This is a genomic window from Modestobacter lapidis, assembly GCF_054780755.1.
In genome coordinates this window covers 56,101-112,991 of sequence record NZ_BAAGVS010000008.1, presented here as the reverse complement: position 1 = coordinate 112,991, position 56,891 = coordinate 56,101, and the positions used below count along the sequence as shown (strand labels likewise).

At 74.1% G+C, this 56,891-nt stretch carries 53 protein-coding genes and 1 tRNA gene (2 of these 54 only partly in view); 31 read left to right on the top strand and 23 right to left on the bottom strand.

Translation table 11 applies throughout. The features are described 5' to 3' along the window. The 6 genes from cobC to ACYVG5_RS11255 all read left to right on the top strand — a co-directional run. A protein-coding gene (gene cobC, locus ACYVG5_RS11280) for an Rv2231c family pyridoxal phosphate-dependent protein CobC (RefSeq protein ID WP_246629968.1) crosses the window boundary here: on the top strand, positions 1 to 1,170 show its 3' portion. It extends 255 nt beyond the left edge of the window; the window shows 1,170 of its 1,425 coding nt (coding positions 256–1,425); its start codon lies off the left edge, out of view; its stop codon occupies positions 1,168 to 1,170. Continuing rightward, positions 1,167 to 2,267: a nicotinate-nucleotide--dimethylbenzimidazole phosphoribosyltransferase gene (gene cobT, locus ACYVG5_RS11275; protein ID WP_222047323.1), complete on the top strand. Its 1,101-nt coding sequence runs from the start codon at positions 1,167 to 1,169 to the stop codon at positions 2,265 to 2,267. The genes cobC and cobT overlap by 4 nt, the downstream gene beginning before the upstream one ends. Positions 2,268 to 2,274: 7 nt before the next feature. After that, positions 2,275 to 3,510 (top strand): uroporphyrinogen-III C-methyltransferase, encoded by a 1,236-nt coding sequence (gene cobA / locus ACYVG5_RS11270; protein ID WP_222047325.1) that lies wholly within the window; start codon positions 2,275 to 2,277, stop codon positions 3,508 to 3,510. 181 nt (positions 3,511 to 3,691) lie between these two features. Continuing rightward, on the top strand, positions 3,692 to 4,624 hold the full coding sequence (locus ACYVG5_RS11265) for an ABC transporter ATP-binding protein (protein ID WP_246629969.1): 933 nt from the start codon (positions 3,692 to 3,694) through the stop codon (positions 4,622 to 4,624). Beyond that, positions 4,621 to 5,475 (top strand): ABC transporter permease, encoded by an 855-nt coding sequence (locus tag ACYVG5_RS11260; protein ID WP_222047327.1) that lies wholly within the window; start codon positions 4,621 to 4,623, stop codon positions 5,473 to 5,475. Before ACYVG5_RS11265 ends, ACYVG5_RS11260 begins: the two co-directional genes overlap by 4 nt. Continuing rightward, positions 5,463 to 5,759, top strand: coding sequence for a helix-turn-helix transcriptional regulator (locus tag ACYVG5_RS11255; protein ID WP_460683184.1), 297 nt, complete (start codon positions 5,463 to 5,465; stop codon positions 5,757 to 5,759). The genes ACYVG5_RS11260 and ACYVG5_RS11255 overlap by 13 nt, the downstream gene beginning before the upstream one ends. A 22-nt stretch (positions 5,760 to 5,781) precedes the next feature. On the opposite strand, the gene ACYVG5_RS11250 is transcribed toward ACYVG5_RS11255, so the two are convergent. Beyond that, entirely contained in the window at positions 5,782 to 6,390 is a 609-nt protein-coding gene (locus ACYVG5_RS11250) for a DsbA family protein (RefSeq protein ID WP_222047329.1), read from the bottom strand. A 113-nt stretch (positions 6,391 to 6,503) separates the two neighbouring features. Then, entirely contained in the window at positions 6,504 to 7,253 is a 750-nt protein-coding gene (locus tag ACYVG5_RS11245; RefSeq protein ID WP_460683183.1) for a (2Fe-2S)-binding protein, read from the bottom strand. Between the two features lie 135 nt (positions 7,254 to 7,388). Here ACYVG5_RS11245 and acs point away from each other — a divergent pair, with 135 nt between their 5' ends. From acs to ACYVG5_RS11230, 3 genes are all read left to right on the top strand, one after another. Next, a complete protein-coding gene (gene acs, locus ACYVG5_RS11240) occupies positions 7,389 to 9,356 on the top strand; it encodes an acetate--CoA ligase (RefSeq protein ID WP_222047334.1) in 1,968 nt (655 codons plus the stop codon). Between the two features lie 179 nt (positions 9,357 to 9,535). After that, positions 9,536 to 10,039, top strand: a complete 504-nt coding sequence (locus ACYVG5_RS11235) for a phage holin family protein (protein WP_222047336.1) — start codon at positions 9,536 to 9,538, stop codon at positions 10,037 to 10,039. A 107-nt stretch (positions 10,040 to 10,146) separates the two neighbouring features. Next, positions 10,147 to 10,986: an alpha/beta fold hydrolase gene (locus ACYVG5_RS11230; RefSeq protein WP_460683182.1), complete on the top strand. Its 840-nt coding sequence runs from the start codon at positions 10,147 to 10,149 to the stop codon at positions 10,984 to 10,986. 66 nt (positions 10,987 to 11,052) lie between these two features. Here the strand turns inward: ACYVG5_RS11230 and ACYVG5_RS11225 are convergent, their stop codons facing one another. The 5 genes from ACYVG5_RS11225 to nth all read right to left on the bottom strand — a co-directional run bounded on the left by ACYVG5_RS11225 (position 11,053) and on the right by nth (position 14,993). Then, complete coding sequence (locus ACYVG5_RS11225) at positions 11,053 to 12,234, bottom strand: MarP family serine protease (RefSeq protein ID WP_222047338.1); 1,182 nt, start codon at positions 12,232 to 12,234, stop codon at positions 11,053 to 11,055. A gap of 62 nt (positions 12,235 to 12,296) precedes the next feature. After that, positions 12,297 to 12,785: a plastocyanin/azurin family copper-binding protein gene (locus ACYVG5_RS11220; protein WP_222047340.1), complete on the bottom strand. Its 489-nt coding sequence runs from the start codon at positions 12,783 to 12,785 to the stop codon at positions 12,297 to 12,299. Between the two features lie 53 nt (positions 12,786 to 12,838). Further along, a complete protein-coding gene (locus ACYVG5_RS11215) occupies positions 12,839 to 13,609 on the bottom strand; it encodes an NUDIX hydrolase (RefSeq protein WP_222047342.1) in 771 nt (256 codons plus the stop codon). After that, complete coding sequence (locus ACYVG5_RS11210) at positions 13,606 to 14,184, bottom strand: TlpA family protein disulfide reductase (protein ID WP_222047344.1); 579 nt, start codon at positions 14,182 to 14,184, stop codon at positions 13,606 to 13,608. Before ACYVG5_RS11210 ends, ACYVG5_RS11215 begins: the two co-directional genes overlap by 4 nt. Continuing rightward, on the bottom strand, positions 14,181 to 14,993 hold the full coding sequence (gene nth, locus ACYVG5_RS11205) for an endonuclease III (protein ID WP_222047346.1): 813 nt from the start codon (positions 14,991 to 14,993) through the stop codon (positions 14,181 to 14,183). The genes ACYVG5_RS11210 and nth overlap by 4 nt, the downstream gene beginning before the upstream one ends. 156 nt (positions 14,994 to 15,149) lie before the next feature. On the opposite strand from nth, the gene ACYVG5_RS11200 reads away from it, so the two are divergent. Both ACYVG5_RS11200 and ACYVG5_RS11195 read left to right on the top strand, forming a co-directional pair. Continuing rightward, positions 15,150 to 15,434 (top strand): hypothetical protein, encoded by a 285-nt coding sequence (locus ACYVG5_RS11200; protein WP_222047348.1) that lies wholly within the window; start codon positions 15,150 to 15,152, stop codon positions 15,432 to 15,434. A 172-nt stretch (positions 15,435 to 15,606) separates the two neighbouring features. Beyond that, a complete protein-coding gene (locus ACYVG5_RS11195) occupies positions 15,607 to 16,281 on the top strand; it encodes a Crp/Fnr family transcriptional regulator (protein WP_222047350.1) in 675 nt (224 codons plus the stop codon). Positions 16,282 to 16,969: 688 nt separating this feature from the next. Here ACYVG5_RS11195 and ACYVG5_RS11190 read toward each other — a convergent pair. The 3 genes from ACYVG5_RS11190 to ACYVG5_RS11180 form a co-directional block, all read right to left on the bottom strand. Continuing rightward, the gene (locus tag ACYVG5_RS11190; RefSeq protein WP_222047351.1) at positions 16,970 to 17,758 is read right to left on the bottom strand and encodes an NUDIX hydrolase; all 789 of its coding nucleotides are present in this window, start codon (positions 17,756 to 17,758) and stop codon (positions 16,970 to 16,972) included. Positions 17,759 to 17,888: 130 nt separating this feature from the next. Then, the gene (locus ACYVG5_RS11185) at positions 17,889 to 18,359 is read right to left on the bottom strand and encodes a RidA family protein (protein ID WP_222047353.1); all 471 of its coding nucleotides are present in this window, start codon (positions 18,357 to 18,359) and stop codon (positions 17,889 to 17,891) included. A gap of 13 nt (positions 18,360 to 18,372) precedes the next feature. Next, positions 18,373 to 18,543, bottom strand: a complete 171-nt coding sequence (locus ACYVG5_RS11180) for a DUF4177 domain-containing protein (RefSeq protein WP_222047354.1) — start codon at positions 18,541 to 18,543, stop codon at positions 18,373 to 18,375. 63 nt (positions 18,544 to 18,606) lie between these two features. Here ACYVG5_RS11180 and ACYVG5_RS11175 point away from each other — a divergent pair, with 63 nt between their 5' ends. From ACYVG5_RS11175 to ACYVG5_RS11165, 3 genes are all read left to right on the top strand, one after another. Then, positions 18,607 to 19,599, top strand: coding sequence for an ArsA-related P-loop ATPase (locus tag ACYVG5_RS11175; protein WP_222047356.1), 993 nt, complete (start codon positions 18,607 to 18,609; stop codon positions 19,597 to 19,599). Continuing rightward, positions 19,596 to 20,804, top strand: a complete 1,209-nt coding sequence (locus tag ACYVG5_RS11170; protein WP_222047358.1) for an ArsA family ATPase — start codon at positions 19,596 to 19,598, stop codon at positions 20,802 to 20,804. The genes ACYVG5_RS11175 and ACYVG5_RS11170 overlap by 4 nt, the downstream gene beginning before the upstream one ends. A 171-nt stretch (positions 20,805 to 20,975) precedes the next feature. Next, a complete protein-coding gene (locus ACYVG5_RS11165) occupies positions 20,976 to 23,210 on the top strand; it encodes a transglycosylase domain-containing protein (RefSeq protein WP_222047360.1) in 2,235 nt (744 codons plus the stop codon). Positions 23,211 to 23,241: 31 nt separating this feature from the next. On the opposite strand, the gene ACYVG5_RS11160 is transcribed toward ACYVG5_RS11165, so the two are convergent. Beyond that, complete coding sequence (locus ACYVG5_RS11160) at positions 23,242 to 23,694, bottom strand: GatB/YqeY domain-containing protein (RefSeq protein WP_222047362.1); 453 nt, start codon at positions 23,692 to 23,694, stop codon at positions 23,242 to 23,244. Between the two features lie 65 nt (positions 23,695 to 23,759). Here ACYVG5_RS11160 and ACYVG5_RS11155 point away from each other — a divergent pair, with 65 nt between their 5' ends. The 5 genes from ACYVG5_RS11155 to ACYVG5_RS11135 all read left to right on the top strand — a co-directional run bounded on the left by ACYVG5_RS11155 (position 23,760) and on the right by ACYVG5_RS11135 (position 29,214). Further along, the gene (locus tag ACYVG5_RS11155; protein ID WP_222047364.1) at positions 23,760 to 24,674 is read left to right on the top strand and encodes a metallophosphoesterase; all 915 of its coding nucleotides are present in this window, start codon (positions 23,760 to 23,762) and stop codon (positions 24,672 to 24,674) included. A 120-nt stretch (positions 24,675 to 24,794) separates the two neighbouring features. Beyond that, positions 24,795 to 24,871 (top strand) — tRNA-Pro (locus ACYVG5_RS11150). A gap of 68 nt (positions 24,872 to 24,939) precedes the next feature. Continuing rightward, entirely contained in the window at positions 24,940 to 26,307 is a 1,368-nt protein-coding gene (locus tag ACYVG5_RS11145) for a hemolysin family protein (protein ID WP_222047366.1), read from the top strand. Further along, a complete protein-coding gene (locus ACYVG5_RS11140) occupies positions 26,304 to 27,410 on the top strand; it encodes a hemolysin family protein (protein WP_222047368.1) in 1,107 nt (368 codons plus the stop codon). Before ACYVG5_RS11145 ends, ACYVG5_RS11140 begins: the two co-directional genes overlap by 4 nt. 4 nt (positions 27,411 to 27,414) lie before the next feature. Beyond that, positions 27,415 to 29,214 (top strand): S9 family peptidase, encoded by a 1,800-nt coding sequence (locus tag ACYVG5_RS11135; RefSeq protein ID WP_460683181.1) that lies wholly within the window; start codon positions 27,415 to 27,417, stop codon positions 29,212 to 29,214. A 105-nt stretch (positions 29,215 to 29,319) separates the two neighbouring features. On the opposite strand, the gene ACYVG5_RS11130 is transcribed toward ACYVG5_RS11135, so the two are convergent. Together ACYVG5_RS11130 and ACYVG5_RS11125 are read right to left on the bottom strand one after the other, a co-directional pair. After that, entirely contained in the window at positions 29,320 to 30,369 is a 1,050-nt protein-coding gene (locus ACYVG5_RS11130) for an aspartate-semialdehyde dehydrogenase (protein ID WP_222047372.1), read from the bottom strand. After that, a complete protein-coding gene (locus ACYVG5_RS11125; protein WP_222047374.1) occupies positions 30,366 to 31,631 on the bottom strand; it encodes an aspartate kinase in 1,266 nt (421 codons plus the stop codon). Before ACYVG5_RS11125 ends, ACYVG5_RS11130 begins: the two co-directional genes overlap by 4 nt. Positions 31,632 to 31,705: 74 nt before the next feature. On the opposite strand from ACYVG5_RS11125, the gene ACYVG5_RS11120 reads away from it, so the two are divergent. The 4 genes from ACYVG5_RS11120 (at position 31,706) to ACYVG5_RS11105 (ending at position 36,990) form a co-directional block, all read left to right on the top strand. Beyond that, positions 31,706 to 33,310 carry a phospholipase D family protein gene (locus ACYVG5_RS11120; RefSeq protein WP_222047375.1) on the top strand — a complete coding sequence of 535 codons (1,605 nt, stop codon included), beginning with the start codon at positions 31,706 to 31,708 and terminating at the stop codon, positions 33,308 to 33,310. Between the two features lie 317 nt (positions 33,311 to 33,627). Further along, on the top strand, positions 33,628 to 34,278 hold the full coding sequence (locus tag ACYVG5_RS11115) for a helix-turn-helix domain-containing protein (RefSeq protein WP_222047377.1): 651 nt from the start codon (positions 33,628 to 33,630) through the stop codon (positions 34,276 to 34,278). A gap of 168 nt (positions 34,279 to 34,446) precedes the next feature. Then, on the top strand, positions 34,447 to 36,180 hold the full coding sequence (gene leuA, locus ACYVG5_RS11110) for a 2-isopropylmalate synthase (RefSeq protein WP_222047379.1): 1,734 nt from the start codon (positions 34,447 to 34,449) through the stop codon (positions 36,178 to 36,180). Between the two features lie 75 nt (positions 36,181 to 36,255). Continuing rightward, positions 36,256 to 36,990 (top strand): VOC family protein, encoded by a 735-nt coding sequence (locus tag ACYVG5_RS11105; protein ID WP_222047381.1) that lies wholly within the window; start codon positions 36,256 to 36,258, stop codon positions 36,988 to 36,990. Between the two features lie 29 nt (positions 36,991 to 37,019). Here ACYVG5_RS11105 and mnhG read toward each other — a convergent pair whose 3' ends face one another. From mnhG to ACYVG5_RS11075, 6 genes are read right to left on the bottom strand one after another with little or no spacing between them, the layout of a single operon-like run. Next, on the bottom strand, positions 37,020 to 37,424 hold the full coding sequence (gene mnhG, locus ACYVG5_RS11100; RefSeq protein WP_222047383.1) for a monovalent cation/H(+) antiporter subunit G: 405 nt from the start codon (positions 37,422 to 37,424) through the stop codon (positions 37,020 to 37,022). After that, positions 37,421 to 37,801: a monovalent cation/H+ antiporter complex subunit F gene (locus tag ACYVG5_RS11095; RefSeq protein ID WP_460683180.1), complete on the bottom strand. Its 381-nt coding sequence runs from the start codon at positions 37,799 to 37,801 to the stop codon at positions 37,421 to 37,423. The genes mnhG and ACYVG5_RS11095 overlap by 4 nt, the downstream gene beginning before the upstream one ends. After that, entirely contained in the window at positions 37,798 to 38,382 is a 585-nt protein-coding gene (locus tag ACYVG5_RS11090; RefSeq protein ID WP_222047385.1) for a Na+/H+ antiporter subunit E, read from the bottom strand. Before ACYVG5_RS11090 ends, ACYVG5_RS11095 begins: the two co-directional genes overlap by 4 nt. Beyond that, on the bottom strand, positions 38,379 to 40,172 hold the full coding sequence (locus ACYVG5_RS11085) for a Na+/H+ antiporter subunit D (RefSeq protein ID WP_222047387.1): 1,794 nt from the start codon (positions 40,170 to 40,172) through the stop codon (positions 38,379 to 38,381). Before ACYVG5_RS11085 ends, ACYVG5_RS11090 begins: the two co-directional genes overlap by 4 nt. Beyond that, complete coding sequence (locus tag ACYVG5_RS11080) at positions 40,169 to 40,696, bottom strand: Na(+)/H(+) antiporter subunit C (protein ID WP_222047389.1); 528 nt, start codon at positions 40,694 to 40,696, stop codon at positions 40,169 to 40,171. Before ACYVG5_RS11080 ends, ACYVG5_RS11085 begins: the two co-directional genes overlap by 4 nt. Next, a complete protein-coding gene (locus ACYVG5_RS11075; RefSeq protein ID WP_222047391.1) occupies positions 40,693 to 43,575 on the bottom strand; it encodes a Na+/H+ antiporter subunit A in 2,883 nt (960 codons plus the stop codon). Before ACYVG5_RS11075 ends, ACYVG5_RS11080 begins: the two co-directional genes overlap by 4 nt. A gap of 138 nt (positions 43,576 to 43,713) precedes the next feature. Here ACYVG5_RS11075 and ACYVG5_RS11070 point away from each other — a divergent pair, with 138 nt between their 5' ends. Beyond that, a complete protein-coding gene (locus ACYVG5_RS11070; RefSeq protein WP_222047393.1) occupies positions 43,714 to 44,148 on the top strand; it encodes a helix-turn-helix domain-containing protein in 435 nt (144 codons plus the stop codon). Between the two features lie 180 nt (positions 44,149 to 44,328). Here the strand turns inward: ACYVG5_RS11070 and ACYVG5_RS11065 are convergent, their stop codons facing one another. Continuing rightward, positions 44,329 to 46,149 carry an ABC-F family ATP-binding cassette domain-containing protein gene (locus ACYVG5_RS11065; protein ID WP_222047396.1) on the bottom strand — a complete coding sequence of 607 codons (1,821 nt, stop codon included), beginning with the start codon at positions 46,147 to 46,149 and terminating at the stop codon, positions 44,329 to 44,331. 69 nt (positions 46,150 to 46,218) lie between these two features. Continuing rightward, positions 46,219 to 47,247 (bottom strand): LacI family DNA-binding transcriptional regulator, encoded by a 1,029-nt coding sequence (locus tag ACYVG5_RS11060; RefSeq protein ID WP_222047398.1) that lies wholly within the window; start codon positions 47,245 to 47,247, stop codon positions 46,219 to 46,221. 212 nt (positions 47,248 to 47,459) lie between these two features. Here ACYVG5_RS11060 and ACYVG5_RS11055 point away from each other — a divergent pair, with 212 nt between their 5' ends. From ACYVG5_RS11055 to ACYVG5_RS11025, 7 genes are all read left to right on the top strand, one after another. Continuing rightward, the gene (locus tag ACYVG5_RS11055) at positions 47,460 to 48,785 is read left to right on the top strand and encodes an extracellular solute-binding protein (protein WP_222047400.1); all 1,326 of its coding nucleotides are present in this window, start codon (positions 47,460 to 47,462) and stop codon (positions 48,783 to 48,785) included. Between the two features lie 149 nt (positions 48,786 to 48,934). Continuing rightward, on the top strand, positions 48,935 to 49,915 hold the full coding sequence (locus ACYVG5_RS11050; protein WP_222047402.1) for a carbohydrate ABC transporter permease: 981 nt from the start codon (positions 48,935 to 48,937) through the stop codon (positions 49,913 to 49,915). A gap of 9 nt (positions 49,916 to 49,924) precedes the next feature. Beyond that, a complete protein-coding gene (locus tag ACYVG5_RS11045) occupies positions 49,925 to 50,842 on the top strand; it encodes a carbohydrate ABC transporter permease (RefSeq protein WP_222047404.1) in 918 nt (305 codons plus the stop codon). Between the two features lie 56 nt (positions 50,843 to 50,898). Then, a complete protein-coding gene (locus ACYVG5_RS11040; protein WP_222047406.1) occupies positions 50,899 to 51,999 on the top strand; it encodes an ABC transporter ATP-binding protein in 1,101 nt (366 codons plus the stop codon). Between the two features lie 148 nt (positions 52,000 to 52,147). Next, positions 52,148 to 53,545: a GH1 family beta-glucosidase gene (locus ACYVG5_RS11035; protein ID WP_222047407.1), complete on the top strand. Its 1,398-nt coding sequence runs from the start codon at positions 52,148 to 52,150 to the stop codon at positions 53,543 to 53,545. Positions 53,546 to 53,619: 74 nt separating this feature from the next. Continuing rightward, positions 53,620 to 54,246, top strand: a complete 627-nt coding sequence (locus ACYVG5_RS11030; RefSeq protein WP_222047409.1) for a maleylpyruvate isomerase family mycothiol-dependent enzyme — start codon at positions 53,620 to 53,622, stop codon at positions 54,244 to 54,246. 120 nt (positions 54,247 to 54,366) lie between these two features. Beyond that, positions 54,367 to 55,344, top strand: coding sequence for a pirin family protein (locus ACYVG5_RS11025; protein ID WP_222047411.1), 978 nt, complete (start codon positions 54,367 to 54,369; stop codon positions 55,342 to 55,344). A 92-nt stretch (positions 55,345 to 55,436) separates the two neighbouring features. On the opposite strand, the gene ACYVG5_RS11020 is transcribed toward ACYVG5_RS11025, so the two are convergent. Beyond that, the gene (locus ACYVG5_RS11020; protein WP_222047413.1) at positions 55,437 to 56,444 is read right to left on the bottom strand and encodes a sugar phosphate isomerase/epimerase family protein; all 1,008 of its coding nucleotides are present in this window, start codon (positions 56,442 to 56,444) and stop codon (positions 55,437 to 55,439) included. 73 nt (positions 56,445 to 56,517) lie between these two features. Next, on the bottom strand, positions 56,518 to 56,891 hold the end of the coding sequence (locus ACYVG5_RS11015; protein ID WP_222047415.1) for a Gfo/Idh/MocA family protein. It continues 808 nt past the right edge of the window; only the last 374 of its 1,182 coding nucleotides appear in the window; the start codon falls outside the window, past its right edge; its stop codon occupies positions 56,518 to 56,520.

Genomic DNA, 56,891 nt, shown 5'->3' with positions numbered 1-56,891 from the left:
GTCGCCGAGGCGGCCGCGCTGCTGGGCGGCGGCCGGCTGCTGGTGGGCAAGACCGTGCACGGCCGGGTGACGGTGGCCGTGGCCCACCGGCCCGACGAGCAGCACGACGGGGACGGCGACGTCGACCTCCGGCACCACGGCGACCGGGAGCTGGGCCCCGGCCTGGTCGATCTCGCGGTCAACGTGCGCCCGGACGCTCCGCCGCCCTGGCTGCGCGCGGTCCTGCACGCCGCGCTGGACGCCAGCACCGGCTATCCCGACCCCGCGCCGGCCCGGGCGGCGGTGGCCGCCGCGCACGGCCGGCCGGAGACCGACGTGCTGCTCGCCGCCGGCGCCGCGGAGGTGTTCACCCTGCTGGCCCGGGCCCTGCGCCCGCGGCGGGCCGTGCTGGTGCACCCCTCGTTCACCGAGCCTGAAGCGGCGCTGCGGGCGGCCGGGCACCCGGTGCAGCGGCTGCTGCTGGCCGCGGCGGGGGGCTACCGGCTCGATCCGGCCGCCGTTCCGGAGGACGCGGATCTGGTGGTGCTCGGCAACCCGACCAATCCCACCTCCGTGCTGCACCCCGCCGGGGCCGTGGCCGCGCTCGCCCGTCCCGGCCGGGTCCTCGTCGTCGACGAGGCGTTCGCCGACACCGTGCCCGGCGAGCCGGCGTCCCTGGCGGCCCGGAGCGACCTGCCCGGCCTGCTGGTGGTGCGCTCGCTGACCAAGACCTGGGGGCTGGCCGGCCTGCGGGTCGGCTACGCGCTGGGCCCGGCCGACCTCGTCGCAGCCCTGGCCGCCCAGCAGCCGCACTGGCCGGTGTCCACCCCGGCGCTGGCCGCCCTCGTCGCCTGCAGCACCGGCGACGCCCGGGCCGAGGCCGACGCGGTGGCCCGGCGGACGGCGGAGCACCGGGCCGCGCTGGTCGCCGCGCTGCCCCGCCGGGTGCAGGTGGTCGGCGATCCGGCGTCGTCCTTCGTGCTGCTCCGCGTCCCCGGCGGGCCGGCGGTGCGCGAGCGGCTGCGGCAGCGCGGTTGGGCGGTGCGCCGCGGGGACACCTTTCCCGGCCTGTCCGGCGACCACCTGCGGGTCGCCGTCCGGGATCCGGCCACCTCCCGTGCGTTCGCCGCGGCGCTGGCTGAGATCCTTGACCGGATGCCCGACCACGCCGCACCCGAGGAGGGCACGTGACCACCGACCCGAGGCCCTTCCCCGGGACCCCGCTGGGCGACACGATCGCCGCCGTCCGGCCGCGCGACGCCGCCGCCGAGCGGGCCGCGCGGGAACGGCTGGCCCGGATGACCAAGCCTCCGGGGTCGCTCGGCGTGCTCGAGGACGTCGCCGCGCAGCTGGCCGGCATCGCCGGCGAGTGCCCCGCCCCGCTGCCGACCCCCGTCGCGGTGGCCGTGTTCGCCGCCGACCACGGGGTGCACGCCCAGCGCGTCACGCCGTGGCCGCAGGAGGTGACCGCCCAGATGGTGGCCAACTTCGCCCGCGGCGGCGCCGTGGTCAACGCCTTCGCCGCCCAGCTCGGCGCCGACGTGGTGGTTGTCGACGTGGGGGTGGCGACGTCCTACGCGGTGGAGCCGACCGACCGGCTGCTGTCCCGCAAGGTCCGGTACGGCACCGCCGACCTGGCCGTCGGCCCGGCGATGACCGTCGAGGAGGCCCGGCGGGCCGTCGAGGTGGGCATCGAGGTCGCGCTGGCCCTCGCCGCCGACCACGGCTGCCTGGTCACCGGCGACATGGGCATCACCAACACCACCGCTTCTGCCGCGCTGATCTGCGCGTTCACCGGCGCGGACCCGGCTGCGGCGACCGGTCGCGGCACCGGCGTGGACGACCCCACGCTGGCCCGCAAGGTCGCGGTGGTCACCCGCGCGGTGGCCCGGGTGGGCGAACGCCCCACCACGCCGGAGCGGGCGCTGGCCGCACTCGCCGAGGTGGGCGGGCTGGAGCACGCGGCGCTGGCCGGCTTCGTGCTCGGCGCAGCCGCCGCCCGGGTGCCGGTGCTGCTGGACGGGGTGATCGCCGGCTCCGCGGCCCTGGTCGCCGCCGCCCTGTGCCCCCCCGCGATGCAGCACGCGCTGGCCGGGCACGTCTCCGCCGAACCGGGGCACGCCGTGGCGCTGCGCGCGCTGGGCCTGCGGCCGCTGCTGGGCCTGGACCTCCGGCTCGGCGAGGGCACCGGTGCCCTGCTGGCCGCACCGCTGGTGGCCGGTGCGGCGCGGGCGCTGCAGGACGTGGCCACCTTCGACTCCGCCGGTGTGACCCAGAAGTCCGGCTGAGACGGCCGTGCGCGCATCCACTCCCGACCCGTCCGCCGTCGTCTACCCCGTCGGCCTCCGGCTGGCCGGCCGCCGGGTCGTGGTGGTCGGCGGTGGCCAGGTCGCCCACCGCCGCGTCGCCGGGCTGCTGGAGGCGCGGGCCGCCGTGACCGTCGTCAGCCCCGAGCTCACCCCGGCGCTGGAGGCGCTGGTCACACCCGGCTCGGTCACCTGGTACCCCCGTCGGTACGTCGCCGGCGACCTGTCCGGCGCCTGGTACGCCGTCGCGGCCACCGACGACCCGTCGGTGAACGCCGAGGTGGCGGCCGAGGCCGAGGCGGACCGGGTGTTCTGCGCCCGGGCCGACGACCGCTCGGCGTCCAGCGTCTGGACGCCGGCCGTCGGCCGGCAGGGCGACCTCGTCGTCGGGGTGCACGGCGGCGGCGACCCGCAGCGGGCGGTCGGCGTCCGGGACGCGGTGCTCGCCGGGCTCACCGATGGGTCGATCGCCGACCGCCACTCCCGGGCGCCGGCCACGACGCCGGGCAGCGTCGTGCTGGTCGGTGGCGGCCCCGGCGACCCGGGGCTGGTCACCGTGCGCGGGCGGCAGGCGATCGCGACCGCCGACGTCGTGATCGCCGACCACCTCGCCCCGCAGGGGCTGCTGGCCTCGCTGCCCTCGGGGGTGGAGGTCATCGACGCCTCCAAGCTGCCGCGCGGGCGGTCGATGGCCCAGGAGCAGATCAACTCCCTGCTGGTCTCCCGCGCGCGGGAGGGCAAGCGGGTCGTGCGGCTCAAGGGCGGCGACCCGTTCGTCTTCGGCCGCGGTTTCGAGGAGCTCGAGGCCTGCGCCGCGGCCGGTGTGCCGGTCGAGGTCGTGCCGGGGGTGACCAGCGCGATCGGCGTCCCGGGGCTGGTCGGGGTGCCGGTGACCCACCGGGGCATGACCCACGAGTTCGTGGTCGTCTCCGGGCACGTGCCGCCGGGCCATCCGGCCTCGCTGGTCGACTGGGCGGCGCTGGGCCGGCTGCGCGGCACCGTCGTGGTGCTGATGGGCGTCGACACCGCGCCGGCCATCGCCGCCGCCCTGGTCGAGCACGGCCGGGCCGCGGACACCCCAGTGGCGGTGATCAGCGACGGCGCGATGCCGTCCCAGCGGGTGCTCCGGACGACGCTGGCGCAGCTGGCCACGGCCCTGCAGGAGGAAGGCGTGCGCCCGCCCGCGGTCTGGGTCGTCGGCGACGTCGTGTCGCTGGGCGCCTGATCCCGGACGCTCGACCCTGAGCCGCCGTGCCGACCGCTGAGCCGGGCCGCGCGCCGGCCCGACGGTCGGCCGGGTAGCTCCACCTCCGCGCATCCCGCGACGCAGATCGCACTGGTGCTGAACATGCAGCACTCCTACTATCTGGCCCATCGAGCCCGACCCACCGAGGAGTGGTGTCCCGATGGCCAGCGACCCCCTGTCCGACGCACTCGCGGTCCGGGTCCGCGGCCTGCGGATGAGCTACGGCACCCGGGCGGTGCTCGACGGCGTGGACTTCGACGTCCGGGTCGGTGAGGTGGTGTGCCTGCTGGGGCCCAACGGGGCGGGCAAGACCACCACGATCGAGGTGCTGGAGGGCTTCCGGCTCCGGTCGGCCGGGGGCGTCGAGGTGCTGGGCGTCGACCCGGCATCCGGCGACGACGCGTGGCGGGCCCGGGTCGGGGTGGTGCTGCAGTCCTGGCGCGACCACGCCCGCTGGACCCCCCGGCGGCTGCTCGAGCACCTGGGCGGGTACTTCGTGCCCTACGCCACCGCCGAGCGCCCGCGGCCCTACGCCGTCGACTGGCTGCTGGACACCGTGGGCCTCACCGACGACGCCGACCGCAAGATCGGCACCCTCTCCGGCGGCCGGCGCCGGCGGCTGGACGTCGCGGTCGGCATCATCGGGCGCCCCGAGGTGCTCTTCCTCGACGAGCCCACCGCCGGCTTCGACCCCCAGGCCCGGCGGGACTTCCACGACCTGGTGCACCGGCTGTCGGACCTGGAGGGCACCAGCATCCTGCTGACCACGCACGACCTGGGCGAGGCCGAGAAGCTGGCCGACCGGATCCTCATCCTGGCCGGCGGGCGGATCGTCGCCGACGGCAGCGCCGATGCCCTGACCCGCCAGGTCGCCGCGGCCAGCGAGGTGCGCTGGACCTGCGCCGGCGAACGATTCGTGCACGCCACCGCCGAGCCCACCCCGTTCGTCCGGCGGCTGTTCGAGCAGCACGGGGACGACGTCGCCGACCTCGAGGTGCGCCGGGCGAGCCTCGAGGACACCTACATCGCCATGGTGCAGCGGTACGAGTCCGGCTCCCCGGCCGCTGCGGAGTTCGCGGAGGTTCCCCGGTGAACGCCACCCGGCACGCCGTCGGCCAGGGCCTGCGCCGTGGCTGGACCGAGTTCGTGCTCAGCCTGCGCAGCCCCCAGGACCAGGGCTTCTACCTGTTCATGGGGCTGGCCACGCTGGCCTACCTCTGGTTCAACCGGGACACCGAGGTCGAGGGCACCTCCCTGCTGCTGCCCACCGTGGCGCTGCCCAGCATCCTGGGCGCGCTGGTCGCGTTCGGCGTCGTCATCGGGCCGGCCTACGCGCTGGCGATGGAGCGCGAGGACGGCACCCTGCTGCGCCACAAGGCCCTCCCGCACGGCATGCAGGGCTACGTCACCGGCCAGCTCCTCTTCCACTCGCTGGGCGTGGTGCCGCTGCTGCTGGTCGTGCTGCTACCGGGGTTCCTGCTCTTCGACGGGCTGATGAGCCGCGGTGCCGCCGGCTGGGCAACCCTGCTGTGGGTGCTGGTGCTGGGGCTGCTGGCCACCCTGCCGCTGGGCATCATCCTGGGCTCCGTCGTCCCGAACACCCAGAAGGTGGGCACCTGGGGGATGCTGCCGGTCGTCCTGATCACCTCCATCTCGGGCATCTTCTACCCGGTGCAGGCGCTGTGGGGCTGGGTGCAGGCGGTCGCGCAGGTGTTCCCGGTCTACTGGATCGGGCTGGGCATGCGCTCGGCGTTCCTGCCCCCCGAGGCCGCCACCGCGGAGCTCGGCGGCTCGTGGCGCACCGGGCTGGTCGCCGTCGTCCTGCTCGGCTGGGCCGTCATCGGCGTGCTCGCCGCCCCGGCGGTGCTGCGCCGGATGGCCCGCCGGCAGTCCGGCTCGCAGGTCCAGGAGGCCCGGGAGCAGGCCCTGCAGTGGGTGCGCTGACCTCCGACCGGCCCGGGGACGCCGTCCACAACCGGATCGCCCTGCTGCGCGCCGAGCAGGGCGTCACCCGCCGGGAACTCGCCGACGCCCTGGGGGTGCACTACCAGACGATCGGCTACCTGGAGCGGGGCGAGTACAACCCGAGCCTGCACCTGGCGCTGCGGATCGCCGCCTTCTTCCGGGTTCCGGTCGAGGTGGTCTTCTCGACCACGCCGTTCCCGCGGATCAGCGACGCCGCCGCGCCGTCCCGGAGCGACGACGCCGAGCCGGCGAGCCGGCCCTGACCACCGCCCACCGCCCACCGGCTCAGGGCAGCTCGCCCCGAGCGCCCTTGAGCTCGCTGAAGCCCGGCACCGCCGACACCAGCGCCAGCCCGTCGAACAGCCGCAGCGCGTCGTCGCCGGTGGGGGCCGGGGTGACGATCGGGCCGAAGAAGCCGGGTCCACCCGCGAAGGCGGTGATCGGGCTGCCCGCCTCGGCGCCGACCCGCTGCTGGCTCTCCGCGTGGCTGGCCTCGACCGCCGCCTGCTGGGCGTCGTCGTCCTCCGCGAGCTCCGCGGGCAGCCCGACCGCGGCCAGGGCCTCGCGGAACACGTCCGGGCCGAGGTCGGCGCCCTGCTCGTGCACCCGGGTGCCGACCTCGGTGTAGAACCGGCCCAGCACCTCCGGCCCCGCCGCGCTGCGCACCGCGGCGAAGACCCGGGTGGCGACCGCGCCGCGGGCGACCTCCTCGGCCGGGTGCCCGGGTACGTCCCCGCCGCCGTTGAGCACCACGAGGCTCATCACCCGCCAGTCCACCGGCATGCCGCGGGCGGCGGCCACCTCGGCCAGCCAGCGACTGGTCTGCCAGGTGAACGGGCAGGACGGGTCGAACCAGAAGGCGACGCCGTCCGGCTGGTTCTCGGGGGTGCTCACAGGGCTGACCTCCACGGTCCGGGGGGAGTTCTGCCGGGCGACCGGCACCCGGAGGTTTGCCACCCGGCCCCGGCCGCGAAACCGGGTGGCGAGGGGTTCCTGTCCCCCGGGTGTCAGAAACGGGTGGCGGCGTCCTCCAGCAGCACCTGTCGCTCGAGGGGCGGCCGTCGCGGGCAGGACGTGCACACCACCTCGTGCGGCACCCGGTAGGCCAGGCAGCAGGACACCCGGTGGGTGAACCGCGCGGCGCTGCCGTCGGGCCGGCGGACGTCGACGTACCGCGGCGCGGGCAGCGGCGCCCCCACCGCGGCGGCCAGCGGGCCGGCCAGCGCCGTCACCGCCCCGACGTCCCCGACCGCGCGGCCCAGGGCCAGCAGCCGGTTGGCCAGTGAGTCGGTGGCGATCGCCCACAGCGGCCGCGGCCGCATCCCGCCGGCCTCGGCCACCGCCTCCACCACCGCGGTCAGCGCCGCGCGCAGCTCCTCCCCCGGGTCGCCCGGCCCGGCCGCGCACGTGGTGGCCGCCACCGGCGCCCACCCGGACACGAGGTGCAGCCGGGTGTCGGCCAGCCGGGCCGAGAGTGGACGGCCGGCGACCAGCCCGGCCAGCACCGGGGTCAGCAGCACGCTGGACAGCGAGTACCACCACAGCGTGGCCAGCACCCGCCGGTCGCCGGTGCGCTGGCGCACCGCCCGGTCGGCCAGCACCTGCGCGGTCCACCCGGGATCGGCCAGCGCCGTCGCCGGGACGACGGTCGCCGCCGGCGGCGGCAGCAGCCCCAGGGCGGCCGCACCGGGCACCCGGAGGGCGACGGCGGCCTGCACCCCGTCGTCCTCCCGATCGCCGTCGCACCCTTCGCCCACCCGGACAGTCTCCGCCCGGCGGGCGCGGGACCGGCCCGCGCATCCTGGACGAGACGCGGGCGTGACCGGGGCCATAGGTTGGACCCGAGCAGCGCTGCCCGGCAGGACGGCGGCGCGCGAACTGCGGAGGTGCGCATGAGCGGGACCGAGACGACCGACGCCCAGGGGGCTCCCGGAGGCGGGGCCTTCCCGCCCCCGGAGGAGCTCGTCGCGCAGGCCAACGTGGGCGCCGACGCCTACGAGCGGGCCGCCGCCGACCGGCTCGCCTTCTGGGAGGACGCCGCCCGCCGGCTGGACTGGACCCAGCCCTGGGACCAGGCGCTGGACTGGAGCAACCCGCCGTTCGCGAAGTGGTTCGTCGGCGGCAAGCTCAACGTGGCGGTCAACTGCGTCGACCGGCACGTCGACGCCGGGCACGGCGAGCAGGTGGCCTACCACTGGGTGGGCGAGCCCGGCGACACCCGCACCGTCACCTACGCCCAGCTCAAGGACGAGGTCTGCCGGGCGGCGAACGCCCTGACCGAGCTCGGCGTCGCCGCCGGCGACCGGGTGGCGATCTACCTGCCGATGATCCCCGAGGCCGTCGTGTCGATGCTGGCCTGCGCCCGGATCGGCGCCGTCCACATGGTCGTGTTCGGCGGCTTCTCCCCCGACGCCCTGGCCAGCCGGATCACCGACGCCGACGCGAAGGTGGTGATCACCTCCGACGGCGGCTACCGCCGCGGCGCGCCGAGCGCCCTCAAGCCGAACGTCGACGAGGCGCTCACCAAGACCGAGGGCGTGCGCAGCGTCGTGGTGGTTCGGCGCACCGAGCAGGACATCGAGTGGACCGAGGGCCGCGACGTCTGGTGGCACGACGTCGTGGCCGGTCAGTCGACCGAGCACGAGGCGGAGTCCTTCGACGCCGAGCACCCGCTGTACATCATGTACACCTCGGGGACGACGGCGAAGCCCAAGGGCATCCTGCACACCACCGGCGGCTACCTGACCCAGGTCAGCTACACCCACTGGGCGAGCTTCGACATCAAGCCCGACACCGACGTCTTCTGGACCGCGGCCGACGTCGGCTGGGTCACCGGCCACAGCTACATCGTCTACGGGCCGCTGTCCAACCGGACCACGTCGGTGATGTACGAGGGCACGCCGGACACCCCGCACCAGGGTCGCTGGTGGGAGATCGTCCAGGAGTACGGCGTGACCGTCCTCTACACCGCACCGACCACGATCCGCACGTTCATGAAGTGGGGGGACGACGTCCCGGCCGGCTTCGACCTGTCCTCCCTGCGGCTGCTCGGCTCGGTCGGTGAGCCGATCAACCCGGAGGCCTGGCTCTGGTACCACAAGAACATCGGCGGGGGCCGCTGCCCGGTCGTGGACACCTGGTGGCAGACCGAGACCGGCGCGCACATGGTCAACCCGCTGCCGGGCGTGACCACGCTCAAGCCGGGGGCCGCCCAGCGCCCCTTCCCCGGCATCGGCGTCCGGGTGGTCGACGAGGAGGGCAAGCCGATCGAGGCCGGCGCGACCGGCTACCTGGTGCTCACCGAGCCGTGGCCGGCGATGCTGCGCACCATCTGGGGCGACGACGAGCGGTACAAGGACACCTACTGGAGCCGGTACGGCGAGGGCATCTACTTCGCCGGTGACGGCGCCAAGCTCGACGAGGACGGCGACATCTGGCTGCTCGGCCGGGTCGACGACGTCATGAACGTCTCCGGGCACCGCATCTCCACCACCGAGGTGGAATCGGCGCTGGTCAGCCACCCGGCGGTGGCCGAGGCGGCGGTGGTGGGCGCCACCGACCCGACCACCGGGCAGGGCATCGTGGCGTTCGTGATCCTCCGCGGGGACGCCGTCGACTCCGGCGAGGAGCTGGTGAAGACCCTGCGCCAGCACGTCCGCAAGGAGATCGGCCCGATCGCCAGCCCGCGGCAGATCATGGTCGTGCAGGAGCTGCCCAAGACCCGCTCGGGCAAGATCATGCGCCGGCTGCTGCGGGACGTGGCGGAGAACCGGGAGCTCGGCGACGTCACCACGCTCACCGACTCCTCGGTGATGGACCTGATCAGCTCCAAGCTTCCCGCCGCCTCCTCCGAGGACTGAGGAAGGACCCTGCAGGGGGGCCACGGGTGGAGGTCACGGCGCCAGGTTCGGCGCCGTGGCACTCCACCCGGAGGGCCCGGGACGCGGGCGGAGCGATCATGCGGCACGATCAGCCGAGCACCACCGTGCCGTGACGTCCATAGGCGCTGCCATCCGGCGCTGACTGAGGAGGAGCCCCCGTGGCCCACAGCGCATCGACGCCCCCGCTCGCGGGAACGCCCACCGGGCCGGCCGAGCCGTCGCTCGGCACGCTCGCCAAGAGCGCCATGACCGACGTGTCCACGCTCATCCGCAGCGAGATCGAGCTGGCCAAGGCCGAGATCGGGACGTCGGTGAAGCGCGGAGGCGTGAGCGCCGCCGCCTTCGCCGCCGCCGGCGTACTGGCCGCCTTCGCGGCGATCTTCTTCTTCGTCATGCTCGCCGAGCTCATCACCTGGCTCGGCCTGGCGCGCTGGATCTCCTACCTGATCGTCTTCGGCCTGCTGCTGCTCCTGGCCGCGGCCGCCGGCCTCATCGGGTACCGGATGGTCAAGAAGATCGAGAAGCCGGAGCGGACCATCGAGACGCTGCAGGAGCTGCCCGACGTGATGCGCCGCGAGGCCCCCGGCCAGCGGCAGCGCGACCTGCCCACCGTGACCGAGGGCCGGGTCGCCCGGCGGGACCCGCACGCCCGGCTGAGCTGAGCGGCGGCGAGCTGACCAACCCGCCGCCCCCGAACGACGCGCAGCCGGACGCCACCAGCGTCCTGCTGCCCGGTCCGTGGGCGCACCGCGACGTCTCGGCCAACGGGGTGCGGCTGCACGCCGCGGAGGCCGGTGAGGGGCCGCTGGTACTCCTGCTGCACGGCTTCCCGGAGTTCTGGTGGGCCTGGCGGGCCCAGCTCGTCGGCCTCGCCGCCGCCGGCTTCCGGGTGGTCGCCCCCGACCTGCGGGGCTACGGCGCCAGCGACAAGCCACCGCGCGGCTACGACCTGCCCACCGCGGCCGACGACGCCGCCGCCGTCGTCCGGGCGCTCGGCGAGCGCGAGGCCGTCGTCGTCGGCTCGGACTGGGGTGGCCTGGTCGGCTGGACGATGGCCGCGTTGCACCCGCGCACGGTGCGCAAGCTGGTGGTCGTCTCCATGGCCCACCCCCGCCGGTTGCGGGCCGGGATGTCCGACCGGCGGCAGCGGCAGGCCGCCCGGTACGCGCTGCGGTTCCAGCTGCCCCGGCTCCCCGAGCGCCGGCTGACCCGTGCCGACGACGATCCGGTCGCCGAGCTGATGCGCCGCTGGTCAGGGCCGTCCTGGGTGCACACCGCCGACTTCGCCGAGGCCGTGGGCCGCTACCGGTCGGCCTCCCGGATTCCGCAGGCCGCCTACGGCGCGATGGAGTACTTCCGCTGGGCCGGCCGCTCCCAGCTGCGTCCCGACGGGCTGCGGTTCGCCCGCCGGATGGCCGCCCCGGTCACCGCCCCGACCCTGCAGCTGCACGGCGGCCTCGACCCCTGCGTACTGCCGCACACCGCCCGCGGCTCCGGCCGCTACGTGGCCGGCGCCTACGAGTGGCGTGAGCTGCCCGGGGTCGGCCACTTCCCGCACGAGGAGGCGCCCGCGGCGGTCACCGCGGCCATCGCCGGTTGGGCCCGCTGAGATCCGACGGCCCCGCTGCAGGGGTCCGCCGCGAGCCCGCGAGCGGGTGGGGGCAGCGGGGTCCTGCTACTCGCACGGGCCGGTGTCGGCGGCCGTGGTCGAGGAGATGCCGGTCACGGCGGCGCCGGCCACCTCCTGAGCGGTCAGGGCGTAGCCGGTGTCAGGGTCGTCGATGGCCGAGGCGAAGACTACTCCGAGCACGCGCCCGTCGGTGGCGAGCAGCGGCCCGCCGGAGTTGCCCGACCGCACCTGCCCGTAGAGGGCGTAGACGTCGCGGGTGACGGTCTGCGTGCCCCGGAAGTCCGGGCCGTTGATCTCCCCGCGGTCACGCACCCTCGCCGGCCCGACGTAGAGCCCACCTCCGCCCGGGTAACCCATCACGATGGCCGAGGCGCCGGTGTCCACGGCTGCATCGGCCCAGGTCAACGGCACCTGCGGGAGTCCGGGGACGGCGAGCACGGCCACGTCGGCCGCCTCGTCGACGTACACCGGCGTCGCGTCGTAGGTCTCGCCCTCGGCGGTGACCACCGGGCTGGTGACCCCGGCCAGCACGTGCGCGTTGGTCATCACCCGCTCGTCGGCGTAGACGAATCCGGAGCCGTCGATCTGCCGGGAGCAGGCGGCGGCGATACCGCGGATCTGCACCACCGAGCCCTTGACGTTGTCGACGACCGGGCTGGCCAGCAGGGCCTGGTCGGGTGCCGGTACGTCGCGCACCTGGGTGGGGGTGAGCGGATCGAGGACGTCGGGCAGCCCGCGCCGGTCGATCGCCTCGCGCAGCGAGTCGTACAGGGACCGGACCTCGTCGGGCACGCCGCGGTCGACTGCCTGCACCAGCGAGGACTGCCGCACCTGCCCGGCGACCGTGGGGAACGGCGAGCTGGCCAGCGGCGTGGCCACCATCCAGGCGACCAGCAGCACCGCCAGCGCCGACACGACGGCGCCGGCCACCGCGTCACCGAGCTTGGCCGGTTCCCAGGTGACCCGCGTGCGGATCGCCCGGCCGATCACCCCGGCCAGCAACTGACCCAGCAGCGCGCCGGCGAGCACCACGACCAGCGCCACGAACACCCGGCTCATCGCCGAGTCGGCCATCTCCTCGGCGATCGGGCCGGACAGTTGCGCACCGACGACGGCACCGCCGAAGAAGCCCACGAACGAGGCGGCCGAGACGATGAGCCCCTGCCGGAAACCGGAGAGGGCGAACAACAGCGCCAGTGCGATCAGCACCAGGTCCACCAGGGACACCTCCTAGCTCCTCGGTTCGATTCCGGAGCCGGTCCGCCCCCGCGATGCTCCCGCCGGCACGCTCACGGGCTGCCCGTCACCGTCATCGTCCCGACCTGCCCCAGCGCGGTGTGGAAGCTGCACTCGAAGGGGTAGTCGCCGGGGGCCTCGACGGTGAACTCGATGGTCTCGCTGTCGCCCGGGCCGAGGTACGGGATGCCCGCGGAGATCGTCGCCGGGCCGGTGCCGGGGGTGAAGACGAAGTTGTGGGTCAGCTGTGCCGCGGTGTTGCGCACGGTGACGCGCACCGTGCCGGGCGCGACGGTGAAGGTCGCCGGGGTGAAGACGTAGTCGTCCCCGGTCTCCAGCACGACTTCCTGGACGCCGTCCTCCGCCGTGGTCACGGTGCCGACCTCCCCGCCGGCGGTGCGGGTGGCCTCCGGCAGCGTGGGCTCACCGCCGCAGCCGGCCAGCAGGGCACCGACGAGCAGCAGCCCCCCCAGCACCGCTCGCGCCCGCGCCCGCGGACCCCGTCGGGGCTGTTCGGAGGCGCCGGGAAGGGCGCTGCTCATCGACCCACCTCCGGCGCCGGGAGCGGAACGGCAGGGCCGTGCTGTCAGGCGCCTCATCGCCCGACGACCGTACGCGGCGCGCGACCGGAGCCGGTGTCCTCGGCCACCGTCGGCGCGGCGCGGTCGGCGACGTCGGCGTCCAGCGGCTCCTCGTCCTCGAGCGCCGGGTCGGTCGCCGCCGGCGGGACGGCGAGCGGGCGGACGTCGCGGTCGTCCCAGGGTCGGTTCAACCCGGCTGCCTCGAGCACCGCGTCCAGCAGGCCCGCGGTGAAGCCCCACACCACCATGTCCGCCACACCGAACGCCGGACCGACGTAGCCCGAGGGGTGGCGCACCCGGAAGCGGTTGGCCGGGTCGACCAGTTCCACCAGCGGAACCCGGGCCACCCGGGCCACCTCCCGGGGATCGCCGGTGGTCACCTCGCGCGGGTCGTCCCACCAGCCGACCACCGGAACGACGAGGTTGTCCGAGGGCCCCAGGAACAGCTCGGGCAGCGTGGCGAGCACCCGCACCCCGTCCGGCTCGACACCGGCCTCCTCGTGCGCCTCGCGCAGCGCGGTGCCCACCGGGTAGTCCTCCCCCGGGTCGGCGCCGCCGCCGGGAAAGGCCGGCTGACCGGCGTGGCTGCGCAGCTGGTGCGACTTCTCGATCAGCAGCACGTCGGGGCCGGCCGGGCCCGCACCGAAGAGGATCAGCACCGCCGAGCGCCGGGTGGTGGCACCGGGCCGGCCGTGCCGGCGCGGGAGGGGCAGGTCGCCGGCGGCGGCGACCAGCCGCTGCAGGTAGTCCGGCAGCCCGGCCGGCGTCGGCGTCGCGGCGCTCACAGTTCGACCCCCAGGTGTTCGGCGACCAGCTGCTGGAACTCGGCCAGCGAGTCCACCGGACCCACCTCCAGATGGGCGACCGAGCCGTCGGCGGCCAGGAAGACGGTGTGCGGCAGGTTGTTCAGGCCCAGCGAGGCCATCACCTCGCCGTCCCCGTCGAAGGCACTGGGGAACGTCAGGCCTGCGTCAGCGGCGAAGGATGCCGACTGCGGAACGCCGTCCTTGCTCACCAGCCCGAGCACCCGGACCCGATCGCCGGCGACGTCGGCGAGCTCCTGGACGACGGGGAGCTCCTCGCGGCAGGGCCCGCACCAGCTGGCCCACAGGTTGACCACGGTGGGCGCGCCCTGTGCCCGGGCAAGGTCGAGGGAGCCGCCGGCGAAGCAGTCGAAGGCGACCGCGGGCAGCTCGCTGTCCGCGGACGGCTCGTCGGGCTGGTCGGCGCAGGGCGGCAGGGCGGTGTCCACGGAGCTGACGTCGGCCTGCGGCGCGGGAGCGGCGTCGCCGGGGCCACCGGTGCAGCCGGCGAGCAGCAGGAGGGCGGCCGGCAGGGCGGCGAGCCGGGTCGCGCTCACGCGGTGTCCGACGCTGCGGGGCTCTTCACCAGCTTGCCGGCGACCCCGGGGTCGAGCGGCCCGATGCCGGCCGACGGGCACCAGGAGGCGAGCCCGCAGGCACCGCAGGCCGGCTTCTTGGCGTGGCAGACCCGCCGGCCGTGGAAGATCACCCGGTGGGAGAAGTCGGTCCACTCCTTCTTCGGCACCAGCTCGGCGATCTCGGTCTCGACCTTGACCGGGTCGTCGGCCGCCGTCCAGCCGAACCGGCGCACCAGCCGGCCGAAGTGGGTGTCGACGGTCAGCCCGGGGACGCCGAAGGCGTTGCCCAGGACGACGTTCGCCGTCTTCCGCCCCACGCCGGGCAGCGTGACCAGCTCGGCCATCGTCCGCGGCACCTCGCCGTCGAAGCGCTCGACCAGCGCCTGGCCCAGGCCGATCACCGAATGGGCCTTGGCCCGGAAGAAGCCGGTGGGCGTGAGGACCTCCTCCAGCTCGGCGCGGTCGGCGCCGGCGAGGGACACCGCGTCGGGCCAGCGGGCGAACAGCGTCGGGGTCACCCGGTTGACCGTCCGGTCGGTGGTCTGCGCGGACAGCACGGTCGCGACCAGGAGCTCCAGGGGCGTGCTGAAGTCCAGCTCGCAGTGCGCGTCCGGGTGGATGACCGCGAGCTCGCGGGCCATCCGGCGGGCGCGCCGGGTACGGGCCAGCGCGGTCTCCGCCGGGTCGTACGGCGGCAGGCCGAGCCGGACGGCCCGGGCCGGGCGGCGGACCTGGGCACGGGGCGCGGCGTAGGGCGGGACGTCCGGCTGGAGGGCGGGCTGGGACACGCGATCGAGGGTAGGCCGAAGCACCGACGGCCAGCGCCGGTCATACTCGACGGTGGTGCGGGCGAACGGCCCGCGCCGGACGCCGCCCGACCGCTGGACGCCGTCGTCTCTCCCCCGGGCCCGACCAGCCCGGGGACGCCGCCGAGGAGGTGCCGCGTGGTCGCCCTCATCGTCATCCTGTTCCCGCCCCTGGTGATCGCCTTCCTGCTGGTGATGGAACGCGTCGAGGAGCCGCTGCGCCGGCCGCCGTCCCCGCGCGAGGTGGAGGAGTTTCTCGGCTCGGCCACCCCCGGCGAGGTCGACGCCCTGGCCCGGTCCGGCATCCGCCGGGCGATGTCCCGGTGGCGCCGGCGCCGCGAGACGGGCCGCGGCCGGGGCAGCGGCCAGCGGGCCGTCACCGACCGGGGCCACCACCTGACGGACGCCGACGGCCCGCTCTGAGTGCGCCCGCCGCGGCGCCGGCACGTTCCCGACCGGCCCGTCGCGACGCAGCCGGACCCACCCGGAGTGGGCAGCGTTCGTGACGTTCCGCACTGAGCCGGATGACACAGGCTCTAGACTCCCCAGGACGCGGGTCGCCATCGCACCCGCGAGGACGTTGCGAGAGGTGCACGTGGACGAGGTCCTAGCCCAGTCCGGTCTCTTCCAGGGGCTGTCGGAGGAGTCCGTCGAGCCCGTGGCGAGCTCGCTGGAGACGGTGTTGCTGCCCCGCGGGCGGGTGGTCTTCAACGAGGGCGAGCCGGGCGACAGCCTCTACGTCGTCCTCACCGGGAAGATCAAGCTGTCCCGCCGGGCGCCCGACGGACGGGAGAACGTGCTGGCCGTGATGGGTCCCTCCGACCAGTTCGGTGAGCTGTCGGTCTTCGACCCCGGCCCGCGCACCGCGTCGGCCACCGCGGTCACCGACGTCCGGCTGGCCAAGATGCCCCAGTCGATGCTGCGCCCGTGGATCGAGGCGCACCCCGAGGTGGGCGAGCGACTGCTCCAGGTGCTGGCCCGACGGCTGCGGCGCACCAACGACTCGGTCGCCGACCTGATCTTCACCGACGTGCCCGGCCGGGTCGCCAAGGCCCTGCTGCAGATGGCTGACCGGTTCGGCAGCCGGGAGACCGACGGGCTACGGGTCAAGCACGACCTGACCCAGGAGGAGCTCGCCCAGCTCGTCGGCGCCTCCCGCGAGACGGTCAACAAGGCGCTGGCCGACTTCGTGCACCGCGGCTGGATCCAGCTGCAGGGCAAGTCGGTCGTCGTCCTGGACGAGGAGCGCCTGCGCCGCCGCGCTAGGTGAGATGAGACGGCATGAGGGCCCCTCTCCGGTTCGCCGGAGTGGGGCCCTCGTCGCGTTGATCGCCAGGTGACCCGCGGCTACGGACGCGAGCGGAGCGAGCGTGGACCGGGGACGGGGCCCGCAGGGTCCCTCGCCGGGACACGGCAAGCGGCTCAGCGCACCCGGCTCCGGCACCTGGCCGCGATGCGGCCCGGAGGGTCGCCATGGGCACGGTGGACCGGGGACGGGGCCCGGAGGGTCCCTCGCCGGGACACGGCAAGCGGCTCAGCGCACCCGGCTCCGGCACCTGGCCGCGATGCGGCCCGCCAGGGTCGCCATGGGCACGGTGGACCGGGGACGGGGCCCGCAGGGTCCCTCGCCGGGACACGGCCAGCGGCTCAGCGCACCCGGCACCGGCACCTGGCCGCGATGCGGCCCGGAGGGTCGCCATGTGCACGGTGGACCGGGGACGGGGCCCGGAGGGTCCCTCGCCGGGACACGGCAAGCGGCTCAGCGCACCCGGCTCCGGCACCTGGCCGCGGTGCGGCCCGGAGGGTCGCTATGTGCACGGTGGACCGGGGACGGGGCCCGGAGGGTCCCTCGCCGGGACACGGCAAGCGGCTCAGCGCACCCGGCACCGGCACCTGGCCGCGGTGCGGCCCGGAGGGTCGCCATGTGCACAGCGGTGCGACCCGTCAGGGTCGCCATGTCACAGCGGCGTGACCATCCGGATCCGGGTGCCGTCGGGCAGCACCGCCCAGTAGCCGTCGGCGAGGCGCTCGAAGGTCGGGCTGATCGGATCGAGCGGGGCCGGCGGCGACCCGGCGAGCGCCGCGCCGGTGTCCGGGAAGGATGCGAGCTGGCCGAGGGTGTGGATGGTCGGCGGCAGCATCGGCCGGGTGCCGGCCTCGTACTCACCCAGCGCCGCGGACGCCGTCGTCCACACCACCTCGTCCGCCTCCCCCGAGACGTCCCGCGCCTCCTGGCCGGCGGGCATCAGCGCGGCGAAGAACTTGGTGTCGTAGCGCCGCTTCTCCTGCGGCGGGGTGATCCAGTGCGCGAACGGGCGCAGCAGGTCCGAGCGCAGCGCGAGACCCCGGCCGGCGAGCAGCTCGGCCAACGACAGCTCGCGGGCGAGCAGGGCCTGCCGCTCGGCCTCCCAGTCGTCACCCGACACGTCCGGGACGACGGATGCCCCGTCCTCCGGACCGGCCAGCAGGACGCCGGCCTCCTCGAACGTCTCCCGGACGGCGGCGCAGACCAGCTCCCGGGCGAGGCGCTCGTCACAGCCCCAGGTGGCGGCCCACGCCCGCGGTGGCGGCCCGGCCCAGGCCACCTCGGTGTCACCGTCGCGCGGGTCGACGCCGCCGCCGGGGTAGGCGGTCATCCCGCCGGCGAACGGCATGCCCTGGGTGCGCCGCAGCAGGTACACCTCGAGCCCGGCCGTGCCGTCACGCAGCAACAGCACCGTCGCCGCCTGCCGGGGCGTGGCCGTCACATTGCGACCCTTCGGGCCGCGCCGCGACCAGGAGCCGGTGCCGGCTGCGCTGAGCGCGTCCCCATGGCCCCGCCGGGGAGCCTCCGGCCCCCGCGCCAGGCCCATCGCCCGCTACACGGTCGTCCGTCCCTCACCTCAACTCCACCGTGAGCTCGACCTCGACCGGTGAGCCGAGGGGCAGCTCGGCCACGCCGACGGCGCTGCGCGCGTGCACGCCGGCATCGCCGAACACCCGGCCGAGGAACTCGCTGGCGCCGTTGACCACCCGCGGCTGGCCGGTGAAGCCCTCGGCGCTGGCCACGTAGCCGACCACCCGCACGATGCGGGCGATCGAGTCCAGCCCGACGAGCTCGTCGATGGCGGCCAGCGCGTTGAGTGCGCACACCTTGGCGTCGGCGGCGGCGTCCTCCGCCTCGACGGAGCCGCCCACCTTGCCGGTGCGCCGCAGCCCGCCGTCGACGAACGGCAGCTGACCGGAGGTGAACACCAGCTGGCCGCTGCGCACCGCCGGCACGTAGGCGGCCACCGGTGCGGCCACGGGGGGAAGCCGGATGCCCAGCTCGCGGAGCCGTGCGTGCCAGCCGGTTGCCGGGTCGGTCATCGTCCGGCCCCGCTCAGCTCGACGGGCGCTTGAGGTAGGCGACCAACTGGTCACCACCGCCCGGGCCGGCCAGCACGGTCACCAGTTCCCAGCCGTCGACGCCCCAGGAGTCGAGGATGGCCTTGGTGTTGTGGATCAGCAGCGGGATGGTGGCGTACTCCCAGGTGCGGCGGGCTTCGCTCATGGTGGCGACGCTAGCGCAGCCCGGAACGGGCCGGGGCGGGCATCCGCTCGTAGGCTGACCCGGGTGAGCCCCGAGCCGTTCTCCGTGCGGTGTCACGTCGTCACCGGAAAGGGCGGTACCGGGAAGACGACGGTCGCTGCGTCCCTCGCCCTGGCCCTGGCCGCCGACGGCCGGCACGTGCTGCTCATCGAGACCGAGGGGCGGCAGGGCATCGCCCAGCTCTTCGACACCCCGCCGCTGCCCTACGAGGAGCGCCGGGTCGCGGTCACGCGCGGCGGTGGCGAGGTGAAGGCGCTGGCCATCGACGTGGAGGCCGCGTTCCTGGAGTACCTGGACATGTTCTACAACCTGAAGCGGGCCGGCCGGGCGCTGCGCAAGATGGGCGCGGTCGACTTCGCCACCGCGATCGCCCCGGGGCTGCGCGACGTGCTGCTCACCGGCAAGGTCAAGGAGGCCGTGACCCGCCGCCGCGACGGCCGGCACGTCTACGACGCGGTCGTCGTCGACGCCCCGCCCACCGGCCGGATCACCCGCTTCCTCAACGTGACCGGCGAGGTGGCCGGGCTCGCCCGCTCCGGCCCGATCAGGACCCAGAGCGACGGCGTCATGGCCGTGCTGCGCTCGCCGCAGACGGCGGTGCACCTGGTGACCCTGCTGGAGGACATGCCGGTCCAGGAGACCGCCGACGCGATCGCCGACCTGACCGCGGCCGGGCTGCCGGTGGGCTCGGTGGTGGTCAACATGGCCGCCGGGCCACTGCTGCCGGCCGCCAGCCTGTCCCGGACGGCGGCGGGCCGGCTCACCGGCGCCGACCTCGTCCCGGCCCTGGACGCCGCCGGCCTCCCCACAAGCCCGGAGCTGGCCGACGCGCTGGCTGCCGAGGCGGTGGAGCACGCCCAGCGCTGGGTCGCCCAGGACGCACTGCGCGGAGTGGTCGAGCGGCTGGGCCGCCCGACCGTGGAGCTCCCCCAGGCCATCGGCCCGATCGACGTGGGCTGCCTGTTCGAGCTGGCCGACCGGCTCGAGGACCACCTGCGCTCCGCGGCCGCGGCATGACCACCCCGAACCGCCACGAGCACCGGGCCCCGGCGCTGGACCTGGCCGGGCTGATCGCCGACCGCAGCACCCGGATCATCGTCTGCTGCGGGTCCGGAGGGGTCGGCAAGACGACGACGTCGGCGGCGCTCGCGCTGGCTGCGGCGGAGGCCGGCCGGACGGTCGTCGTCCTGACCATCGACCCGGCCCGCCGGCTCGCCCAGTCCCTGGGCCTGGTGGAGCTGGACAACGAGCCACGGCAGGTCGAGGTCCCGGGGGCGAGTGGCCGGCTCGACGCGATGATGCTGGACATGAAGCGGACGTTCGACGACGTCGTCACCGCTCACTCGACGCCCGACCGCGCCGAGCAGATCATGGCCAACCCCTTCTACCAGGCGCTGTCGTCCTCCTTCGCCGGCACGCAGGAGTACATGGCGATGGAGAAGCTGGGCCAGCTGCGGGCCAGCGACCGCTGGGACCTGGTCATCGTCGACACCCCGCCGTCGCGGTCCGCGCTGGACTTCCTGGACGCCCCGAACCGGATGAGCCGGTTCCTCGACGGCACCATGATCCGGCTGCTCACCGCCCCGGCCCGGGCCGGCGGGCGCGCCGGGGTCCGGCTGGTGGGCGCCGGCTTCATGATCTTCAGCCGGATCATCAGCAAGATCCTCGGCGGGCAGCTGCTCAGCGACATCTCCTCCTTCGTGGCCGCGCTGGACACCATGTTCGGCGGCTTCCGGGAGCGGGCCACGGCCACCTACGAGCTGCTCCGCCGGCCCGGGACGTCGTTCGTCGTGGTCGCCGCGCCCGAGCCGGATGCGCTGCGGGAGGCCTCCTACTTCGTCGACCGGCTGTCCACCGAGGGCATGCCGCTGGTCGGGCTGGTGCTCAACCGCACCCACCCGCCGGCCACGATGGGGCTGTCGGCGACCCGGGCGGAGGCCGCCGCGGAGGCGATCGCCGAGGCCGGCGGCACCGGGTCGAAGCTGACCGCGGGAGCGTTGCGGGTGCACGCCGAACGGATGGTGCTGGCCGCCCGGGAACAGCGGCTGGCCGACCGGTTCACCAGCGCCCACCCGGAGGTCGCCGTCCGCACCGTGCCGGCCGCGGCCGGGGACGTGCACGACCTGGACGGGCTGCGGACGATGGCCGCGGCGCTGCTCGGCGACGAGGCCGACACCCCCACCGGCACCCCGCGCAGCAGGGTGCTCCCGGCCCGCACCTGAGGCACGAGCCCTGACCGACGCGCCGGGCCCGCGCAACGACCACGTTCCGGCGCGTCCCTGACCGACGCGCGGGGGGGCGTGGGGAACGGCACGTTCCTGGCGGCCTCCCGGCCCGCGCGTCGCCGCGCGACGGGCCCGCCGCGCCCCCGGGGACAGGTACCTTGGCCTGCGATGTCTGACTCCGCACGCTTCCGTCTCGGTGCCCTGGGCAAGCTCGTCGCGATGATCGTCGCGGCCGGCGTCCTGGTCGCCGGGCTGCTGTTCCCCTGGATCGGCGGCACCGGTCTGGTCGCCCGCAACTCGGCCTCGCTGCTCGACGCGCTGCCGGTCGAGCTGACCGACCAGACCCCGAACGGCAACACCACGGTGCTAGCCGCGGACGGCTCGGTGATCACGCAGTTCTACGTGAACAACCGGACGCCGGTCACCCCCGATCAGATCTCGCCGGTGATGAAGCAGGCGATCGTCGACATCGAGGACTCGCGCTTCTACGAGCACAACGGCCTGGACGTGCAGGGCACGCTGCGCGCGCTGGCGAAGAACGTGGCCGCCGGCAGCGTCCAGGAGGGCGGCTCGACGCTGACCCAGCAGCTGGTGAAGCAGACGCTGCTGCAGACCGCGGACACCGCGGCGGACCGGCAGGCGGCGACCGAGCAGACCCCCGGCCGCAAACTGCGGGAGGCCCGGCTGGCCCTCGCCCTGGAGCAGGAGTACTCCAAGGACGAGATCCTCACCCGCTACCTGAACATCGCCTACTTCGGCCACGGTGCCTACGGCATCCAGGCCGCCGCGCAGACCTACTTCAGCGTCAACGCCTCGGACCTGACGCTGCCGCAGGCGTCGGTCCTCGCCGGCCTGGTGCAGAGCCCCTCCAGCGACGACCCGCTGGTCGATCCGACGGCCGCGCAGAACCGCCGCAACCAGGTGCTCGGCCGGATGCTAGACCTGGGCCACATCAGCGAACAGGAGTTCGCCGAGGTATCGGCCAGCCCGGTGCAGACCGTCGAGGGCGCCCGCCCGCCGAACGGTTGTGCCTACGCCGCCATCGGCGGGTTCTTCTGCGCCTACCTCGAGCAGTACCTCACCGGCACCCTGGGGCTGACCCAGACGCAGATCGACAACGGCGGCTGGACGATCCAGACGACGCTGCGTCCGGACATGCAGGCCGCCGGCGACCAGGCAGTGCTCGACAGCCTGCCGATGGGCGCGGACCTGGCCGGCATGTACACCGCGGTCGAGCCGGGCACCGGCAAGGTGCTGGCGATGAGCGTCAACCGGCGCTACGGCTGCGACGGCGCCGTCGACCCCGCGTGCGAGTCGGTCGTGCTCAACGTGGTGCCCAGCCAGGGCTCCGGCTCCACCTACAAGGTCTTCACCGCCGCCTCCGCCCTGGAGCAGGGCTACGGCATCAACTACCGGCTGACCACCAGCGACCCCTACTACTCCCGGGTCTTCAAGAAGAACGGGGGCACCCGGGGCCCGGCCTACGGGCCCATCGGCAACGTGGGCACCCTGCCCAACACGCTGACCATGCACGACGCGCTGGTCCGGTCCTCCAACACGTACTTCGTGGCCATGCAGGACACGCTGGGCAGCGTGGAGGGCCCGGTGACGATGGCCCAGCGGATGGGCCTCAACCTGCCGGACGCCAAGGCGCAGGAGATCATCGACGGGCGGATGGGCTCGTTCACCCTGGGCCCGTTCGCGACCAGCCCGCTCCACCTGGCCAGCGCGTACTCCACGCTGGCCGCCAGCGGCACCCAGTGCGACCCGACCCCCGTCGTGCAGATCCTGGACCGCTCCGGTCAGCCGCTCACCGGCGACGACGGACAGCCGGTGGTGAAGGACGACAACTGCACCCCGGAGGCCATCCCGGCCGGCGTGGCCGACACGCTGAGCCAGGCGCTGATCGACGACGTGCGCAGCGGCACCGGAACCCGGGCCGCCGTGCCCGGCCATGAGATCGCCGGCAAGACCGGGACGTCCCAGTCCCGGTTCTCCGCGGCCTTCGTCGGCTTCCTGCCGGAGTACACCGCCAGCGTGATGGTGCTCAACCCCAAGGGCAACCAGGACGTCGGCAGCTACGGCGGCGGTCGGCCGGCGCAGATTTGGCACGACGCGATGGAGCCGATCCTCGACCAGGCGCCGACGAGGCCCTTCCCGCCGGCCGACCCCGCCGTCGCGGCCGGCACCAAGGGCGGCGGCGCCGTGGTGCAGCGGCCGGACCCCGACCGGAGCTCCACGTCGACCAGCCCGCGCCGGCCCAGCCGTCCGGCCCCCTCGAGCAGCGCGCCGGCGCCGGCGCCCGCCCCCGAGCCGGTTCCCGCGCCCGAGCCGGTTCCCGCCCCCGCGCCCGAGCCGGCCCCGCCGGCACCGGACCTGAACGGCGACGGGCAGCCCGGCTGAAGCAGGGCCGCGGGGGTGCCGGCGGGGTTCTTCAGCCGAGCTGGCGGCGGACCTCCGCGGCCACCCGGCCGCCGTCGGCCCGGCCGGCCACCGCGGCCTGGACCTGGCCCATGACCCGGCCCATGTCCTTCATCCCCGCCGCCCCGGTGCGGGTCACCACGTCGGCCACCAGGGCGACGAGGTCGCTGTCCTCCAGCTGCGCGGGCAGGTAGGTGGTCAGGACGCCTTCCTCGGCGCGTTCCCGCTCGGCCTGCTCGGCGCGACCTGCCCCGGCGAAGGCCTCGGCGGCCTCCCGGCGCTTCTTGGCCTCGCGGCGGAGCACGGCCTGCACCTCGTCGTCGGTCAGTTCCCGCGCCTCCTTGCCGGCCACCTCCTCGGCGGAGACGGCGGTGAGCACCATGCGCAGCGTCGCGGTGCGCAGCTCGTCGCGGGCCTTCATGGCGGTGGTCAGGTCGGTACGCAGTCGGTCCTTGAGCTCGGGCACCCCTCCAGCCTCCCACCCCGCCGGTCCGCGGCCGTCGCCTCCCGGCGGCCCCTTAGGCTCGGGGGATGCGTGCGACCACCGCCGTCCCCGCCGCCGTCCTGGCGACCGGCGCCGCCACCCTCGGCTACGCCGGTCTCTACGAGCGCACCCGCTGGACGCTGCGGCGCTTCGACGTCCCGGTGCTCGCCCCGGGGTCGGCGCCGCTGCGGCTGCTGCAGCTGTCGGACCTGCACATGACCGCGGGGCAGACCGGCAAGCAGGAGTGGGTGGCGGGGTTGGCCGCGCTCGAGCCCGACCTGGTGATCACGACCGGTGACAACCTGGCCGGGATGGACGCCGTCCCGGCGACGCTGCGGGCCCTGGATCCCCTGATGGACCTGCCTGGCGCGTTCGTGCTGTCCAGCAACGACTACTACGCGCCGCGGCCGAAGAACCCGCTCAAGTACTTCAGGACCGAGCACAAGCGGGTGCACGGCGAGGAGCTCCCCTGGCGCGACCTGCGCGACGGGATGACCGGCCGCGGCTGGGTCGACGTCACCAACGCCCGCGGCGAGCTGCTGGCCGACGGCCGGCGCATCACCCTGGCCGGGCTGGACGACCCGCACCTGAAGCGGGACCGGTACGACCTGGTGGCCGGCCCCGCGGACGCCTCCGCCGACCTCCGGCTGGGGCTGGTCCACTCCCCCGAGCCGCGGGTGCTCGACCGGTTCGCCGCCGACGGCCACGACCTGCTGCTGTGCGGGCACACCCACGGCGGGCAGCTCCGCGTACCGTTCTACGGCGCCCTGGTCACCAACTGCGGCATCGACCGGGCGCACGTCCGCTGGCTGCACCGCTGGGCCGAGCCCAGCCCGGGCCACCCGAACGGCACCTGGCTGCACGTGTCGGCCGGTCTCGGCACAAGCCCGTACGCACCGGTGCGCTTCGCCTGCCCGCCGGAGGCGACGCTGCTCACGCTCACCGCCCGCCCCACCTGTTGAAGGACCCCGTCCCACCCACCCTTCGCACGCTCAGGGCGGTGCCCTGGACGGGGCCTCAGGCCCGTCCTGCAGGGGGCCGCAGAGCTGGATCGCGCGTCGGTTACAGTTGTCGACGCACCGCGGGGTGTGGCGCAGCTTGGTAGCGCGCGTCGTTCGGGACGACGAGGCCGCAGGTTCAAATCCTGTCACCCCGACCATTCAGGGACCGCCGATCGGCGGTCCCTGAATCGTTTCCGGGCTCTCCCCCTCGGGCACCCACCATCGGATGACCGAGTGGCTGCTCCTCCTGGCCGCGGTGTTCCTCACCGCACTCACCGGCTTCTTCGTGGCGGCCGAGTTCTCCTTCACCACCGTCGACCGGGGGCAGGCCCGGCGGGCCGCCGACGCCGGCGACAAGGGGGCCGCCGGCGTGGTCACCGCGCTGGCGGGGCTGTCCACCCAGCTGTCGGCCGCCCAGCTGGGCATCACCCTGACCACGCTGGTCGTCGGTTACCTCGCCGAGCCGGCGCTGGGCGGGCTGCTGGAGCCGGTGCTCGAGGCCGTCGGCCTGCCCGCGGCCGCGTCGCCTGCGGTGGCCATCGGGCTGGCCATCGCGCTGGCCACCAGCCTGCAGATGCTGCTCGGCGAGCTGGGCCCCAAGAACCTGGCGATCGCCCGGCCGCTGGGCACCGCGCGGGCGGTCGCGCCGGGCATGCGCGCCTTCACCACCGTCACCGGTCCCGTGGTGCACACGCTGCAGGCGCTGGCCAACGGCATCGTGCGCCGGCTGGGCATCGAGCCCAGGGAGGAGCTGGACGACGTCCGCGGCGCCGACGAGCTGGCTGCCGTGGCCCGCCGTTCCGCGCAGGAGGGCGCCCTCTCCCCCCTGGCCGCCCGCCTGCTGGGCCGGTCGCTCGGGCTGCGCGACAAGTACGCCATCGACGTCATGACGCCGCGGACCCGGCTGTGGACGCTCAGCGACAGCGCCACCGCCGCCGACGTCATCGACGCAGCCATCCGCTCGGGCAACTCCCGCTTCCCGGTCTACGGCGCCGGCCTGGACGAGGTGACCGGCGTGGTGCACGTCAAGCACGCGGTCGCCGTCCCGGACGCCGAGCGGGAGCAGCGCACCGCCGGCGAGCTCGCCGCCCCGGTGCTCGCCGTCCCCTCCTCGATGCGCCTGGACCCGCTGCTGGACCTGCTCCGCGACCAGGGTCTGCAGCTGGCGCTGGTCGTCGACGAGTGGGGCGCCACGCACGGGATCGTCACCCTGGAGGACATCGTCGAGGAACTGGTCGGCGAGATCACCGACGAGACCGACCGCCCGCTGCGCCAGCTCCGCCAGGACGGCGACGGCTGGCTCGTCTCCGGCCTGCTGCGCCCCGACGAGGTCCGCGACCGCACCGGCATCGACGTGCCCGAGGGCCACTGGGAGACGGTGGCCGGCTTCGTGATCGACCGGCTGGGTCGGTTGCCCGCGGAGGGTGACTCCGTGCTGGTGACCGGTCACCGGCTGACCGTGGCCACCGTGGAGGGCCGGCGGGTCGCCCGGCTGCGGGCCGATCCGCTCCCGGACGACACGGACCGGGACGACGGGACCCCGGCGGGGCACGGCGCCACCGCCGTCCGCACCCAGGCGGGCGCGCGGGCATGAGCGACGTCATCAGCCTGCTGGTCCTGGTCGCGCTGCTGCTCGGCAACGCGTTCTTCGTCGCCGCCGAGTTCGCCCTGGTCTCGGTCCGGGCCGATCAGCTCGAGCCCCGCGCGGAGGCCGGCTCGGTGCGGGCGCAGAAGACGCTGGCCGCGCTGCGCAACGTCTCGCAGATGATGGCCGGCGCCCAGCTGGGCATCACCCTGTGCTCGCTGGGCCTGGGCGCCGTCGGCGAGCCGGCCGTCGCGCACCTGATCGAGGCCCCGCTGGAGGCGCTGGGGGTGCCGGCGGCGCTGCTGCACCCGATCGCACTGGTGATCGCGCTGGCCCTGGTCACCGTGCTGCACATGGTGCTGGGCGAGATGGTGCCCAAGAACATCACCATCGCCGGCCCCGACCGGGCGGCGCTGGCCCTGGGCCCGGCCCTGGCGGTGCTGGTGCGGTTGCTCAAGCCGTTCATCTGGTTCTTCAACGTCACCGCCAACGCCTTCGTGCGGCTGTTCGGGGTGACCCCGATCGACGAGGTCTCGGCCAGCTTCGACGAATCGGAGATCCGCTCGATGATCAGCCAGTCCCGGCAGGAGGGGCTGCTGGGCACCGAGGTGAGCGAGCTGGCGGCCGGCGCGCTGACCTTCGAGCAGCACGATGCCCGGTCGGTGCTGCTCGACCCGGGCGCCCTGGTCACCGTGCCGCGCTCGGCCACCCCCCGCGACCTCGAGGCGATCGTCGCCGAGCACGGCTTCAGCCGCTACCCGGTGCGCGCCGACGACGGCTCCCTCACCGGGTACGTGCACGTCAAGGACGTGCTGGGCACCGGCCCCACGTCCCGGGACCAGCCGATCCCCGACCAGGCGGTGAAGCAGTTCGTCGAGCTCTGCCCCGACGAGCCGCTGCCCGAGGTGCTGCACACCATGCGGCGCAGCGGGGCGCACCTGGGCCGGGTGGTCGACGACGGTGCGCTGCTCGGCCTGGTGGCCCTGGAGGACGTGCTCGAGCAGTTGATCGGTGACGTCCGCGACATCGCCGATGACAGCCGCGCCGCCGCGCTGGCGGAGGCAGGCTCCGGGACCGGCGGCAGGGCGGGGGCCGGCGCCGGGGGAAGATGAGCGGGTGACCGCCGACCCCACCCCGACGCCCACCGCCCTGCCACCGGAGGTCACCGCCCGCTGGCAGGCCCGCTTCCGCGCCCCGCGGGTGAGCCTCCCGGAGTGGGCCGAGGACGCCCCGAATCGCTGCCTGTACGCCTCCGACGTCAGCGGCGTGGTCGAGCAGTACGCCTGGGACCGGGACACCGACACCCACCGCCAGGTCACCGACCGGCCCAACGGCACCTCGATCGCCACGCTGAGCCCGGACGGCGAGCACATCTGGTGGTTCGCCGACACCGACGGCGACGAGTTCGGCACCTGGCAGCGCCAGCCGTTCACCGGCGGCCCCGACGAGGTGGCGTTGCCCGAGGTCGGCCCGGCCTACCCGGCCGGGCTGGAGATCGGCCGCACGGTGGTGCTGGCCGGCCGGTCCACCGACGACGGCAGCGAGCTGTGGACGGCGCCGATCGGTGGCACCGCGGAGGTCTTCTACCGCACCGCGGACACCGCATCGGTCGACGCGCTGTCGCACGACGACGCGCTGCTGGTCTACTCCCACTCCGAGCACGGCGACCCGCGCTACCCGGCGCTGCGGGTGCTGCGCACCGCCGGCCTGTCGCTGGTCGCGGACAAGTGGGACGGCGAGGGCCGCGGGCTGCACGCGCTGGCCTTCGCGCCCCGGGACGGTGACAACCGGCTGCTGGCCGGGCACGAGCGCCGCGGTCGCGAGGAGCTGCTGATCTGGGACGTCGTCAGCGGCGTCGAGACCGAACTGGTGCTCGACCTTCCCGGTGACGTGACCGCCGGGTGGTACCCCGACGGCACGGCGCTGCTGGTCGGCCACGACACCGCGGCCCGCAGCGAGCTGTACCGCTACGACCTGGTCACCGGGACGCTGGAGGCGCTGGACACCCCGCGGGGCGTCGTCCGCGGTGCCACCGCCCGCCCCGACGGCAGCGTGGAGCTCGCCTGGTCCTGCAGCGAGCGCGCACCGGTGATCCGGCGGGCCGACGGCCCGGTCGTGCTGGCCGCCCCCGGCGAGGAGCCACCGCCCGCGTACCCGGTGGAGGATCGCTGGGTTCCCGGCCCGGGCGGCGACGTGCACGCCCTGCTGGTCCGCCCGGCCGGAGCGGGCCCCTACGCGACGGCGTTCCTGGTCCACGGCGGCCCGGAGTCGCAGGACGACGATTCCTACCGGGCGCGTCGGGCGGCCTACGTCGACGCCGGGTATGCCGTCGTGCACGTCAACTACCGCGGGTCCGCCGGCTACGGCAGCGAGTGGCGCGACGCGCTCACCGGCCGGCCGGGGCTCACCGAGCTCGAGGACGTCGGCGCCGTCTACGACGCCCTGGTCGCCGAGGGCGTCGTCGACCCGCAGCGGGCGCTGATCACCGGCGGGTCGTGGGGTGGGTTCCTCACCCTGCTCGCGCTGGGCACCCAGCCCGAGCGCTGGGCGGCCGGCATCGCCGAGGTGCCGGTCGCGGACTACCTGGCCGCCTACGAGGACGAGATGGAGGGATTGCGGGCCTACGACCGGGCGCTGTTCGGCGGCTCACCGGAGGAGGTGCACGACGTGTACGTGCGGTCCTCGCCGCTGACGTACGTCGACGCCGTCGCCGCGCCGGTGCTCGTCGTCGCCGGGGCCAACGACCCGCGCTGCCCCATCCGGCAGATCGACAACTACCTGGCCGCCCTCGACGCGCGGGGCAAGCCGCACGAGGTGTACCGCTTCGACGCCGGCCACGGGTCGCTGGTCATCGAGGAGACCATCCGCCAGGTCGAGATCGCCCTGGACTTCGCCCTCCGCCACGTGAAGCCCTGAAGCGACCACCTACGGGCAGGGATCGCCGACGGGAGGACGGAGTCCTCCCCGAGGTGCGACGGTCAACGGCTCAACCCAGGCCGGGAACGGCTCCAGGCCGCGGTGTCACGCGGAGCGTGACGATGCAATCAACTCCGCGATCTGGACGGTGTTCAGCGCCGCACCCTTGCGGAGGTTGTCGTTGCTGACGAACAGCGCCAGGCCGCGGCCGTCGGGGGCGCCGGGGTCCTGCCGGATGCGGCCGACGTAGCTGGGATCGCGGCCGGCGGCCTGCAGCGGGTTGGGGACGTCGGAGAGCTCCACCCCCGGCGCCGTGGACAGCAGCTCGGTCGCCCGCTCCACCGACAGCGACCGGGCGAACTCGACGTTCAGCGACAGCGAGTGGCCGGTGAAGACGGGGACCCGCACGCAGGTGCCGGACACGAGCAGGTCGGGGATGCCGAGGATCTTGCGGCTCTCGTTGCGGAGCTTCTGTTCCTCGTCGGTCTCGAAGCTGCCGTCGTCCACCACCGTGCCGGCCATCGGCAGCACGTTGTAGGCGATCGGGCGGACGTACTTGACCGGCTCGGGGAAGGCCACGGCCGACCCGTCGTGGGCGAGCTCGGCGGCCTTGTCGACGACGGCCTTCACCTGCCCGTCGAGCTCCTCGACGCCGGCCACCCCGCTGCCCGAGACCGCCTGGTAGGTGCTGGCGACGATGCGGGTGAGCCCGGCCTCGGCGTGCAGGGGTGCGAGCACCGGCATCGCGGCCATCGTGGTGCAGTTCGGGTTGGCGATGATGCCCTTGCTGATCTCGCCCAGCGCCTGCGGGTTGACCTCGCTGACCACGAGCGGGACGTCGGGGTCGCGGCGCCAGGCGGAGCTGTTGTCGATCACGGTGACGCCGGCAGCGGCGAACCGCGGCGCCTGGGCCCGCGAGGTCGTCGCGCCGGCGGAGAAGATCGCGATGTCCAGCCCGGTGGGGTCGGCCGTCGCGGCGTCCTCGACGGTGATCTCCCCACCGGCCCACGGCAGCGTGCGGCCGGCCGACCGGGCCGAGGCGAAGAAGCGCAGTTCGGCGAGCGGGAAGCCGCGCTCGGCGAGCAGCCGGCGCACCACGGCGCCGACCTGCCCGGTCGCGCCGACGATCCCGACGCGCAGTCCGTCAGTGTTCATCGTCCGGTCCCTCCGTAAACCACGGCCTCGACCTCGGAGCCGAGGTCGAACGCGTCGTGCACCGCGCGGACGGCGAGGTCCACGTCGGTGTCCCGGCAGACCACGGAGATGCGGATCTCCGAGGTGCTGATCAGTTGCAGGTTCACCCCGGCGTCGGCCAGCGCGCCGAAGAACTTCGCCGAGACGCCGGGGTGCGACCGCATGCCGGCCCCGACGAGGGAGACCTTGCCGATGTGCTGGTCGAAGAGCACGTCGGTGTAGCCGACAGTGTGCTTCACCCGCTCCAGCGCGGCGAGGGCGGTGGGGCCGTCGCTCACCGGCAGCGTGAAGGAGATGTCGGCCAGCTTGCTGGCGCCGGCCGACACGTTCTGCACGATCATGTCGATGTTCACCTCGGCGTCGGCGAGCACGCGGAACAGCTGCGCCGCCTCCCCGGGCCGGTCGGGCACCCCGTAGACGGTGATCTTGCCTTCGCTGCGGTCGTGCGCGACGCCGGTGATGATGGCCTGTTCCACCGTGAGGTCCTCCATCTTGCCGGCCACGATCGTGCCGGAGAGCTGTGAGTAGGAGCTGCGGACGTGCACCGGGATGCCGTAGCGGCGGGCGTACTCGACGCATCGCAGCATGAGCACCTTGGCCCCCGAGGCGGCCAGTTCGAGCATCTCCTCGTAGGTCACCGTCTCCAGGCGCCTGGCGTTGGGGACGATCCGCGGGTCGGCGGTGAAGACGCCGTCCACGTCGGTGTAGATCTCGCACACGTCGGCGCGCAACGCCGCGGCGACGGCCACCGCGGTCGTGTCGGACCCACCCCGGCCCAGCGTGGTGATGTCCTTGGTGTCCTGGCTGACGCCCTGGAACCCGGCGACGATGACGATCGACCCCTCGTCCAGCGCCTGCCGCAGCCGGCCGGGCGTGACGTCGATGATGCGTGCCCTGCCGTGGCTGGACGTGGTGATCACCCCGGCCTGGGACCCGGTGAACGAGCGGGCCTCGTAGCCGTGGGTCGAGATCGCGATCGCCAGCAGCGCCATGGAGATCCGCTCACCGGCGGTGAGCAGCATGTCCAGCTCGCGACCGGGCGGATCGGCGGTGATCTGACTGGCCTGGTCGAGGAGCTCGTCGGTGGTGTCGCCCATGGCGGAGACGACGACGACGACGTCGTCGCCGTTCTTCTTCGCCTCGACGATGCGTTCCGCGACGCGCTTGACACGCTCGGGGTTGGCGACGGAGGAACCGCCGTACTTCTGCACGACCAGGGCCACGACATCACAGGCTACCGACGGTCCCGCGGCACCGGGAGTTGCGGGGCCGGTTCACCACGGGTTGTGATCACCGGGTGGACGACGCCGGGCACTGGCTGCTCACCGACGCGGAGCGCGGCAACCCGGTGTCAGGGCTGCCCGCCTGGACGTCGGGCAACCTGGCCGAGCCGCTCGTCGACGGCTCGGTCTACTTCGACCGGCTGGCGACGGCGGTCGAGCGGCTCGGCGAGGGCGACCAGCTGTTCTTCACCGACTGGCGGGGCGATCCGGACGAGCGGATGCGGGACGACGGGCCCACCGTCGGGGAGCTGTTCGCGGCGGCGGCCCGCCGGGGGGTCTGCGTGCGCGGACTCGTCTGGCGCTCGCACTGGGACGCGCTGAGCTTCAGCAAGGAGGCCAACGCCGCCCTCGACGAGGCGGTCGAGGCCGGCGGCGGGGTCGTGGTGCTCGACCAGCGGGTGCGCCGGCTGGGCAGCCACCACCAGAAGGTCGTCGTGCTGCGCCACCCCGGTGACCCGGCGGCCGACGTCGCGTTCGCCGGCGGCATCGACCTGGGTCACTCCCGCCGGGACGACCCGGAGCACGATGGTGACCCGCAGCCGCAGTCGATGGCGGCGGCCTACGGTCGGCACCCGCCCTGGCACGACGTGCAACTGCAGCTGCGCGGCCCGGTGGTCGGGGTGCTCGACACCGTCTTCCGCCAGCGCTGGGACGACCCGACCAGTCCGGCCTCGGAGAACCCGTTGGCGTGGGTGCACGACAAGTGGCGGGCACACCGCGGGAAGTCGCACATGGAGCCCACCCCGCTGCCGGCCCAGCCACCCGCACCACCGGAGTGCGGTCCGCACCTGGTGGAGACCCTCCGCACGTATCCGAAGACCTGGCCGCCGTTCCCCTTCGCCCCGCAGGGCGAGCGGTCGGTGGCCCGCGGTTACCTCAAGGCGATCCGCCAGGCCCGCCGGCTGGTGTACCTGGAGGACCAGTACCTCTGGTCGGCCGACGTCGCGCACCTGTTCGCCACGGCGCTGCGCGCCAACCCGGGGCTGCACCTGGTGGTCGTGGTGCCCCGGATCCCCGACCAGGAGGGCGCGGTGGCCGAGCGACCCCAGTACGTCGGGCGGCACCAGGCGTTGCAGACCTGCGAGGAGGCCGGCCCGGACCGGGTGCACGTCTACGACCTGGAGAACCACGCCGGGACGCCGGTCTACGTGCACGCGAAGGTCTGCGTCGTCGACGACGTCTGGGCCAGCGTCGGCAGCGACAACTTCAACCGGCGGTCCTGGACCCACGACAGCGAGCTGTCCAGCGGCGTCCTGGACACCACCCGGGACGATCGCGAGCCCCGCGACCCGGCCGGCACCGGGTTCGGTGCCCGGGTGTTCGCCCGCGACCTGCGACTGCGGCTGGCCCGGGAGCACCTGGACCGGGCCCTCGACGGCAGCGAGGACGACGGCCTGCTGGACCCGGGGGCCTTCGTCGCCACGCTGGACCGGGCGGCCACCGCGCTGCAGGAGTGGCACGACGGCGGCCGCGTCGGCCCCCGACCTCCTGGCCGGCTCCGGCCGCACCGCCCGAAGCGGCTGTCCCGGTTGACCCGGCTGTGGGCGACGCCGCTCTACCGGCTGGTCAACGATCCCGACGGCCGCCCGCTGCGGCTGCGGCTCAGCAAGTCCTTCTGATCGGACCTCGGGACCGGACGCCGACAGCTGCCCCCTCAGCGCGGTTGTGCTCTGCGTCCACCCCGGACGCACAGCACAAGACCCCACACCCCTCCCCCGCGACCGCGCTTCGTGCTCTGCGCCCACCCCGGACGCACAGCACAAGACCCCACGCCCCTCCCCCGCGACCGCGCTTCGTGCTCTGCGCCCACCGCGGAGGCAGAGCACAAGCTCCCGGGGGTGATACCTGCCCGCGGCCCGGTGTCCACCGGCGAGGGGGATGTCCACAAGCGGCGGGGAAGGGGCCCGTCGGAGGTGCGGGCCGCCACGATCCGGAGGTGGGTTCCTTCGACCTGTCGGGCGCGCTGCGCCGCATCCGTCGCACGGCGGACCTGTCGCAGCGCGAGCTGGCCGCGGCCTGCGGGGTGTCGGCCAGTGCCCTCGCGAAGGCGGAGGCCCGGCGGCGGGGTCTGCCCGTCGACGTCCTGGAGCGGGCCGCCGCGGTCGCCGGCCTGCGGCTCGCCCTGCTCGACGCGGCAGGCACGGAAGTGGCCGGCATGGCCGACGGCACGGTCCGGGACCGCGCCGGGCGGCACTTCCCGGCGCACCTGGACACCCGTCACGGCGACGACGACTGGTGGCACGGTCCGGAGCGCTACAGCCGACGGCCACCCACGTACACCTTCGACCGCGACCGGGCGTACCGGGACGCGGGCCGTCGCGCCGCCGGCATCCCGGCCGACCACCAGCTGCCGCTGCCCGGTGACGGGCTGGAAGCGAGGGCGGCCGCGCGGCGCCAGGAGGCGTGGCAGCGGCAACAGGCGGAGTGGGAGCGCCGGCGACGCGCGGGGGAGCTCGGCGACCTCCCGGAGTTCACCTGCAGCTGCCCGACCGGGTGCTCGATCGGCCCGGAGACGGGCCCGGTGACCAGGGCGAGCATCGACGAGGAACACGTTCCGGACTGCGCGTGCCGGTGCGACCTGGGGTGAGCCACTGCTACCGTTGGCGCGTGCGCGGCAGCCTCCTGCTTACCCGCCGCGGCGAGGCCCTCTCCTAGGTCGGCTCCCTCGTCGCGGAGTCCGCGCGTGTCCGCGCCCGCTGGCCGCACCCCGCCGCTGCGCGCGACCGCGCCAGCAGCACGCGCCCGAGGAGCACCCATGTCCGAGAACCACCCGCACACCCGCAATCCCCAGCGCCCGTCGCAGCTGCCGATCGGCAAGTACGCGCCCTTCACCCCTGTCCCGCTGCCCGACCGCAGCTGGCCGGAGAAGGTCACCACCGTGGCCCCCCGCTGGTGCGCGGTCGACCTGCGCGACGGCAACCAGGCGCTGATCGACCCGATGACCCCCGACCGCAAGCGGCGGATGTTCGACCTGCTGGTCCGCATGGGCTACAAGGAGATCGAGGTCGGATTCCCCGCCGCGAGCCAAACCGACTTCGACTTCGTCCGCCAGCTCGTCGAGGAGGACCTGATCCCCGACGACGTCACCATCCAGGTGCTGACCCAGGCGCGCGACGAGCTGATCGAGCGCACCTACGAGTCGCTGCGCGGCGCCCGGCAGGCGATCGTCCACCTGTACAACTCCACCTCGACCCTGCAGCGGCGGGTGGTCTTCGATTCCGACCGCGCCGGCATCACCGACATCGCCGTCCACGGCGCGCAGCTGGTGCGCAAGCTGGCCGAGCAGCTGGTCGGCACCGAGATCCGGTTCGAGTACTCCCCCGAGTCCTTCACCGGCACCGAGCTCGAGTACGCCGTCGAGGTCTGCAACGCCGTCACCGACGTGTGGGAGCCCACCGTCGACCGGCCCACCATCCTCAACCTGCCGGCGACCGTGGAGATGGCCGAGCCGACCGTCTATGCCGATCAGATCGAGTGGATGCACCGGAACCTCGGCCGCCGCGACGCCGTCGTGCTCTCCCTGCACCCGCACAACGACCGCGGCACCGCGGTGGCCGCCGCCGAGCTCGGGTACCGGGCCGGCGCGGACCGGATCGAGGGCTGCCTGTTCGGCAACGGGGAGCGCACCGGCAACGTCGACCTGGTCACCCTGGGGCTGAACCTGTTCAGCCAGGGCATCGACCCGCAGATCGACTTCTCCGACATCGACGAGATCCGGCGCACCGTCGAGCACTGCAACCAGCTGGGCGTGCACGAGCGGCACCCCTACGGCGGCGACCTGGTCTACACCGCGTTCTCCGGCTCCCACCAGGACGCGATCAACAAGGGCTTCGCGGTGATGAGGGCCGACGCGGACGCCGCCGGGACGACCGTCGACCAGATCCCGTGGGCGGTCCCCTACCTGCCGATCGACCCCAAGGACGTCGGCCGCAGCTACGAGGCCGTCATCCGGGTGAACAGCCAGTCCGGCAAGGGCGGCGTCGCCTACATCATGAAGACCGAGAACCACCTGGACCTGCCGCGCCGGCTGCAGATCGAGTTCAGTGCCGTCGTCCAGCGGCACACCGAGGACGAGGGCGGCGAGGTGACCGCCGAGCAGATGTGGACGGCCTTCTCCAACGAGTACCTCCCCGACCCCGACGCCCCCTGGGGCCGGTTCTCGCTGACCGGCCACGAGCACACCGCGTCGGGTGCCGGCCCCGACGAGCTCACCGCCCAGCTGGTCGACGCCGGGGTGCCGATGACAGTCCGCGGCCGCGGCAACGGCCCGATCGCGGCGTTCGTCGACGCCCTGCACAGCGTGGACGTCGACGTCCGGGTGCTCGACTACGCCGAGCACGCGCTCTCGTCCGGCGGCGACGCGCGGGCCGCGGCCTACGTCGAGTGCGCCGTCGGGGACCGGGTGCTCTGGGGCGTCGGCATCGACGCGAACATCGTCACCGCCTCGCTGCGCGCGGTCGTCTCGGCGGTGAACCGGGCACAGCGGTAGGAGAAGGACCCCTCCGCCCCCACCCCTCGGAAGCTCGGGGCGGGACCCTGCGGAGGGGCTACCGGAGGATCTGGAATGTCCCAGCTCACGCCCTACCTCGTGGTGCGCGACGCCCGCGCCGCGATCTCCTGGTACACCGACGCCCTCGGCGCCCGGTTGGTCGGCGACCCGTACCTGATGGACGACGACCGGATCGGGCACGCCGAGCTGGCCGTGGGCGGTGCGACGCTGTTCCTCGCCGACGAGTACCCCGAACTCGGGCTGGCGGCGCCGCAGGAGGGCCGCGTCGCGGTGTCGCTGCACCTGACCGTGCCGGACGTCGACGCCGCGGTGGCCCGGGCGGCCGCCACCGGCGCGACCGTCGAACGCGAACCCACCGCCGCGCCCTACGGCCGCACCGGCGTCGTCCTCGACCCCTACGGTCACCGCTGGATGCTGCAGAGCGCCCCGGCGGCGCCCGAGGCCCGCCCGCCGCTGCGTGCCGGCGACGCGGTCTACCTGACCCTCGACGTGCCCGACGGCCGCCGCGCGCTGGACTTCTACGGCGCCGTGCTCGGCTGGACCGCCGTTCCCGGACGGGTGCCCGACGGCTGGCAGGTCGAGGGCCCGACGCCGATGGTCGGCATCGGCGGCGGCGCGACCGAGCCCGGGACCGTGCCGATGTACGTCGTCGACGACATCGGGGCCGCCGTCACCGCGGTGGCCGCCGCCGGCGGGGAGGCCGGCGACGTCGAGCGGCAGCCCTACGGGCTGGGTGCGCTGTGCCGCGACGACCAGGGGTTGCCGTTCTGGCTGGGGCAGCTGTCCTGAGCCCGCCGGCCGGGCCCGGCCCCCGGCCGTCAGCGCCCCGCCTGGTCCACCCCGTCGGCCGGTTCGTCGCCCCGCGGGGCGCCGGGCCGGGCGCGCGGCCCGCCGCCGAGCTCGTCGACCAGCAGCAGGTCGCGCCGGACGTGCCGGCGGCGGTAGGCGATCCGGCTGACCAGGTGCGCGCTCACCGGTGCGGTGAGCAGCTGGAAGGCAGCGACCAGCAGCAGCATCCAGGTCACCGATGAGCCGGTCAGCCGGATCGCCGCCCCGACCATGATCAGCAGCACCCCGACGACCTGCGGCTTGGTACCCGCGTGCATCCGCGACAGCACGTCCGGGAAGCGGAGCAGCCCGACCCCGGCGGTGAGGCAGAAGAAGGCGCCGACCAGCAGGCACGCCACCGCGATGACGTCGGCCACGGAGTCCACGTCGTTCATGCCCGCCCTCCCTCGGTCGGCGTCCCGGCGGTGGTCCCGTCGGCGGTTGCGGGGTCGTTCTCGGGAGCGGCCTCGGCCGCCAGGGGAAGCCCGACGTCCCGACCGTCGTCCGCGGACTCCAGCAGCATGCCGCCGATGTAGCGGGCGACCGACACCGAGCCGACGAACCCGAGCAGCGAGACCACGACCAGCACCGGGACGACCGTCGGGTTCCGGGTGAGCGCGGCGTAGACCGCCAGCCCGGCCGAGATGATCACCAGCAGGGCGTCGGTGGCGACCACCCGGTCCAGCAGCGAGGGCCCCCGCGACAGCCGGACCAGCGCGAGCAGCACCCCACCGCCCAGCATGGCGAAGGTCAGCACGGAGACGATGGTCACGGGGCGCTCCCGGCGGGACGGCGTTCGGGCTGGTCGGGCTGCTGGTCGAGCGCGGCGATCTCGGCGGCCGAGCCGAAGGCGCGCACGACCCGTTCCTCGGTCTCGAGCACCCGCCGCCGCTGGGCGTCCACCTCGGCGTGGTCGCGCACCGCGAGCAGGTGCAGCCCGAAGACCCGTTCCTCGCGGTCCAGGTCGATGACGATCGACCCGGGCACCAGGCACAGCGACTCGGCGATCATGGTCAGCAGCAGGTCGGAGTCGGTGCGCAGCTGCACGGAGATGATCGCGCCGTGCGGCATGCCCCGGGGCCGGATCGCCTCCCAGGCCACCTGCGCGCTGGACGCGGCCAGGTCCGCGACGAAGTGCCCGACGAAGCGCAGCACTGCCACCGGATGGAACCGGAGGCCACCGGTCACCGGGGGCAGCGGCAGCAGCCAGGTGACGGCCACCGCCACCACGGTGCCCGACAGCAGGTTGGCCCACGACCACGTGCCCCACAGCAGGTTCCAGACCAGGACCAGGGAGACCAGCAGCGGTACCTGGTTGCGCAGCCGGCGGACGGCGACCTCCGGGGTGGTCACCGGCCCACCTCCCCACCGAGGACCGACTCCAGGTACGGCATGCGGTCCACCAGGTCGCCTGCGGCCCGGTCGGTGTAGCCGTACAGCGCACCGGCGATAACGGTCAGGGCGGCGGTCACCGCCACCATGGCCATGGTGGCGCCGAGCATCACCGCCGGCAGCGGGCGCAGCGGGGCGGCACGCCGGCCGCGGCGCCCGTCACCGAACCCGTCCTCGGCCGGGGTGGTGGCGGTGGCGACCGCGGTGTGCCGGGCCCAGGCCCGCTGCCGGGCGGCGGCCCGGGTGCGCCCGCCGAGCGCCGCCCTCGCTCCCGTCCTCCCGGGATCCCCGGCCGCCGGGGCATCACCGGCGGCGGCCGTCACGCCGGCGGGTTCCCGGCTGTCCGGGGTGGGCGCCGGCGACGGCGCGGACCCGGCGCCCGGCCCGGCGTCGGGAACCGCGTTCCCGGCGGTGTCACCCGCCGGCTCCTGCGCCCGCGGCCGCCAGAAGGCGCGGGTCCACACCCGGGAGATGGCCACCAGGGTGAGCAGGCTGGTGACCACCCCGCCGGCGACCAGCACCAGGGCCGGCCAGCTGCCCTCGGCGACACCGGCCTCCAGCAGGCCGAGCTTGCCGATGAACCCCGACAGCGGCGGGATCCCGGCCAGGTTCATCGCCGGCACGAAGAAGAGCACCGCCAGCAGGGGCGAGGCCTTGGCCAGCCCGCCGAGCCGGTCGACCGACGTCGACCCGCCCTGCCGCTCGATCAGCCCGGCGACCAGGAACAGCGTGGTCTGGATGGCGATGTGGTGGGCCACGTAGAAGATGGCCCCGGCCAGGCCGGCCGTCGTCCCGAGCGCGATCCCGAACACCATGTAGCCGATGTGGCTGACCAGGGTGAAGGACAGGATCCGCCGGATGTCGGTCTGGGCGACCGCGCCCAGGATGCCGATCAGCATGGTGGCCAGCGCCGCCCACATCAGCACGTCGTCGAGCGCGCCCCCGGGGAACAGCAGCGTCTGGGTGCGGATGATCGCGTACACGCCGACCTTGGTGAGCAGGCCGGCGAACACCGCGGTGACCGGCGCCGGCGCGGTCGGGTAGCTGTCGGGCAGCCAGGCCGAGAGCGGGAACACCGCGGCCTTGATGGAGAAGGCGATGAGCAGCAGCGACTGCAGCAGCAGCTGGGTGCCCTCGGGCAGTTCGGCGAGCCGGACGGCGAGCTGGGCCATGTTGACCGTGCCGGTCGCGGCGTAGACGAGGGCGATCGCGGCCAGGAAGAGCAGCGAGCTCAGCAGGCTCACCACGATGTAGGTGATGCCGGCCCGGATTCGGGGCGCGGAACCGCCCAGGGTCAGCAGCACGTAGCTGGCGGTCAGCAGGATCTCGAAACCGACGTAGAGGTTGAACAGGTCACCGGCGAGGAAGGCGTTGCTCACGCCGGCGATCAGCACCAGGAACGTCGGGTGGAAGATCGACAGCGGCGTCTCCTCGTCGCCGTCGGCCGAACCCTGACCGACGGCGAACACCAGCACGCCGAGGGCGACGGTGCTCGCGACGACCAGCATCAGCGCCGACAGCCGGTCGACGACCAGCACGATGCCCAGCGGCACCGGCCACCCGCCCACCGACACCGCCTCGGCCCCGTTCGCGTCGGCGAGCAGCAGCAGCGCCACCGAGACGGCGAGCACCGCGGACAGCACGAGCAGGCTCAGCGTGCGCTGCACCCGCGGGTGCCGGCCCACCAGCAGCGCGCAGGCGGCGCCGAGCAGCGGGAGCAGCACCGGCAGCGGGGTGAGGATGCTGGTCACGAGCGGCTCCGCCGGGTGGGGGGCAGGTCGACGTCGTCGGAGGGGATGCCGCCGTAGAGGTGCGCCAGCCGGCCCTCCACCTGCTGGTCGGAGACCAGGCTGTCCGCGTGCGCGGCCGGCCGGTCCTCCGGCGCCAGGTCGTCGGGGTCGAGGTCGTCGGCGTCCATCGCGTCGCGGGCGGCGACCCGGCGGTCCTCCTCGTCGATGCCGACGACCTCCTGGCGGACCAGCCGCCAGGAGCGGTAGATCATCGCCAGCAGGAACGCCGAGATGCCGAAGGTGATCACGATCGCGGTGAGCACGAAGGCCTGCGGCAGCGGATCGCTCATCTCCCCGGGTTCGACGGTGCCGAGGATCGGCGCCAGTCCGGCAGCGCCGCCGGCGGACAGCAGCAGCAGGTTGGTGGCGTTGCCGAGCAGCAGGAAGCCCAGCAGCACCCGGGTCAGGCTGCGGTCCAGCAGGAGGTAGACACCGGCGGCGTAGAGGCCACCGATGATCACCGGCAGGACGACGGTGGGGGTCATCGCACGATCACCTCGTCGGGAGCGGCGTCGATCGGGTCGTCCTCGTCCACCTGGCGGTCGAGCTCGGCGCCCAGGCTGCGCAGCACGTCGAGCACCAGGCCGACGACGATGAGGTAGACGCCGACGTCGAAGAACAGCGAGGTCACCAGCTTCACGTCGCCGAGCACCGGCAGCGTGGTCTCCAGGATCGCCGTCTGCAGCACCTCGGCGCCCAGTGCCAGCCCGACCACGCCGGTGCCCCCGGAGAACAGCAGCCCGATCCCGAGCAGCAGGCCCGGGTCGACCGGCGCGGCCTCACCGAGCTCGTACCGGCCGCCGGCCAGGTAGCGCAGCACCAGTGCCAGCCCGGCCACCAGCCCTCCGGCGAAGCCGCCGCCGGGCTCGTTGTGGCCGGTGAACAGCAAGTAGAGCGAGAACACCACGATGGTGTGGAACAGCACCCCGGTGACCACCTCGAGCACCACCGAGCGCCGCTGCGGCGGGAGCAGCGCGCTGGCCGCGAGCCACCGGTTGCGCGGGGCCCACCGGGCGCGGGCGGGCGTCCCCGGCACCTGGTCACCGGCCCGCTCGACAACCCCGGTGCGGCGGCGCAGGAACACCAGGCTGGCCACCCCGGTGGCCACCACGACGAGCAGCGAGATCTCACCGAGGGTGTCCCAGGCCCGGATGTCGACGAGGGTCACGTTGACGATGTTCTGCCCGCCGCCGAACTCGTACGCCGCCTCGGGATAGGCGACCGACACCGGCTCGGCGGTGCGCGCGGCGAGCGCGACCGCACCGACGGCGGCCATGAACGCCCCCACGCAACCGGCGACCACCCCGCGGAAGGCGCGCTCCCGGGGACGGTGCCGCTCGGTGATGTCCTTGGGCAGCTTGCGCAGCACCAGCACGAAGGTAACCAGGGTCAGCGTCTCGACCAGGAACTGGGTCAGCGCCAGGTCGGGGGCGCCCTGCAGGATGAACAGCACCGCGAGCGCGTAGCCGGTGACCCCGACGACGAGCACCGCCGACAGCCGCTGCCGGATGCGGATGGCCAGGAACGCGGCGACCAGCGCCGCTGCCCCGACGAGGGCCTGGATCGGGGAGTCCCAGGCCCGCCACTCGTCCGGCCACGGCGCCCGGAAGACCAGCACCGAACCCGGCAGGGCCAGCACGACGACCAGGATCGTGCCCAGGTAGGCCGGCAGCGAACCGCGTTGCGTGGTGCCGGTGATCAGCACGGAGAACCGGTCCAGCCCCTGCATGGTGTTCCAGTAGCCCTCGTCGGCCGAGGCGCTCACCGCCAGCCGCGCCTGCAGCCGGGCGACCCGGCTGCGGACGGCGAACAGGGCTCCGCCACCGAGCACGGTCAGCGCGGACAGGCCCAGCGCCGGCTGCAGGCCGTGCCACAGCGCGAGGTGCTCGACCTCCTCGGCGAGCAGCGGCAGGGTCTCGGCGTAGGCGGCGACCAGCGGGTCGAGCAGCGGGCTGGCCGGGCCGGCGACCAGGCCGCACAGCGCCAGCACGGCCGGCGCGGCCAGGAAGAGCGCTCCCGGCGCGTGCACCAACTCGCCGGGCTCGGTCGCGGGCAGCCAGCGCTTGCGGGCGAAGGCGCCCCACAGGAACCGCGCCGAGTACGCCGCGGTGAGCACCGACCCGAGGACCAGGCCGACGAGCACCACGATCGCGTTGGTGCGGTCGGGGAGCCCGGCGTTCCAGAGCGCGGTGAAGGCCGCCTCCTTGCCGACGAAACCCAGCAGCGGCGGCAGCCCGGCCATCGACGCCGCGGCGAGGGTGCCGATCGCCGCCAGCACGGGCAGCCGCCGGCCCAGGCCGGACAGCCGCCGCAGATCGCGGACGCCGGTGGAGTGGTCGATCACGCCGACGGTGAGGAAGAGGGTGGACTTGAACAGCGCGTGGGCGATGGTCATCGCCAGGCCGGCGGCGGCGAGCTCGGCGCTGCCGGCGCCGACCAGCACCATGAGGAAGCCGAGCTGGCTGACCGTGCCGAAGGCGAGCAGCAGCTTGAGGTCGTTCTGCCGCAGGGCCCGGTACCCGCCGACGATCATGGTGGCCAGGCCCAGGCCCAGCACGATCGGCCGCCACCCGGGGACGTCGGCCAGGCCCGGGGCCAGCCGGGCGACCAGGTAGATGCCGGCCTTCACCATGGCCGCGGCGTGCAGGTAGGCGCTGACCGGCGTCGGCGCCTCCATCGCGGCGGGCAGCCAGAAGTGGAAGGGCACCATCGCCGACTTGGTGATCGCCCCAACCAGCACCAGCACGGTGCCGGCGACCAGCAGCGGGCCGCTGCCCGGGTCGGCGACGACGTCGGAGAGCAGGTAGCTGCCGCTGGACTCCCCGAGCAGGATCAGCCCGACCAGCATCGCCAGCCCGCCGGCGGTGGTGAGCACGAGCGCCTGGCTGGCCGCCCGCCGCCCGGCCAGCCGCGTCCCCGACCCGCCGATGAGCAGGAAGGAGAAGACGGTGGTGAGCTCCCAGAAGACGTACAGCAGAAGCATGTCGTCGGCCAGGACGAGGCCCAGCATCGAGCCGGCGAACGCGGTGAGCACGGCGGCGAACCGGCCCATGCCCTCGTCGTCGGGCTCGAAGTAGCGCGCGCAGTAGACCAGCACGAGCGCGCCGACCCCGGTGACCAGGGCGGCGAGCGTCAGCGACAGCGCGTCCAGCCGTAGCGTGATCGCCAGGTCGAGGGTCGGGATCCACGGTGTCGTCTCGCGCACCTCGCCGCCGCCGGTGACCGTGCCCAGCTGCGCGAGCACCCAGCCGAAGCTGACCGCGGGCACCAGGGCCAGGGCCAGGAAGGCCTGCCGACCCCACTGGTGGACCAGCAGCGGCGCGACCAGGGCGGCCGCCAGGTGCAGCACGAGCAGTGCGGTCACGGGTCTCCCGGGGTCGTTCGGACGGCGGCTCGGGGGGACGACACCTCGGCCGTCGAAGACGACTCGGCGATGGGCCCAGCCTACCAAAGGCTTTCGAGTTGTTCGATTTGAGCCGAGATTGGGCCTATGCTGCCCGCCGTGCACTCCGCCGCCGCCGGTGAACACACCGTGGACCCGCCCTCCGACGCCGTCGCCGACCGGCTGCGGGCGATCGCGGCCGCCCTGCCCCGCGGCTCCGGGTGGGCGGTGACCGGTGCCGACGGCGCCCGCTGGGACCTGCCGCGCGAGCTGCTCGAGGTGCTCGGGCTGGCGGCCGCGGCGCTGGCCGAGGGCCGTCCGGTGACGCTGTCCTGCCACGAGCAGGTGCTGTCCACCCAGGAGGCGGCCGACCTGCTCGGCATCAGCCGGCCCACCCTGGTTCGGCTCCTCGACCAGGGCGTCATCGCCTACGACCAGCCCCGCCGGCACCGCCGCGTCCAGCTCGCGGACCTGCTGGCCTACCAGGCCCGCTGCCACCACGCCGGCCGCGACGGCGACCCGGAGGAGGCCCCGGACCTCAGCGGCCAGGGGTGACCAGCCGCTGCTGTTCGCCGGGATCTCGCTGATCGGGGCGGTGCCCGCCGTGCTGCTGGGCCTGCGGGTGATCCAGCGCCGCCGGGCCGAGGCCGCCTGACCGACCACCACCTCCGGCTCTCTTGTGCTCTGCGTACCCGGGGTACGCAGAGCACAAGAGCCGGTGGCAGCACCCGCCGGTCAGGCGTCGGCGATCTCCGCCGCCGCCAGCCAGTCGGTCTCGACCTGCTCCTTCTCCGCCCGCAGCGCCTTGAGCTGTGCGTCGAGCTCGGCGGCCTTCGGGTAGTCGGTCGCCGCCGCGGCCAGCTGCTCGTGCAGCTTCTTCTCCTCGGCGTCCAGCTTCAGCATCCGGCGCTCCAGCTTGGCCGCCTCCTTGCGCGCAGCCCGGGCGTCCGCCGCCGAGGCGGCCGGGGACGACGTCGCCCCACCGCCCGACGTCCCGCCCGGGGACCCTCCGGACGCGGTGGTCAGCGGGGCACCGCCGGCGGCCCGCCGCTCGAGGTACTCCTCGACACCACCGGGCAGCTCGGCCAGCGACCCGTCACCGAGCAGGGCCACCACCTTGTCGCAGACCCGGTCGACGAAGTAGCGGTCGTGGCTGACCACCAGCACCGTGCCGGGAAAGCTGTCGAGCAGGTCCTCCAGCGCGGTCAGCGTGTCGATGTCCAGGTCGTTGGTGGGCTCGTCGAGCAGCAGCACGTTCGGCTCGCCCATCAGCAGGCGCAGCAGCTGCAGCCGCCGGCGCTCGCCGCCGGAGAGGTCGCCGACCGGCGTCCACTGCCGGTTGGCGGCGAAACCGAACCGCTCGGCCAGCGAGGACGCCGAGATCTCCTGGTTGCCGATCTTGGCGATCCGGGCGACGTCCTGCACCGCCTCGAGCACCCGCTGTCGCGGGTCCAGCTCGGTGACGTGCTGGGACAGGTAGGCCGGTGCGACCGTCTGCCCCACGGCGACCGTGCCCGAGTCGGGCCGGTTCTCCCCGACCAGCAGCTTGAGCAGCGAGGTCTTGCCCGCGCCGTTGACCCCGACGATGCCGATCCGGTCACCGGGCCCGACGTGCCAGGTGAGGTCGCGGAACAGCGTGCGCGGGCCGTCGTCGGTCGACACGGCGTAGTCGACGTCCTCGACGTCGTAGACACTCTTGCCCAGCCGCCGGGCGGCGAAGCCGGCCAGCGCCATCGTGTCCCGGGCCGGCGGCTCGTCGGCGATCAGCGCCTGGGCCGCCTCGATCCGGAACTTCGGCTTGCTGGTGCGGGCCGGCGGGCCCCGGCGCAGCCAGGCGAGCTCCTTGCGGACGAGGTTGAGCCGGCGGTCCTCGGTCACCGCGGAGATCCGCGCCCGCTCGGCCCGGGCCAGCGTGTACGCCGAGTAGCCGCCCTCGTAGGCGTGCACGTTGCCGTCGGCGACCTCCCAGGTCGTCGTGCACACCTCGTCCAGGAACCACCGGTCGTGGGTGACGACCAGCAGGCCACCGGCGCGGGCCTTGACGTACTCGGCCAGCCAGGCGACCCCCTCGACGTCGAGGTGGTTGGTCGGCTCGTCGAGCACGAGCAGGTCCAGCGGGCGGATCAGCTGGGCGGCCAGTGCGACCCGGCGCCGCTCACCGCCGGACATCGGCGCGACCGGGGCGTCCAGGCCCATCCGGTCCAGCTCCAGCCCGGCCAGCACCGACCGGACGGCGGGGTCGCCGGCCCACTCGTGCTCCTCGGCGAACCGGGACGTCGGCAAGACGACGTCGCGCACCGTCGTCCCGGTCGGGAGGGTGCCGGTCTGGTCCAGCACCCCCATGGCCAGGTCGCTGCGGCGGGTCACCCGACCGGAGTCGGGCTCGTCGGTGCCGGTGAGCACGCTCAGCAGCGTGGACTTGCCGCCCCCGTTGCGGCCGACGATGCCGATCCGCTCGCCGGCCGCGACCCCGAGGGAGACGTCGTCGAGGATCGTGGTCGTGCCGTGGGCCTTGTGCACCCGTTCCAGGTTGACCAGGTTCAAGGGGGCGCTCATAGACCGCCAGCATCCCAGGCCGGCAGGGCGGTCGGGCGACCGGCAGGGCGGACCTCGTCCCGGCGGGGTTCAGGCCGAGGCGCGGGCCACCAGCCGGGTGGGGCAGATGCGCGACTCGGCGGTCTCGGCCACCCCGTCGATCTGGCGGAGCAGCAGCTCGGTGAGCAGCGGCGTCATGTCGGCCAGCGGCTGCGCCACGGTGGTCAGCGGCGGGTCGCAGGCGGCGGCGACCTCCGCGTCGTCGAAACCGACCACCGCGACGTCGTCGGGCACCCGCCGGCCCGCGCCGCGCAGCGCGCGCAGCGCGCCGACGGCCATCGGGTCCGACGCCACGAAGACCGCGTCGAGCTCGGGCGCGCGCTCGAGCAGCTCGGTCATCGCCCGGGCCCCACCGGCCTCGCTGAAGTCGCCGTGCGCCACGTGCTCGGGTCGCTGCGGCCGGCCCGCCCGCTCCAGCGCGGTGCGGTACCCGGCGAACCGGTCGACCCCGGCGATCATGTCCATCGGCCCGGTGACCGTGGCGACGTGCCGCCGGCCGGCGGCCAGCAGGTGCTCGGTGGCCAGGACACCGCCGCCGGAGTTGTCGGCATCGACGTAGGCCACCGGCCGGCCGTCGAAGGGGCGCCCGCAGAACACCAGGGGAACCCCGGCCGCGGTGAGGATGTCGGGCAGCGGGTCCTCGCGGTGCAGGGACATCAGGATCACGCCGTCCACGTGGCCCTGCCGGGCGTACCGGCCGACCTTCTCCTGCTCGCGGGCATCCCGGGCCGAGAGCAGCACCAGGTTGAGCTCGGTCTCGGCGATCGCGGCCGAGACGCCGCGCACGATGCTGGCGAAGAACGGGTCGGAGAAGACCATCGTGTCCGACTCCGACAGCACTAGGGCGATGGTGTCGGTGCGCCGGGTGACCAGGCTGCGGGCCGCCCGGTTGGGCACGTAGTGCAGGTGCGCGATGGCCGCGTGCACCGCCTCGCGCGCCTCCGGGCTGACCCGCGGCGACTCGTTGACCACCCGGGACACCGTCGCCCGGGAGACGCCGGCCAGGACGGCGACCTCGTCCAGCGTGGGCGACGAGGTGCGGGAACCGGTGCCGGTCAACGGGGTCTCCTGAGGTAGGCCGACCCTCATTGTGCGGGCCGGGAGCGGCTTCGGGAAGACGTTGATGGAAGCGCTCTCACTTTTTCGCGCCCACCCCTTGACACCTCGCTGTGACGGCCACCACTCTCTTCCCCACGGCCGTGAGAGCGTTCTCACGGACTCCGTCGGACGACACCACGCGCTCGGACCCGACGGACGACACAGGAGGTCCGATGTCTGTTTCCAGGAGGGCGAAGGCGATGTCCGGGGCGGCTCTCGCTGTCGCCGTGCTCACCGCCGGCTGCGGCGGCGGCGCCGACGCGAGCGACGAGCCCTACGACCCCGACGCACCCGTGACGCTGAGCATCGGGCTGTTCGGGACCTTCGGCTACAAGGAGGCCGGCCTGTACCAGGAGTACATGGACCTCCACCCGAACGTGACGATCGAGGAGACCTCGATCGCGCAGTCCGCTCCGTACTACAAGGCGCTGCAGACGCGGCTGGCAGCCGGCTCCGGGCTCGAGGACATCCAAGGCCTGGAGATCGGCTTCATCGCCGACATCGTCACCAACCACGCCGACGCCTTCGCCGACTTCAGCCGGACGGACGACGCCGCCGAGGTCGAGCAGACGTTCTACGACTGGAAGTACGACCAGGCCACGACCGAGGACGGCCGGGTGCTGGGGCTGGGCACCGACGCCGGCCCGCAGGCGATGTGCTTCCGCAAGGATCTCTTCGCCCAGGCCGGGCTGCCCACCGACCGCGCGGAGCTCGGCCGGATGTGGTCGGACTGGGACGGCTACCTCGATGTCGCCCGCCAGTACCAGGCCTCGCCCACCCGGCCGGCCGACAGCGCCTTCGTCGACAGCCCGGCCAGCATCTTCTCCTCGGCGGTGTACCAGGGCGACCTCGCCTACAACGACGAGGAGGGCAACCCGATCCCCGACTCCAGCGACGGCGTCGAGACCGCGTGGAGCCACGCCAGCGAGGCCGCCGCCGACGACCTCACCGCCGGGCTGGACCAGTTCAGCGACGAGTGGAACTCCGCTTTCGCCAACGGCGCGTTCGCCACGGTCGCCTGCCCGGCCTGGATGCTCGGCTACATCACCACCCAGCTCGGCGACGGCGGCGCCGGGCTGTGGGACGTCGCCCCGCTGCCCGGGCAGAGCGAGCAGGCCAGCAACTGGGGCGGCTCGTGGCTCGGTGTGCCGGCGGGCGGGGAGGACCAGGAGGCCGCGATGGCCCTGGTCGAGTGGCTGACCGCGCCCGAGCAGCAGATCAAGATGTTCACCCGCGAGGCGCACTTCCCCTCCAGCCCGGTGGCCGCCGAGGACCCGCAGGTGGCCGACGCCACCAGTGACTACTTCAGCGGTGCGCCCATCGGCCGGCTGTTCGGTGAGTCGGCGGCCAACATCCGCCGGACGCCGATCGGCCCGTACGACACCCAGATCCAGGAGGCGTTCACCACGGCGCTGAGCGACGTCGCCACCCGGGGCACCGCGCCCGATGCCGCCCTGGACGACGCCCTCAAGGCCGCCGGACAGGCCACCGGGGGCTGACCGCACCGCGGGGCAGGGCGCACCGCCCCACCGCCGGACGGCGGCGCCCGGGATGACCTCCCTCCCGGGCGCCGCACCGGCTCCACCCGCCGCGGACCGCTCCGCGACCACCGGCCCATCCCTCCCAGCGATCACGTCGAGGACGACGCATGACCATCGCGAGCGACAGCCGGCCCCGGGCCGTGGCCCTCCAGCCACCGCCTCCCGCGGCCGCCCCACCCCCCGTTCGGCGCACGACCCGGCTCACCCGCAACCGCTGGGGGTACGCCTACGTCGCCCCCTTCTTCCTCGTGTTCGGCGCCTTCAGCCTCTTTCCGTTCCTCTACACCGCCTGGGTGTCCCTGCACCGCACGAGCCTGTCGAACATCGACGGCGGCACGTTCATCGGGCTGGAGAACTACCGCAACCTGCTGCAGAGCGAGTTCTTCTGGAACGCCGCCCGCAACACCCTGACCATCGGCGTCCTGGCCACCGTGCCCCAGCTGTGCATGGCCCTGGGCCTGGCGCACCTGCTCAACTACAAGCTCCGGCACCGGACGTTCTTCCGGACCGTGATGCTGATGCCCTACGCGACCAGCATCGCCGCGGCCACCCTCGTCTTCGCCCAGCTGTTCGGCCGTGACTACGGGCTGATCAACACCGCCCTGGAGGCGGTCGGCCTCGAGCGCATCGACTGGGAGGGCGGCACCTGGAGCAGCCAGATCGCGATCGCGGTGATCGTCACCTGGCGGTGGACCGGCTACAACGCGCTGATCTACCTGGCGGCGATGCAGTCGATCCCCGGCGAGCTCTACGAGGCCGCGGAGATCGACGGGGCCAGCCGGTGGAAGCAGTTCCTGCACGTGACGATCCCGTCGCTGCGCCCGACCATCCTGTTCACCGTCGTCATCTCGACGATCGGGGCGGTGCAGCTGTTCGGCGAGCCGCTGCTGTTCAGCGGCAACGGGACCACCTCGGGCGGCACGTCGGGTCAGTACCAGACCCTCGGCCTGCTGATGTACCAGCAGGGGTGGAGCAACTTCCACATCGGTCAGGCCGCCGCGACCGCGTGGGCCATGTTCATGATCATCCTGGTGATCGTGGGGGTCAACGCCGTCATCGGCCGGCTCCGCGCCCGGGCCGACCGGTAGGAGACCGGCATGACCACCATCGCGCTCCCCGGCACCGACAGCACCACCGCCACCCCGCAGGCCGCCCCACCCGTGCGCCGCTCCGGCGCGAAGGGCGGTACGGGCGGCAGGGCGGGCCGGGCCGGGCCGGTCACCTACACCCTGCTCACCCTGTCCGCGCTGGTCTCGATCTTCCCGCTGTACTGGACGATGGTCGCCGGCTCGCACACCAACGCCGAGATCGCCGCGACCCCGCCGCCGTTCCTGCCCGACGCCAGCCTGTTCGAGAACATCGGGGCGGCCCTGGAGCAGGCGCCGATCGGCCTGGCGATCCTCAACTCGGTCGTCGTGGCCGGCAGCATCACCGTCGGCACGGTGCTGTTCTGCACCCTGGCCGGGTTCGCCTTCGCCAAGCTGCGGTTCCGCGGCAAGGGCCTGCTGCTCTCGCTGGTGATCGGCACGATGATGGTGCCGACCCAGCTGGCGGTCATCCCGCTGTTCATGATGATCGCCGAGCTGCAGTGGGTGAACCAGTTGCAGGCCGTCGTCCTCCCCACGCTGGTCAGCGCGTTCGGCGTCTTCTTCATGCGCCAGTACCTGATCTCCGCGCTGCCCGACGAACTGCTGGAGGCCGGCCGCGTCGACGGCGCCTCCACCGCCCGGATCTTCTGGTCGATCGTCGTCCCGGTCGCCCGGCCGGCCATGGCGGTGCTGGCGATGCTGACCTTCCTGACCGCCTGGAACGACTTCTTCTGGCCGATCATCGCGCTGACCAACAGCAACCCCACGGTGCAGGTCGCACTCGCCGGCCTGGGCTCGGGGTACGTCCCGCAGCGCGCGGTGATCATGGCCGGCACGTTGCTGGGCACCCTGCCCGTCCTCATCGTCTTCGCCGTCCTGGGCAAGCAGATCGTCGGCGGGATCATGCAGGGCGCGGTCAAGGGATGACGCCCCGCCCTGCCCTCCTCCCCTCCGCACTCCCGACCCGAAGAGGTGCCTGACCCATGGCCACTGTCTCCTTCCAGCAGGCGACCCGCGTCTACCCGAACAGCGAGCGGCCGGCGGTCGACGCCCTCGACCTCGACGTCGCCGACGGCGAGTTCCTGGTCCTGGTCGGCCCCTCCGGCTGCGGCAAGTCCACCTCGCTGCGGATGCTCGCCGGGCTGGAGGAGGTCGACTCCGGCTCCGTGCTGATCGGCGACCGGGACGTCACCGACTCCCCGCCCAAGCAGCGCGACATCGCGATGGTGTTCCAGAACTACGCGCTCTACCCGCACATGACCGTCGGGGAGAACATGGGCTTCGCGCTCAAGCTGGCCGGGGTGAAGAAGACCGAGATCGCCGGCCGGGTGGCCGCCGCGGCGAAGATCCTCGACCTCGAGGCCTACCTGGAGCGCCGCCCGAAGGCGCTGTCCGGCGGGCAGCGGCAGCGGGTCGCGATGGGGCGGGCGATCGTCCGTCAGCCCCAGGTCTTCCTCATGGACGAGCCGCTGAGCAACCTCGACGCCAAGCTGCGGGTGCAGACCCGCACGCAGATCGCGGCCCTGGTCAAGCGGCTGGGGACGACGACGGTGTACGTCACCCACGACCAGGTCGAGGCCATGACCATGGGCGACCGCGTCGCGGTGCTCAAGGACGGCGTCCTGCTGCAGTGCGCCGCGCCGGCCGAGCTCTACGACCGGCCGGCCAACGTGTTCGTCGCCGGCTTCATCGGCTCCCCGGCGATGAACCTGGTCACCGGGGCGGCGGTCGAGGGCGGTGTCCGGCTCGGCGGCACAGTGCTGCCGGTGCCGCGCGACCGGCTGGCCCGGGCCGCGGCCGCCAGCGGCCGGGTGACCGTGGGCTTCCGCCCCGAGTCGCTGCAGCTGGTCGGCCCGGGCGAGGGGTTCGAGGTGGTGGTGGACGTCGCCGAGCACCTGGGCTCGGACGCCTACCTCTACACCCGGCTCGCCGGCGCCGACCCCGACGACGCGCTGCACCCCGCCGACGTCGTCGTCCGCACCGAGCCGCGGTCGTCGGTGGTGCCCGGCCAGTCGCTGTGGCTGGGCGTCCCACCCGACGCCCTGCACGTCTTCGACCCGGCCACCTCCCAGCGCGTCGACTGAAGAAGGACCCCCCTGCCCCCCACCACTCGCACGCTCGCGGCGGGCCCCTGCAGGAGGGCCTGACCCTGCCCCCCACCACTCGCACGCTCGCGGCGGGCCCCTGCAGGAGGGCCTGACCCTGCCACCGACTCCGAGGAGCACCACTGTCATGACCTCCACCGACGTCCGTCCGGCGACCGCCGCCGGGCTGCAGTTCCCGACCGGCTTCGTCTTCGGTGCCGCGACCGCCGCCTACCAGATCGAGGGCGCGGTCGACGTCGACGGCCGCGGCCCGTCCATCTGGGACACCTTCAGCCACACCCCGGGGAAGACCTTCGCCGGCCACACCGGCGACGTGGCGGTGGAGCACTACACCCGCTACCCCGAGGACGTCGCGCTGATGGGCGAGCTGGGACTGTCGGCCTACCGCTTCTCCGTCGCGTGGTCCCGGGTGCTGCCCGAGGGCGCCGGCCGGATCGAGCAGCGCGGCCTGGATTTCTACCGCCGGCTGGTCGACGAGCTGCTGTCCGCCGGCATCGACCCCTGGCTGACCCTCTACCACTGGGACCTGCCGCAGGCGCTGCAGGACCGCGGCGGCTGGACCGACCGGGACACCGCCGCGCGGTTCGCCGACTACGCCGCCGTCGTGCACGGGGCGCTGGGCGACCGGGTCGCCCACTGGTCGACCCTCAACGAGCCGATGTGCAGCGCGCTGCTCGGGCACATGGCCGGCCAGCACGCGCCCGGCCACCGCGACCCGGTCGAGGCCTCCCGCGCCACGCACCACCTGCTGCTCGGGCACGGGCTGGCCACCCGGGTGCTGCGCGACGCCGGTGCCGACCACCTGGGCATCACGCTGAACTTCACGCCGATGTCACCGGCCACCGGCTCCCCCGCCGACGTCGACGCCGCCCGCCGGCTCGACGGCCAGCAGAACCGGATGTTCCTGGTGCCGATCGTCACCGGCGAGTACCCGGCCGACGTCGTCCGGGACCTGGCCGCGGCCGGTGCCCCGCTGCCCGTCGAGGACGGCGACCTGGACGTCATCTCCACACCGGTCGACTGGCTGGGCGTCAACTACTACTTCCGCTCGACCGTGCGGGCCGTCGCCGAGCCCACCGGCAAAGCGACCGCCTTCATCGGCGCCGAGCGGATCGACGACATCGACCCGGCGGGGCCGACCACCACGATGGGCTGGGGCATCTCCCCCGAGGGCTTCACCGACCTGATGCTGCGGCTGCGCGACCTGGCGCCCGGCCTGCCGCTGTTCATCACCGAGAACGGCTCCGCCTGGCCCGACGAGGTCGGCGACGACGGCGCGGTGCACGACCCCGAGCGCACCGACTACCTGCTGCGCCACCTCGCGGCGATGACCACGGCGATCGAGCAGGGCGCCGACGTCCGGGGGTACTTCGCCTGGTCGCTGCTGGACAACTACGAGTGGGCCCGCGGCTACGCACAGCGCTTCGGCCTGGTGCACGTCGACTACGGGACCCAGCGGCGCACGCCCAAGGACAGCGCCCGCGCGTACGCCGACGTCATCCGGCGGCACCGCGGGTCCGTCTGAGACGGGGCGGAACGGCTGGGTCGGGCGGGACGGCCGGGGTTGCCCCGGCGCGGCGGAGCGAGCACGGTCCCGGTGTGGACGACGACCTCCGGTGGGACCTGGTGTCCGCCGAGCGCCGGGACGTGCTCGCCCTGCTGCAGGACCTGCAAATGCGCGAGTGGGACACGCTCTCGCTGTGCGCCGGCTGGCGGGTGCGGGACGTGGTGGGTCACCTGACGATGGCCACCGACACGCCACTCAGCTCGGCGGTCATGGGCCTCGTCCGGGCCGGCTTCGACGTCGACCGGTTCCTCGCGCGGACGGCGGTGCAGCGGGGTTCGGCGCCGTTGACCACGCTGCTGTCCGGCTGGCGGCGGGCGGTCGACAGCCGCCGGACGCCACCCGGGGGCACGGCCGGCCAGATGCTGGTCGAGGTGGTCAGCCACGCGCAGGACATCCGCCGCCCCCTCGGGCGGCAGCGGCCGACGCCGCCGGAGCGGCTGCGCACCGCCCTGGACACCGCCGTCCGGCTCGGCGGCCCGTTCGGCAGCCGGCAACGCGCCGCGGGGCTGCACCTGGTGGCCCCCGAACTGGACTGGACCGCCGGCGACCCCGGCGATCCGGAGGTGCGCGGGCCGGGCGACGCGCTGCTGCTGGCGCTGCTCGGCCGGGCCGGCACGCTCGACGAGCTCGACGGCCCCGGGCTCGACCGGTGGCGGTGAGGGGAGACAGCCATCGGACGGCGGCCTACAATGGCGTGGTAGTTGAGTACTCAACCGAAATGAGGCAGCCGTGACCGCCGAGGACCCCACCCTCCTCCCCCGCATCGTTCCGCCGGCGCCATGAGCAACACCGACCGCCGGCCTGCCGCCCGCGAACTGGGCGGCCGGGCGCAGACGCCGGGCGGACCGGTGCTGGACCTGCTGCCGGGCAAGCAGGTGCTGCTCGGCGAGAGCACCGTCGTCCGCCGGCTGCTGCCCACGCTGGGACGGCGAATGGTGGGCGCCTGGGCGTTCGTCGACCACTACGGCCCCGACGACATCGCCACCGGGCCGGGCATGCAGGTGCCGCCGCACCCGCACACCGGGCTGCAGACGGTGTCCTGGCTGCTCGAGGGCGAGGTGCAGCACCGCGACTCGGTGGGCAGCGACCTCCGGTTCGGCCCCGGCGAGCTGGCCCTGATGACCGCCGGGCAGGGCATCGCGCACTCCGAGCAGTCCCCCGCCGGCCATCCGCGGTACCTGCACGGTGCCCAGCTGTGGGTCGTGCTGCCGGAGGCGGACCGGTCCGTCCCGGCCGCCTTCGAGCACCACCCGACCCTGCCGGGGTTCACCTCCGACGGGTTGGCCGCGACCGTGCTGATGGGATCGTTCGGCGGCGCCGAGTCACCGGGCCGGGCGTACACGCCACTGATGGGCGCGGATCTGCACCTCACCGCCGGCGCCGACGTCGAGATCCCGCTCGAACCGGACTTCGAGTACGCGCTGCTGACCAGCTCCGGGGCCGCCAGGGTAGACGACACCCCGCTGACCCCGGGCGCGATGCTCTACCTCGGCACCGGCCGGCGGACGCTGCGGCTGCGCGCCGCGGAGGCCACCCGGCTGCTGCTGCTCGGCGGCGAGCCGTTCGAGGAGCGGATCGTGATGTGGTGGAACTTCGTCGGGCGCTCGGGCGAGGAGATCTCCGGGTTCGCCGAGCAGTGGGACGCCGAATCCCGGGGCGGTGACCGGTTCGGCGCCGTCGCCGGCTGGGACGACGTCCGGATGCCGGCGCCGCCGCTGCCGTCGATGCCGCTCAAGCCCCGCGGCCGGGTCCGCTGACGTTCACCGTCCACCAAAATGGCCATTTTGGCGGACGGCCACGGGCACGTACCGCCCGCTCGGTCCCGCCAAAATGGCCATTTTGGTGGTCCTCAGTTGCCGGAGGAGAAGGCGGCGTCGAACGCTGCGGTCGGCGGGTCGAAGGCGAGCCGGCGGACGAACGCCAGCGCTTCGGGGGCGCCGACCAGCCGGTCCATCCCGGCGTCCTCCCACTCGATCGAGATCGGCCCGGCGTAGCCGATCGTGTTCAGCATCCGGAAGCAGGCCTCCCACGGGACGTCGCCGTGGCCGGTGGAGACGAAGTCCCAGCCGCGCCGCGGATCGGCCCACGGCAGGTGCGAGCCCATCCGGCCGTTGCGGCCGTTGCCCACCTGCTTCTTCGCGTCCTTGCAGTCGACGTGGTAGATCCGGTCCCGGAAGTCCCAGAGGAAGCCGACCGGGTCGAGGTCCTGCCAGACGAAGTGGCTGGGGTCCCAGTTCAGCCCGAAGGCCTCCCGGTGCCCGATCGCCTCCAGCGCGCGCACCGTCGTCCAGTAGTCGTAGGCGATCTCCGACGGGTGCACCTCGTGCGCGAACCGCACCCCGACCTCGTCGAAGACGTCCAGGATCGGGTTCCAGCGGGCGGCGAAGTCGGCGTAGCCGTCGGAGATCATCGACTCGGGCACCGGCGGGAACATCGCCACGGTCTTCCAGATCTTCGATCCGGTGAACCCGACGACGACGTCCACGCCGAGCTTCGCCGCCGCCCGCGCGGTCAGCTTCATCTCCTCGGCCGCCCGCTGCCGCACGCCCTCGGGGTCGCCGTCGCCCCAGACCCGGGGATGGACCATCCCACGGTGCCGCTCGTCGATCGGGTCGTCGCAGACGGCCTGGCCGTTGAGGTGGTTGGAGATCGCGTACACCGACAGGCCGTGCTTCGCCAGCAGGGCCTTGCGGTCGGCGACGTAGGACTCGTCGTTCGCGGCGCGCTCGACGTCGAGGTGGTCGCCCCAGCAGGCGATCTCCAGGCCGTCGTACCCCCACTCGGAGGCCAGCCGGCACATCTCCTCGAACGGCAGGTCGGCCCACTGGCCGGTGAACAGGGTGACAGGGCGGGGCATCAGTTCTCCTCGGTCGACCGCGCTTTTTCGGGATGAAGCACCGTGCTTCATCCCGAAAAAGCACGGTTGGGGGCTAGCTGGGGATGTCGGTCCAGGTGGAGCGGTCGGCCGCGCTGCGCTCGACGGCGTCGAGCACCCGCTGCACCTGCAGCCCGTCGGCGAAGGACGGGGCGGGCTGCTCGCCGGCGGCGAGGGCGGTGAGCAGGTCGACGACCTGGTGGGTGAAGCCGTGCTCGTAGCCGAGGCCGTGGCCGGCCGGCCACCACGCGGCCACGTAGGGGTGCCCGGGCTCGGTGACGATGATCCGGCGGAACCCGGCGGTCTCGGCGGGCTCGGAGCCGTCGAAGAACTCCAGCACGTTCATGTCCTCGAAGTCGAAGGCCAGGCTGCCGGCCGAGCCGTTGACCTCGATCCGGATGGCGTTCTTGCGGCCCAGCGCGAAGCGGG

What these genes read in the sequence shown, in the direction of transcription:
- acs (WP_222047334.1), top strand. Translation starts at nt 7,389, where the DNA reads ATGAGCGGGACCGAGACGACCGACGCCCAGGGGGCTCCCGGAGGCGGG.
- ACYVG5_RS11220 (WP_222047340.1), bottom strand. Translation starts at nt 12,785, where the DNA reads ATGAGCAGCGCCCTTCCCGGCGCCTCCGAACAGCCCCGACGGGGTCCG.
- mnhG (WP_222047383.1), bottom strand. Translation starts at nt 37,424, where the DNA reads ATGAACGACGTGGACTCCGTGGCCGACGTCATCGCGGTGGCGTGCCTG.
- ACYVG5_RS11050 (WP_222047402.1), top strand. Translation starts at nt 48,935, where the DNA reads ATGACCATCGCGAGCGACAGCCGGCCCCGGGCCGTGGCCCTCCAGCCA.
- ACYVG5_RS11040 (WP_222047406.1), top strand. Translation starts at nt 50,899, where the DNA reads ATGGCCACTGTCTCCTTCCAGCAGGCGACCCGCGTCTACCCGAACAGC.
- ACYVG5_RS11105 (WP_222047381.1), top strand. Translation starts at nt 36,256, where the DNA reads ATGTCCCAGCTCACGCCCTACCTCGTGGTGCGCGACGCCCGCGCCGCG.
- ACYVG5_RS11065 (WP_222047396.1), bottom strand. Translation starts at nt 46,149, where the DNA reads ATGAGCGCCCCCTTGAACCTGGTCAACCTGGAACGGGTGCACAAGGCC.
- ACYVG5_RS11155 (WP_222047364.1), top strand. Translation starts at nt 23,760, where the DNA reads ATGCGTGCGACCACCGCCGTCCCCGCCGCCGTCCTGGCGACCGGCGCC.
- ACYVG5_RS11130 (WP_222047372.1), bottom strand. Translation starts at nt 30,369, where the DNA reads ATGAACACTGACGGACTGCGCGTCGGGATCGTCGGCGCGACCGGGCAG.
- ACYVG5_RS11035 (WP_222047407.1), top strand. Translation starts at nt 52,148, where the DNA reads ATGACCTCCACCGACGTCCGTCCGGCGACCGCCGCCGGGCTGCAGTTC.
- ACYVG5_RS11045 (WP_222047404.1), top strand. Translation starts at nt 49,925, where the DNA reads ATGACCACCATCGCGCTCCCCGGCACCGACAGCACCACCGCCACCCCG.
- ACYVG5_RS11170 (WP_222047358.1), top strand. Translation starts at nt 19,596, where the DNA reads ATGACCACCCCGAACCGCCACGAGCACCGGGCCCCGGCGCTGGACCTG.
- ACYVG5_RS11055 (WP_222047400.1), top strand. Translation starts at nt 47,460, where the DNA reads ATGTCTGTTTCCAGGAGGGCGAAGGCGATGTCCGGGGCGGCTCTCGCT.
- ACYVG5_RS11080 (WP_222047389.1), bottom strand. Translation starts at nt 40,696, where the DNA reads ATGACCCCCACCGTCGTCCTGCCGGTGATCATCGGTGGCCTCTACGCC.
- ACYVG5_RS11180 (WP_222047354.1), bottom strand. Translation starts at nt 18,543, where the DNA reads ATGAGCGAAGCCCGCCGCACCTGGGAGTACGCCACCATCCCGCTGCTG.
- ACYVG5_RS11265 (WP_246629969.1), top strand. Translation starts at nt 3,692, where the DNA reads ATGGCCAGCGACCCCCTGTCCGACGCACTCGCGGTCCGGGTCCGCGGC.
- ACYVG5_RS11185 (WP_222047353.1), bottom strand. Translation starts at nt 18,359, where the DNA reads ATGACCGACCCGGCAACCGGCTGGCACGCACGGCTCCGCGAGCTGGGC.
- ACYVG5_RS11165 (WP_222047360.1), top strand. Translation starts at nt 20,976, where the DNA reads ATGTCTGACTCCGCACGCTTCCGTCTCGGTGCCCTGGGCAAGCTCGTC.
- ACYVG5_RS11140 (WP_222047368.1), top strand. Translation starts at nt 26,304, where the DNA reads ATGAGCGACGTCATCAGCCTGCTGGTCCTGGTCGCGCTGCTGCTCGGC.
- ACYVG5_RS11145 (WP_222047366.1), top strand. Translation starts at nt 24,940, where the DNA reads ATGACCGAGTGGCTGCTCCTCCTGGCCGCGGTGTTCCTCACCGCACTC.
- leuA (WP_222047379.1), top strand. Translation starts at nt 34,447, where the DNA reads ATGTCCGAGAACCACCCGCACACCCGCAATCCCCAGCGCCCGTCGCAG.
- ACYVG5_RS11025 (WP_222047411.1), top strand. Translation starts at nt 54,367, where the DNA reads ATGAGCAACACCGACCGCCGGCCTGCCGCCCGCGAACTGGGCGGCCGG.
- ACYVG5_RS11020 (WP_222047413.1), bottom strand. Translation starts at nt 56,444, where the DNA reads ATGCCCCGCCCTGTCACCCTGTTCACCGGCCAGTGGGCCGACCTGCCG.